Annotated in this window: 67 protein-coding genes and 2 other annotated features (1 of these 69 only partly in view); of the genes, 3 read left to right on the plus strand and 64 right to left on the minus strand. The window is 44.8% G+C overall.

The window, feature by feature from the left end; all coding sequences use genetic code 11:
• Positions 1–174: 174 nt before the first annotated feature.
• The 56 genes from ACFO0S_RS09900 to rsgA form a co-directional block, all read right to left on the minus strand.
• Positions 175–825 carry an adenylate kinase gene (locus tag ACFO0S_RS09900; protein WP_378141835.1) on the minus strand — a complete coding sequence of 217 codons (651 nt, stop codon included), beginning with the start codon at positions 823–825 and terminating at the stop codon, positions 175–177.
• A 65-nt stretch (positions 826–890) separates the two neighbouring features.
• Complete coding sequence (gene secY / locus ACFO0S_RS09905; RefSeq protein WP_378141836.1) at positions 891–2183, minus strand: preprotein translocase subunit SecY; 1293 nt, start codon at positions 2181–2183, stop codon at positions 891–893.
• Positions 2183–2623, minus strand: a complete 441-nt coding sequence (gene rplO, locus ACFO0S_RS09910; protein ID WP_378141838.1) for a 50S ribosomal protein L15 — start codon at positions 2621–2623, stop codon at positions 2183–2185. The genes secY and rplO overlap by 1 nt, the downstream gene beginning before the upstream one ends.
• Positions 2624–2657: 34 nt before the next feature.
• Positions 2658–2840, minus strand: coding sequence for a 50S ribosomal protein L30 (rpmD, locus tag ACFO0S_RS09915; RefSeq protein ID WP_094942194.1), 183 nt, complete (start codon positions 2838–2840; stop codon positions 2658–2660).
• 14 nt (positions 2841–2854) lie between these two features.
• The gene (rpsE, locus tag ACFO0S_RS09920) at positions 2855–3355 is read right to left on the minus strand and encodes a 30S ribosomal protein S5 (RefSeq protein ID WP_100354150.1); all 501 of its coding nucleotides are present in this window, start codon (positions 3353–3355) and stop codon (positions 2855–2857) included.
• 21 nt (positions 3356–3376) lie between these two features.
• The gene (gene rplR / locus ACFO0S_RS09925) at positions 3377–3736 is read right to left on the minus strand and encodes a 50S ribosomal protein L18 (RefSeq protein WP_378141839.1); all 360 of its coding nucleotides are present in this window, start codon (positions 3734–3736) and stop codon (positions 3377–3379) included.
• A 31-nt stretch (positions 3737–3767) separates the two neighbouring features.
• Positions 3768–4307: a 50S ribosomal protein L6 gene (gene rplF / locus ACFO0S_RS09930; protein ID WP_378141840.1), complete on the minus strand. Its 540-nt coding sequence runs from the start codon at positions 4305–4307 to the stop codon at positions 3768–3770.
• Positions 4308–4337: 30 nt separating this feature from the next.
• Positions 4338–4736 (minus strand): 30S ribosomal protein S8, encoded by a 399-nt coding sequence (gene rpsH, locus ACFO0S_RS09935; protein WP_378141841.1) that lies wholly within the window; start codon positions 4734–4736, stop codon positions 4338–4340.
• A 29-nt stretch (positions 4737–4765) separates the two neighbouring features.
• Complete coding sequence (locus tag ACFO0S_RS09940) at positions 4766–4951, minus strand: type Z 30S ribosomal protein S14 (protein WP_094942199.1); 186 nt, start codon at positions 4949–4951, stop codon at positions 4766–4768.
• 19 nt (positions 4952–4970) lie between these two features.
• Entirely contained in the window at positions 4971–5510 is a 540-nt protein-coding gene (rplE, locus tag ACFO0S_RS09945) for a 50S ribosomal protein L5 (RefSeq protein WP_378141842.1), read from the minus strand.
• Between the two features lie 26 nt (positions 5511–5536).
• A complete protein-coding gene (gene rplX, locus ACFO0S_RS09950) occupies positions 5537–5845 on the minus strand; it encodes a 50S ribosomal protein L24 (protein ID WP_378141843.1) in 309 nt (102 codons plus the stop codon).
• Between the two features lie 35 nt (positions 5846–5880).
• Entirely contained in the window at positions 5881–6249 is a 369-nt protein-coding gene (gene rplN, locus ACFO0S_RS09955) for a 50S ribosomal protein L14 (protein ID WP_094942202.1), read from the minus strand.
• Between the two features lie 43 nt (positions 6250–6292).
• The gene (gene rpsQ, locus ACFO0S_RS09960) at positions 6293–6556 is read right to left on the minus strand and encodes a 30S ribosomal protein S17 (protein WP_378141845.1); all 264 of its coding nucleotides are present in this window, start codon (positions 6554–6556) and stop codon (positions 6293–6295) included.
• A gap of 18 nt (positions 6557–6574) precedes the next feature.
• Positions 6575–6775, minus strand: coding sequence for a 50S ribosomal protein L29 (rpmC, locus tag ACFO0S_RS09965; protein ID WP_053591325.1), 201 nt, complete (start codon positions 6773–6775; stop codon positions 6575–6577).
• Positions 6765–7199, minus strand: coding sequence for a 50S ribosomal protein L16 (gene rplP / locus ACFO0S_RS09970; protein ID WP_204591504.1), 435 nt, complete (start codon positions 7197–7199; stop codon positions 6765–6767). The genes rpmC and rplP overlap by 11 nt, the downstream gene beginning before the upstream one ends.
• Before the next feature lies 1 nt (position 7200).
• Complete coding sequence (rpsC, locus tag ACFO0S_RS09975) at positions 7201–7857, minus strand: 30S ribosomal protein S3 (RefSeq protein WP_378141846.1); 657 nt, start codon at positions 7855–7857, stop codon at positions 7201–7203.
• A gap of 3 nt (positions 7858–7860) precedes the next feature.
• Complete coding sequence (rplV, locus tag ACFO0S_RS09980) at positions 7861–8205, minus strand: 50S ribosomal protein L22 (protein ID WP_342526896.1); 345 nt, start codon at positions 8203–8205, stop codon at positions 7861–7863.
• A 20-nt stretch (positions 8206–8225) separates the two neighbouring features.
• Positions 8226–8504: a 30S ribosomal protein S19 gene (rpsS, locus tag ACFO0S_RS09985; RefSeq protein WP_378141847.1), complete on the minus strand. Its 279-nt coding sequence runs from the start codon at positions 8502–8504 to the stop codon at positions 8226–8228.
• Between the two features lie 57 nt (positions 8505–8561).
• The gene (rplB, locus tag ACFO0S_RS09990; protein ID WP_378141848.1) at positions 8562–9392 is read right to left on the minus strand and encodes a 50S ribosomal protein L2; all 831 of its coding nucleotides are present in this window, start codon (positions 9390–9392) and stop codon (positions 8562–8564) included.
• 38 nt (positions 9393–9430) lie between these two features.
• The gene (rplW, locus tag ACFO0S_RS09995) at positions 9431–9715 is read right to left on the minus strand and encodes a 50S ribosomal protein L23 (RefSeq protein WP_378141849.1); all 285 of its coding nucleotides are present in this window, start codon (positions 9713–9715) and stop codon (positions 9431–9433) included.
• Positions 9715–10338: a 50S ribosomal protein L4 gene (gene rplD / locus ACFO0S_RS10000; RefSeq protein WP_378141850.1), complete on the minus strand. Its 624-nt coding sequence runs from the start codon at positions 10336–10338 to the stop codon at positions 9715–9717. Before rplD ends, rplW begins: the two co-directional genes overlap by 1 nt.
• 25 nt (positions 10339–10363) lie before the next feature.
• On the minus strand, positions 10364–10993 hold the full coding sequence (gene rplC / locus ACFO0S_RS10005) for a 50S ribosomal protein L3 (protein ID WP_378141851.1): 630 nt from the start codon (positions 10991–10993) through the stop codon (positions 10364–10366).
• A gap of 44 nt (positions 10994–11037) precedes the next feature.
• Entirely contained in the window at positions 11038–11346 is a 309-nt protein-coding gene (rpsJ, locus tag ACFO0S_RS10010) for a 30S ribosomal protein S10 (RefSeq protein WP_093274779.1), read from the minus strand.
• 196 nt (positions 11347–11542) lie between these two features.
• On the minus strand, positions 11543–12853 hold the full coding sequence (locus ACFO0S_RS10015) for a Na+/H+ antiporter family protein (protein WP_378141852.1): 1311 nt from the start codon (positions 12851–12853) through the stop codon (positions 11543–11545).
• A 182-nt stretch (positions 12854–13035) separates the two neighbouring features.
• On the minus strand, positions 13036–13896 hold the full coding sequence (locus ACFO0S_RS10020) for a PPK2 family polyphosphate kinase (protein ID WP_378141854.1): 861 nt from the start codon (positions 13894–13896) through the stop codon (positions 13036–13038).
• A gap of 415 nt (positions 13897–14311) precedes the next feature.
• Positions 14312–15499: an elongation factor Tu gene (gene tuf, locus ACFO0S_RS10025; protein ID WP_378141855.1), complete on the minus strand. Its 1188-nt coding sequence runs from the start codon at positions 15497–15499 to the stop codon at positions 14312–14314.
• A 111-nt stretch (positions 15500–15610) separates the two neighbouring features.
• A complete protein-coding gene (gene fusA, locus ACFO0S_RS10030) occupies positions 15611–17689 on the minus strand; it encodes an elongation factor G (protein WP_378141857.1) in 2079 nt (692 codons plus the stop codon).
• Positions 17690–17739: 50 nt separating this feature from the next.
• Positions 17740–18210, minus strand: coding sequence for a 30S ribosomal protein S7 (gene rpsG, locus ACFO0S_RS10035; RefSeq protein ID WP_094942216.1), 471 nt, complete (start codon positions 18208–18210; stop codon positions 17740–17742).
• Positions 18211–18254: 44 nt separating this feature from the next.
• Positions 18255–18674 carry a 30S ribosomal protein S12 gene (gene rpsL, locus ACFO0S_RS10040; RefSeq protein WP_094942217.1) on the minus strand — a complete coding sequence of 140 codons (420 nt, stop codon included), beginning with the start codon at positions 18672–18674 and terminating at the stop codon, positions 18255–18257.
• Positions 18675–18763: 89 nt separating this feature from the next.
• On the minus strand, positions 18764–19024 hold the full coding sequence (locus ACFO0S_RS10045) for a ribosomal L7Ae/L30e/S12e/Gadd45 family protein (RefSeq protein WP_378141858.1): 261 nt from the start codon (positions 19022–19024) through the stop codon (positions 18764–18766).
• 141 nt (positions 19025–19165) lie between these two features.
• Complete coding sequence (gene rpoC / locus ACFO0S_RS10050) at positions 19166–22768, minus strand: DNA-directed RNA polymerase subunit beta' (RefSeq protein ID WP_378141859.1); 3603 nt, start codon at positions 22766–22768, stop codon at positions 19166–19168.
• 95 nt (positions 22769–22863) lie between these two features.
• On the minus strand, positions 22864–26415 hold the full coding sequence (rpoB, locus tag ACFO0S_RS10055) for a DNA-directed RNA polymerase subunit beta (RefSeq protein ID WP_378141860.1): 3552 nt from the start codon (positions 26413–26415) through the stop codon (positions 22864–22866).
• 194 nt (positions 26416–26609) lie between these two features.
• Entirely contained in the window at positions 26610–27209 is a 600-nt protein-coding gene (locus ACFO0S_RS10060) for a class I SAM-dependent methyltransferase (protein ID WP_378142213.1), read from the minus strand.
• A gap of 83 nt (positions 27210–27292) precedes the next feature.
• Complete coding sequence (gene rplL / locus ACFO0S_RS10065) at positions 27293–27652, minus strand: 50S ribosomal protein L7/L12 (RefSeq protein WP_378141861.1); 360 nt, start codon at positions 27650–27652, stop codon at positions 27293–27295.
• Between the two features lie 50 nt (positions 27653–27702).
• The gene (gene rplJ, locus ACFO0S_RS10070; protein ID WP_378141862.1) at positions 27703–28203 is read right to left on the minus strand and encodes a 50S ribosomal protein L10; all 501 of its coding nucleotides are present in this window, start codon (positions 28201–28203) and stop codon (positions 27703–27705) included.
• A 31-nt stretch (positions 28204–28234) separates the two neighbouring features.
• Positions 28235–28381 (minus strand) — a sequence feature (ribosomal protein L10 leader region).
• Positions 28382–28424: 43 nt separating this feature from the next.
• Entirely contained in the window at positions 28425–29120 is a 696-nt protein-coding gene (gene rplA / locus ACFO0S_RS10075; RefSeq protein ID WP_378141863.1) for a 50S ribosomal protein L1, read from the minus strand.
• Positions 29121–29246: 126 nt separating this feature from the next.
• The gene (gene rplK, locus ACFO0S_RS10080) at positions 29247–29672 is read right to left on the minus strand and encodes a 50S ribosomal protein L11 (protein ID WP_378141864.1); all 426 of its coding nucleotides are present in this window, start codon (positions 29670–29672) and stop codon (positions 29247–29249) included.
• Positions 29673–29845: 173 nt separating this feature from the next.
• Entirely contained in the window at positions 29846–30379 is a 534-nt protein-coding gene (gene nusG, locus ACFO0S_RS10085) for a transcription termination/antitermination protein NusG (protein ID WP_378141865.1), read from the minus strand.
• Between the two features lie 86 nt (positions 30380–30465).
• Positions 30466–30651 (minus strand): preprotein translocase subunit SecE, encoded by a 186-nt coding sequence (gene secE, locus ACFO0S_RS10090; RefSeq protein ID WP_378141867.1) that lies wholly within the window; start codon positions 30649–30651, stop codon positions 30466–30468.
• Between the two features lie 41 nt (positions 30652–30692).
• A complete protein-coding gene (rpmG, locus tag ACFO0S_RS10095; protein ID WP_378141868.1) occupies positions 30693–30836 on the minus strand; it encodes a 50S ribosomal protein L33 in 144 nt (47 codons plus the stop codon).
• An 85-nt stretch (positions 30837–30921) separates the two neighbouring features.
• Positions 30922–31563, minus strand: a complete 642-nt coding sequence (gene sigH, locus ACFO0S_RS10100) for an RNA polymerase sporulation sigma factor SigH (RefSeq protein WP_378141870.1) — start codon at positions 31561–31563, stop codon at positions 30922–30924.
• Positions 31564–31626: 63 nt separating this feature from the next.
• On the minus strand, positions 31627–32139 hold the full coding sequence (locus ACFO0S_RS10105) for an NYN domain-containing protein (protein ID WP_378141872.1): 513 nt from the start codon (positions 32137–32139) through the stop codon (positions 31627–31629).
• A 1-nt stretch (position 32140) separates the two neighbouring features.
• The gene (gene rlmB / locus ACFO0S_RS10110; protein WP_378141874.1) at positions 32141–32902 is read right to left on the minus strand and encodes a 23S rRNA (guanosine(2251)-2'-O)-methyltransferase RlmB; all 762 of its coding nucleotides are present in this window, start codon (positions 32900–32902) and stop codon (positions 32141–32143) included.
• The gene (locus ACFO0S_RS10115) at positions 32899–33315 is read right to left on the minus strand and encodes a Mini-ribonuclease 3 (protein ID WP_378141875.1); all 417 of its coding nucleotides are present in this window, start codon (positions 33313–33315) and stop codon (positions 32899–32901) included. Before ACFO0S_RS10115 ends, rlmB begins: the two co-directional genes overlap by 4 nt.
• A gap of 3 nt (positions 33316–33318) precedes the next feature.
• Positions 33319–34719: a cysteine--tRNA ligase gene (gene cysS / locus ACFO0S_RS10120; RefSeq protein WP_378141876.1), complete on the minus strand. Its 1401-nt coding sequence runs from the start codon at positions 34717–34719 to the stop codon at positions 33319–33321.
• On the minus strand, positions 34716–35375 hold the full coding sequence (gene cysE / locus ACFO0S_RS10125) for a serine O-acetyltransferase (RefSeq protein WP_378141877.1): 660 nt from the start codon (positions 35373–35375) through the stop codon (positions 34716–34718). Before cysE ends, cysS begins: the two co-directional genes overlap by 4 nt.
• 69 nt (positions 35376–35444) lie before the next feature.
• Positions 35445–35664, minus strand: a binding site (T-box leader).
• Between the two features lie 51 nt (positions 35665–35715).
• Entirely contained in the window at positions 35716–37179 is a 1464-nt protein-coding gene (gene gltX / locus ACFO0S_RS10130) for a glutamate--tRNA ligase (RefSeq protein ID WP_378141879.1), read from the minus strand.
• 63 nt (positions 37180–37242) lie between these two features.
• Positions 37243–37716 carry a 2-C-methyl-D-erythritol 2,4-cyclodiphosphate synthase gene (gene ispF, locus ACFO0S_RS10135; protein WP_378141880.1) on the minus strand — a complete coding sequence of 158 codons (474 nt, stop codon included), beginning with the start codon at positions 37714–37716 and terminating at the stop codon, positions 37243–37245.
• The gene (ispD, locus tag ACFO0S_RS10140) at positions 37716–38405 is read right to left on the minus strand and encodes a 2-C-methyl-D-erythritol 4-phosphate cytidylyltransferase (RefSeq protein ID WP_378141881.1); all 690 of its coding nucleotides are present in this window, start codon (positions 38403–38405) and stop codon (positions 37716–37718) included. Before ispD ends, ispF begins: the two co-directional genes overlap by 1 nt.
• 66 nt (positions 38406–38471) lie before the next feature.
• Positions 38472–39557: a PIN/TRAM domain-containing protein gene (locus ACFO0S_RS10145; protein WP_378141882.1), complete on the minus strand. Its 1086-nt coding sequence runs from the start codon at positions 39555–39557 to the stop codon at positions 38472–38474.
• Between the two features lie 209 nt (positions 39558–39766).
• Positions 39767–41137, minus strand: a complete 1371-nt coding sequence (radA, locus tag ACFO0S_RS10150) for a DNA repair protein RadA (protein ID WP_378141883.1) — start codon at positions 41135–41137, stop codon at positions 39767–39769.
• Positions 41138–41243: 106 nt separating this feature from the next.
• Positions 41244–43697: an ATP-dependent Clp protease ATP-binding subunit gene (locus tag ACFO0S_RS10155; protein WP_378141884.1), complete on the minus strand. Its 2454-nt coding sequence runs from the start codon at positions 43695–43697 to the stop codon at positions 41244–41246.
• A complete protein-coding gene (locus ACFO0S_RS10160; protein WP_378141885.1) occupies positions 43687–44772 on the minus strand; it encodes a protein arginine kinase in 1086 nt (361 codons plus the stop codon). Before ACFO0S_RS10160 ends, ACFO0S_RS10155 begins: the two co-directional genes overlap by 11 nt.
• Positions 44773–45297, minus strand: a complete 525-nt coding sequence (locus tag ACFO0S_RS10165) for a UvrB/UvrC motif-containing protein (protein WP_378141886.1) — start codon at positions 45295–45297, stop codon at positions 44773–44775.
• Between the two features lie 8 nt (positions 45298–45305).
• Positions 45306–45779 carry a CtsR family transcriptional regulator gene (locus ACFO0S_RS10170; protein ID WP_378141887.1) on the minus strand — a complete coding sequence of 158 codons (474 nt, stop codon included), beginning with the start codon at positions 45777–45779 and terminating at the stop codon, positions 45306–45308.
• A gap of 121 nt (positions 45780–45900) precedes the next feature.
• Entirely contained in the window at positions 45901–46956 is a 1056-nt protein-coding gene (gene rsgA, locus ACFO0S_RS10175; protein ID WP_378141888.1) for a ribosome small subunit-dependent GTPase A, read from the minus strand.
• Between the two features lie 340 nt (positions 46957–47296).
• On the opposite strand from rsgA, the gene corA reads away from it, so the two are divergent.
• The 3 genes from corA to ACFO0S_RS10190 are packed head-to-tail and all read left to right on the plus strand — an operon-like array spanning position 47297 to position 49731.
• Positions 47297–48262 (plus strand): magnesium/cobalt transporter CorA, encoded by a 966-nt coding sequence (gene corA, locus ACFO0S_RS10180; RefSeq protein ID WP_378141890.1) that lies wholly within the window; start codon positions 47297–47299, stop codon positions 48260–48262.
• An 11-nt stretch (positions 48263–48273) separates the two neighbouring features.
• A complete protein-coding gene (rluF, locus tag ACFO0S_RS10185) occupies positions 48274–48978 on the plus strand; it encodes a 23S rRNA pseudouridine(2604) synthase RluF (protein WP_378141891.1) in 705 nt (234 codons plus the stop codon).
• Between the two features lie 27 nt (positions 48979–49005).
• On the plus strand, positions 49006–49731 hold the full coding sequence (locus ACFO0S_RS10190; RefSeq protein WP_378141892.1) for a DUF6904 family protein: 726 nt from the start codon (positions 49006–49008) through the stop codon (positions 49729–49731).
• Positions 49732–49765: 34 nt separating this feature from the next.
• Here ACFO0S_RS10190 and ACFO0S_RS10195 read toward each other — a convergent pair whose 3' ends face one another.
• From ACFO0S_RS10195 to ACFO0S_RS10230, 8 genes are all read right to left on the minus strand, one after another.
• A complete protein-coding gene (locus ACFO0S_RS10195) occupies positions 49766–51304 on the minus strand; it encodes a Mur ligase family protein (protein ID WP_378141893.1) in 1539 nt (512 codons plus the stop codon).
• A 21-nt stretch (positions 51305–51325) separates the two neighbouring features.
• Positions 51326–51619, minus strand: a complete 294-nt coding sequence (locus ACFO0S_RS10200) for a DUF6509 family protein (protein ID WP_378141894.1) — start codon at positions 51617–51619, stop codon at positions 51326–51328.
• A gap of 102 nt (positions 51620–51721) precedes the next feature.
• Complete coding sequence (locus tag ACFO0S_RS10205; protein ID WP_378141895.1) at positions 51722–52081, minus strand: DUF779 domain-containing protein; 360 nt, start codon at positions 52079–52081, stop codon at positions 51722–51724.
• A gap of 22 nt (positions 52082–52103) precedes the next feature.
• Complete coding sequence (gene adh, locus ACFO0S_RS10210; RefSeq protein WP_378141897.1) at positions 52104–53624, minus strand: aldehyde dehydrogenase; 1521 nt, start codon at positions 53622–53624, stop codon at positions 52104–52106.
• Positions 53625–53773: 149 nt separating this feature from the next.
• Positions 53774–54724 (minus strand): TRM11 family SAM-dependent methyltransferase, encoded by a 951-nt coding sequence (locus ACFO0S_RS10215; protein ID WP_378141898.1) that lies wholly within the window; start codon positions 54722–54724, stop codon positions 53774–53776.
• Between the two features lie 16 nt (positions 54725–54740).
• The gene (locus ACFO0S_RS10220) at positions 54741–55910 is read right to left on the minus strand and encodes a TraB/GumN family protein (RefSeq protein WP_378141899.1); all 1170 of its coding nucleotides are present in this window, start codon (positions 55908–55910) and stop codon (positions 54741–54743) included.
• A gap of 55 nt (positions 55911–55965) precedes the next feature.
• A complete protein-coding gene (locus ACFO0S_RS10225) occupies positions 55966–56427 on the minus strand; it encodes a MarR family winged helix-turn-helix transcriptional regulator (RefSeq protein ID WP_378141900.1) in 462 nt (153 codons plus the stop codon).
• Between the two features lie 86 nt (positions 56428–56513).
• A protein-coding gene (locus ACFO0S_RS10230; RefSeq protein WP_378141901.1) for an EAL domain-containing protein crosses the window boundary here: on the minus strand, positions 56514–57368 show its 3' portion. 153 nt of this gene lie beyond the right edge of the window; only the last 855 of its 1008 coding nucleotides appear in the window; its start codon lies off the right edge, out of view; it ends in the stop codon at positions 56514–56516.

The following is a 57368-nucleotide window of genomic DNA, read 5'->3' on the forward strand; positions in this document are numbered from 1 at the left end:
TGCTTCCACGAAACCCATTATACCCCTTCTGATGGGCAATTGTACACTACTTAAGAATAGTGACGGATTGTTCCAATCGTCCGTTCGTATACCGGGCGCAATATGCTTTTGCAGCTCTCGAGAAAAACAATACTTGTTGCATACCACCCGGGTCTTCCAAAACGGAAACCAGGGTTACTTGCGGTCTGTTAATAGAGCATCGATATCAGCGAACACTTTTGTAATATGTTGCTGACCATCAATATTTGTTAACACGCCTTTATCGCCATAAAAGTCGAGTAGGGGCTGTGTTTGCTTCATATTTACTTCCAGACGGTTTGTCACCGTTTCTGGATTGTCATCCGCACGTTGATATAATTCCCCGCCATCCTTATCGCAGACACCATCCTTTTGTGGAGGATTGAAGACTAAGTGATAAGCAGTACCGCATTCTTTACAGATACGGCGGCCGGTTAAACGTTTGATTAATTCCTCTTGCTCCACTTGGATGTTAATCACATGCTCAACAGATTTCTCTAGATCAGCAAGTGTTGTATCCAATGCTTTCGCTTGTGGCACAGTACGTGGGAATCCATCTAGCAAGAAACCCTTTGCACAGTCAGCTTGGCTTAAACGTTCACGAACAATACCAATCGTTACTTCATCCGGTACTAATGCACCTTGATCCATAAACGATTTTGCTTCGAGACCCAGTGCCGTTTGGTTTTTAATTGCCGCACGGAACATATCGCCTGTAGAAATATGAGGGATTTCGTACTTCTCAACAATTTTATCTGCTTGCGTACCTTTACCGGCACCTGGCAAACCCATTAAAACGATATTCATACGTTTTTTCCTCCCTCTAAAAGGTAGGCAGAAAAAGGAACGGAATGCTCCTCATTTCCACCTGATTACTTCATAAACCCTTTATAGTGACGCTTCACAAGTTGTGATTCTAGTTGTTTCATTGTTTCAAGTGCAACCCCAACTACAATGATCAAGCTTGTTCCACCGATTTGCGCTGCTTGTGGCAGGCCAGCAAATTCAATAAAGAGCAGTGGCATAATCGAAATCACAGCTAAGAAAATCGCACCAACAAATGTTAAACGATATAGCACGCTTGTTAAGTAATCTTGCGTTTGGCTTCCTGGACGAATCCCCGGAATGTATGCCCCTTGTTTCTTTAAATTGTCGGCCACATTCTCAGGATTCACTTGAATGAATGCATAGAAGTAAGTGAACGCGACAATTAAAGCAACGAAGAGTACCATTCCGATTGGCTGCGTGTAATCCAGCACACGTGTGATTGCTTCTGTGACGGAGTTCGTACCGAAGAATAACGTAATGGATTGTGGCGCCATTAAGAAGGCCGAAGCAAAGATAACTGGGATAACTCCCGCTGCGTTAACTTTTAATGGTAAGTGTGTTTGCTGACTGCCTGTTTGGGAAGAACCAGCAACACGTTTTGCATATTGAATTGGAATTTTACGTAGTGCCTGTTGAACGTAGATAACGCCAACTGTTACTGCGATAATCGCCAAAACAATTAATGCAAGGATTGCAAGATTGATGAATAGGGCATCGCCCGCTCCTTCAATTTGCGTTGCATAGATTTGGTTCACTGCTGTTGGGATTGCAGCTACGATACCAGCGAAGATAATGATAGAGATACCATTTCCAACACCGTATGACGTAATTTGCTCACCTAACCACAGCAAGAATGCTGTACCAGCAGTTAATACAATTGCAATAACGACATACGTCATTACACCATCGTCTTGAATCAATTCTCCACCGTACATACGGTTAAACCCGTAAGACATAGCAATTGCCTGAACGAAGGCCAATACAATTGTAAAGTAACGAGTGAATTGCGCAAGTTTTCGTCTTCCGACTTCGCCTTGTTTCGCCCACTCTGTAAATTTAGGAACAACATCCATTTGCAATAATTGCACGATAATGGATGCGGTGATGTATGGCATAATTCCCATTGCGAGAATGGAGAAATTAATAAGTGCCCCACCACCGAAGATGTTTAGGAACCCAATGATCCCTAACTCATCAGAAGCACGTAGCACATCTGCATCTACGTTTGGTACTGGTACGAACGTTCCCAAACGGAAGATGACGAGCATTGCTAACGTGAAAAAGATCTTGTTTCGAATATCTCGCACACGCATAAAGTTAGAGATTGTTTGAAACATTAAATCACCTCGACAGATCCGCCGGCGTTCTCGATTGCTTCTTTAGCAGAAGCAGAGAATTTGTGAGCTTGAACAGAAAGCTTTTTGTCAAGAGACCCGTTACCAAGAATCTTGATTCCAGAACGTTCCTTGCTCACAACACCTGTTTCAATGAGTAGAGCAGGTGTTACTTCTGTGCCCTCTTCGAAACGGTTAAGCGCATCTAGGTTGACTACAGCATATTCTTTGCGGTTGATGTTCGTAAATCCACGTTTTGGTAAACGGCGGAACAACGGGTTTTGTCCACCCTCAAATCCTGGGCGTACTCCACCGCCAGAACGAGCGTTTTGTCCTTTATGACCTTTACCCGAAGTTTTACCATTACCAGAACCTGTACCTCGACCTACGCGGTTGCGTTCTTTACGTGAACCTTCAGCTGGTTTTAACTCATGTAGTTTCAACTGGTGGCACCTCCTTAAGTGTAAAATCGTTCAATTATTTCTCGTTAACTGTGACTAAGTGAGCTACTTTCGTGATCATACCACGAATTGCAGCATTATCTTGGTGTTCAACTGTTTGGTGCATCTTACGAAGACCAAGTGCTTCCGCAACTTTACGTTGGTTAGGCTTTGAACCGATCAAACTTTTAGTTAGGGTGATTTCTAATTTGTTTGCCATTGTCAATTCCCCCCTTATCCTAATAGTTCTTCCACAGATTTACCACGTAGCTTCGCAACGTCTTCAGCACGTTTCAGTTGTGTTAAACCTTCAACAGTAGCGCGAACCATGTTGATTGGTGTGTTTGAACCTAGTGATTTAGAAAGAATATCAGTAATACCAGCTAACTCAAGTACAGCACGTACTGGTCCACCAGCGATTACTCCTGTACCAGGTGCAGCAGGTTTGATTAGAATCGAACCAGCTCCGAAACGGCCAAGCACTTGGTGAGGTGTAGTTCCTTCTACCATTGGTACTTCGATTAAGTTTTTCTTCGCGTCTTCAACAGCTTTGCGGATCGCGTCTGGAACTTCTTGCGCTTTACCAGTACCGAATCCTACATGTCCGTTTTTGTCACCAACCACAACTAATGCAGTAAAGCGGAAACGACGTCCACCTTTAACAACTTTAGCAACACGGTTGATTGTTACTACGCGTTCTTCGAATTCAAATTTGTTTGGGTCAATAGCACGCATGATGTATGTCCCTCCTTCTTCTTAAAATTCTAAGCCATTTTCGCGTGCAGCATCAGCTAATGCTTTCACACGTCCATGATATAAGTAACCTCCACGGTCAAATACTACGTTAGTAACGTTTTTCTCTACTGCGCGTTTAGCGATTGCTTCGCCAACTTTCGCTGCAGCTTCAACATTACCAGCAACACCGTCAAAGTCTTTTTCCATTGTTGACGCGCTAGCTAGTGTTACACCAGAAGCATCATCAATCAATTGTGCATAAATGTGTTTATTTGAACGGTAAACGTTTAAGCGTGGACGCTCAGCCGTTCCCGTGATTTTTGTACGAACACGTGCATGACGTTTCTTACGAACTTGATTTTTATCTTGTTTCGTAATCACAGTGGTCACTCCTTTCTAATGCTTACGAGCATTATTTACCAGTTTTACCTTCTTTACGACGAACGTTTTCGCCTTCATAACGAATTCCTTTACCTTTATACGGCTCCGGAGGACGTACTTGACGGATGTTAGAAGCAAGAGCTCCAACGCGTTCTTTGTTGATCCCTTTAACGATGATCTTCGTGTTTGTAGGAACTTCGACTTCAAGACCATCTTCAGGAGTGAATTCAACCGGGTGAGAGTAACCTACGTTTAGTACAAGTTTCGTACCTTGTAATTGTGCACGGTAACCTACCCCAACTAATTCTAAGCTTCGAGTAAATCCTTCAGATACGCCAGTGACCATGTTAGCTAGTAACGCACGAGTCGTACCGTGGATTGTACGGTGTTCTTTTGTTTCAGATGGACGAACTACAGAAAGTGTAGTACCTTCTTGTTCGATCTTCATATCTTTGTTGAATGTACGAGTTAACTCACCTTTAGGACCTTTTACAGTGACTGTGTTGTCATCTGCAATTGTCAAGGTAACGTTAGCTGGTACTTCAATAACTTTTTTACCTACGCGAGACATACTGTTGCACCTCCATTCATTTGTTACGGATTACCAAACGTAAGCGACGACTTCTCCGCCAACTTGTTTAGCACGAGCTTCTTTATCAGTTACAAGACCTTGTGAAGTTGAGATTAATGCGATTCCAAGTCCGTTAAGAACTCGAGGAACATCGCTCGTTTTCGCGTAAACGCGAAGACCTGGTTTTGAAATACGTTTTAAGCCAGTGATAACGCGTTCGTTATTTTGACCGTATTTCAAGAAGATACGGATAATACCTTGTTTGCTATCTTCTACATATTCTACATCACGGACGAAACCTTCACGCTTAAGGATTTCAGCGATTTCCTTCTTCATGTTTGAAGCAGGCACTTCTAGTTTCTCGTGACGAACCATATTCGCATTACGGATGCGAGTCAGCATATCTGCAATTGGATCTGACATTGTCATTACATTTACCTCCTTCCCAGTTTAGGGGATTACCAGCTTGCTTTTTTAACGCCTGGAATTTGTCCTTTGTAAGCTAACTCACGGAAACAAATACGGCAAAGCTTAAATTTACGATATACAGAGTGCGGACGTCCACAGCGCTCACAGCGTGTGTAGGCTTGCACTGGATGTTTCGGCGTACGTTTTTGTTTAGCGATCATTGATTTTTTAGCCACGATTTCGCCTCCCTATTATTTACTTTTGGAATGGCATACCGAATTGTGTCAATAACTCACGAGCTTCTTCGTCAGAGTTCGCAGTTGTTACAATTACGATGTCCATACCGCGGACTTTAGATACTTTGTCATAATCGATTTCAGGGAAGATTAATTGCTCTTTAACTCCAAGCGTGTAGTTTCCGCGACCGTCGAATGCTTTTTTAGAAACACCACGGAAGTCACGAACACGTGGAAGTGCGATTGCGATTAATTTATCCAAGAAGTCATACATACGCTCTCCGCGTAATGTAACTTTCGCACCGATTGGCATACCTTCACGAAGACGGAAGCCGGCGATAGATTTTTTAGCTTTTGTTACGACTGGTTTTTGACCAGCGATTGTTTGCAATTCTTCAACAGCAGCATCAAGTGATTTCGTGTTTTGGACAGCGTCGCCCACACCCATGTTGATCACAATTTTGTCTACTTTTGGTACTTGCATAACAGATGTATATTCAAACTTGCTCATTAGAGCAGGAGTAACTTCGTTAACATACTTTTCTTTTAGGCGGTTCATGTGTGTACCTCCCTTCTTCATTTTGCTTATTTAATAATTTCACCAGATTTTTTGGCAACACGAACTTTTTTACCATCTTCCACTTTGTAACCTACACGTGTTGGTTCACCTGATTTAGGGTCGATCAACATCACGTTAGATACGTGAATAGAAGCTTCTTGCTCAACAATTCCACCTTGTGGATTTGCTTGGTTTGGCTTAGTGTGCTTTTTGACGATGTTTACACCTTCAACAAGCACGCGGTCTTTCTTAGGAAACGCAGAAAGGATCACACCTGTTTTCCCTTTGTCTTTCCCTGAGATTACCATTACTTTATCGCCTTTTTTTACATGCATTCTGTCGCACCTCCTTGATTGGCACTATCTCGTAATTAAAGAACTTCTGGAGCTAAAGATACGATTTTCATGAAGTTGCTATCACGTAGTTCACGTGCAACTGGTCCGAAAATACGAGTTCCACGAGGTCCTTTATCGTCTTTGATGATGACACATGCGTTCTCATCAAATTTGATGTACGTACCGTCTTTACGGCGAACTCCGCTTTTCGTGCGAACGATTACCGCTTTAACAACGTCACCTTTCTTGACAACGCCACCTGGTGTTGCTTTCTTAACTGTACACACGACGATATCGCCGATGTTAGCAGTCTTGCGGCCTGTACCACCAAGAACTTTAATTGTTAATACTTCACGTGCACCTGAGTTGTCAGCAACTTTCATACGACTCTCTTGTTGGATCATTTAGGTTACCTCCTTCCGGAAAATAAATCGTTCCGAATTATAATTAGATAATAACCGCTTTTTCTACAACTTCCACTAAACGGAAACGTTTTGTAGCTGACAGCGGGCGAGTTTCCATGATGCGTACGATATCTCCTAATTGAGCTTCGTTCATTTCATCATGCGCTTTAAATTTCTTCGAATATTTAACACGCTTGCCGTATAATTTATGCTTTTTGTGAGTTTCAACTAAAACTGTTACAGTCTTATCCATTTTGTCTGAAACTACCCGGCCTGTGTATACTTTGCGTTGGTTACGCTCAGTCATGCCTGAAAACCTCCTTTATCAGTTGTTTGCACTGATTTCTCTTTCGCGAATCACAGTTTTCATACGTGCAATCGCTTTGCGGACTTCACGAATGCGAGCTGTGTTTTCTAATTGACCAGTCGCCAATTGGAAGCGAAGGTTGAAAAGCTCTTCTTTCAGTGATTTTACTTTTTGTTCGATCTCAGCTGTAGTAAGTTCACGGATGTCATTAGCTTTCATTAGATTCACCACCAATTTCTTGACGTTTAACTACTTTACATTTAACAGGAAGCTTGTGAGATGCTAAACGAAGTGCTTCGCGTGCTACCTCTTCAGATACCCCTGCAATTTCAAACATGATTTTTCCTGGTTTAACGACAGCAACCCAGCCTTCAGGTGCCCCTTTACCAGAACCCATACGTACCTCAAGAGGCTTCTTCGTATATGGTTTGTGCGGGAAAATTTTAATCCAAACTTTACCGCCACGTTTCATGTAACGTGTCATTGCAATACGAGCAGACTCAATCTGACGGCTTGTGATCCAGCTTGCTTCAGTTGACTGAAGGCCGAATTCACCAAATGTTACTTCTGTACCGCCTTTTGCTTGTCCGCGCATTTTTCCACGGTGTTGACGACGGTATTTAACGCGTTTAGGCATTAACATATTAGTTGCCTCCTTCCTCAGAGTTCTTCTTAGTCGGAAGGACTTCTCCACGATAGATCCATACTTTTACGCCTAACTTACCATAAGTAGTGTCAGCTTCAGCGTGTGCGTAATCGATATCAGCACGAAGTGTATGAAGTGGAACAGTACCTTCGCTGTAGTGTTCAGCACGTGCGATGTCAGCTCCACCTAGACGACCAGAAACTTGCGTTTTGATCCCTTGTGCGCCAGAACGCATTGTGCGTTGGATAGCTTGTTTTTGTGCGCGACGGAAAGATACACGGCCTTCAAGTTGGCGTGCGATTCCTTCAGCTACTAATTTCGCATCTAAGTCAGCGCGTTTAATTTCAACGATGTTGATGTGTACACGTTTGCCAGTCAAATCGTTTAAAGATTTACGTACAGCTTCAACTTCTGTACCACCTTTACCGATTACCATACCTGGTTTCGCAGTGTGAATTGTAACGTTAACACGTTTTGCAGCACGCTCGATTTCTACTTTAGAAACAGACGCGTCTTTTAGACGTGTGTCGATGAATTGACGAATTTTTAAATCTTCGTGTAAGAGTGTAGCGTAATCCTTCTCTGCGAACCATTTTGATTCCCAGTCACGAATGATACCTACGCGTAACCCTATTGGATGTACTTTTTGACCCACGAATTATCCCTCCTTCTTCTCAGATACCACTAAAGTGATGTGGCTAGTACGTTTGTTAATCGCACTCGCACGACCTTGTGCACGTGGACGGAAACGTTTTAATGTTGGACCTTCATCAACGAAGACCTCAGATACTACTAAGCTGTTAATATCTAAATCATAGTTATGCTCTGCGTTAGCGATAGCTGATTTCAAAAGCTTTTCAACAACCGGTGAAGCAGAACGTGGTGTGTGGTTTAAAATTGCAACAGCTTCGCCAACTTGCTTGCCTCGGATCAAATCAACGACTAATCGTACTTTACGAGGAGCAATGCGCACTGTTCTAGCAACTGCTTTAGCTTGTGCCATGTGGTGTTACCTCCTCTCAATTAGCGTCTTGTTTTCTTATCGTCAGCACCGTGACCTTTATAAGCACGTGTTGGTGCGAACTCGCCTAATTTGTGTCCAACCATATCTTCAGTAACGTATACAGGCACGTGTTTACGACCATCGTAGACTGCAATCGTTAAACCGATAAATGTTGGGAAAATTGTAGAGCGACGAGACCAAGTTTTGATGACAGACTTTTTCTCAGTGTCCTTTTGAGCTTCCACTTTTTTCATTAAGTGATCATCTACAAAAGGTCCTTTTTTCAAGCTACGACCCATTTTGGAACCTCCCTTAGTGATTCCACTACGGCTCCTACGAACCGCAGTTTAACCACTTTATTTTTTACGACGACGAATGATCATTTTGTCGGATTTGTTTTTCTTCTTACGTGTCTTCGCTCCTAGAGTTGGTTTACCCCATGGAGACATTGGAGACTTACGTCCGATTGGCGTACGACCTTCACCACCACCGTGTGGGTGATCGTTCGGGTTCATTACAGATCCACGTACAGTTGGGCGCTTACCTAACCAGCGTGAACGACCTGCTTTACCGATGTTTACTAGTTCGTGTTGTTCGTTTCCTACTTCACCGATTGTTGCACGGCAAACACCTAGGATTAAGCGAACTTCACCAGATTGAAGACGTACGATTACGTACTTACCTTCACGACCTAAAACTTGTGCAGATGTACCAGCTGAACGCACCAGTTGTCCACCTTTACCAGGTTTCATTTCGATGTTGTGGATTGTAGAACCCATTGGGATGTTTTCAAGTGGTAACGCATTACCTACTTTAATATCCGCTTCTGGTCCAGAAATGATTTCCATTCCTACTACTAATCCTTTTGGTGCTAAGATGTAACGTTTTTCTCCATCAACGTAGTTGATCAATGCGATATTAGCCGAACGGTTCGGATCATATTCGATTGTAGCAACGCGGCCTGGAATGCCATCTTTATTGCGTTTGAAATCGATGATACGGTATTGACGCTTGTGGCCACCACCGTGATGACGAACAGTAATTTTACCTTGGTTGTTACGGCCGCCTTTACGCGTCACAGGTGCAAGCAAAGATTTCTCCGGCTTGTTTGTTGTGATTTCAGCATAATCAAGACTAGTCATGTTACGACGTCCGTTTGTGGTCGGTTTATACTTTCTAATCGCCATTGTTTTCCCTCCTTCTTGGTTTTAACTCTTCTATAGAATTAGATCTCGAATAATTCGATTTCTTTGCTGTCTGCAGTCAATGTTACGATTGCTTTACGACGTTTGTTTGTGAATCCGCCGAAACGGCCAACGCGTTTGAATTTTCCTTTGTAGTTCATGATGTTGACTTTCGCCACTTCAACGCCAAAGATTTCTTCGATTGCGCTTTTCACGTTTGTTTTTGTTGCACGAGTGTCCACTTCGAATGTGTACTTTTTCTCGCCCATTAGTTCAGAAGAACGCTCGGTAATGACCGGACGTTTAATAATATCACGTGCTTCCATTATCCAAGCACCTCCTCCACTTTTTCTACAGCTGCTTTAGTCATAATTAATTGATCATGTCCAACAAGATCAAGTACATTGATGCCAGAAGCAGGAAGTACTGTGATTCCAGCGATGTTACGAGCAGATAATGCTACGTTTTCATCAAGATCAGCAGTAACAAATAAAGCTTTTTTCGCGATTGAAAGATCTTTCAATACTTTCGTGAATTCTTTCGTTTTTGGTGCATCGAATGATAATGCATCCACCACCACTAGGCTTTCTTCACGTACCTTAGAAGATAACGCTGAAAGAAGAGCTAAGCGACGAACTTTTTTCGGTAATTTGTAGCTGTAGCTACGTGGTACTGGACCGAATACGATACCACCGCCACGCCATTGTGGAGAGCGGATAGACCCTTGACGAGCACGGCCAGTTCCTTTTTGACGCCATGGCTTACGTCCACCACCAGATACCTCAGAGCGACCTTTCACTTTGTGGTTACCTTGGCGTAGAGAAGCACGTTGCGCAATGATTGCTTCAAACAGTACTGATTCGTTTGGTTCGATACCGAATACTTTATCGCTTAATTCGATTTCACCAACTTCAGAACCTGTTAAGTTTACAACTTTAACTTTTGCCATTCCTGTTTCCTCCTTTCTTCAAAAATTATTTCGATTTAACAGCTGCTTTCACAACTACTAATGATTTACGAGAACCAGGAACATTACCTTTTACTAATAGTAGGTTACGTTCAGCATCGATTTTCACAACTTCTAAGTTTTGAATCGTTACTGTTTGTCCACCCATTTGACCAGGTAATTTCTTTTGTTTAAATACACGGTTCGGAGCAACTGGACCCATTGAACCCGGACGACGGTGGTAACGAGAACCGTGAGACATTGGGCCGCGAGATTGTCCGTGGCGTTTAATTACACCTTGGAAACCTTTACCTTTTGCTACACCTGTTACATCGATTACGTCGCCTTCAGCGAAACTTTCTACATTGACTACTTGACCAACCTCGTAATCAGCAGTATTAAGTCCGCGGAACTCGCGGATGAAGCGCTTAGGAGCAGTGTCCGCTTTCGCTACGTGTCCTTTAGCTGGTTTGTTAGAAAGCTTTTCACGCTTATCTTCGAAACCTAACTGAATTGATTCGTAGCCATCCGTATCAACAGTTTTCTTTTGAAGCACTACGTTTGGTGTTGCTTCGATAACTGTTACTGGGATAAGATCACCGTTCTCAGCAAATACTTGCGTCATACCGATTTTTCTACCTAAGATTCCTTTGGTCATTCGTCACACCTCCTGATAATTGTTTGTTTTTTATTTTTCTACCATTAAAGTTTGATTTCGATATCAACGCCAGATGGTAAATCAAGCTTCATTAACGCATCAACAGTTTGTGGTGTTGGGTTAACGATATCGATCAGACGTTTATGCGTACGCATTTCGAATTGCTCACGAGAATCTTTGTACTTGTGAACAGCACGCAAGATTGTGTACGTCGACTTCTCAGTTGGAAGTGGGATCGGACCTGATACACTAGCACCTGAACGCTTCGCAGTTTCAACGATTTTCTCAGCTGATTGATCAAGAATTCTGTGATCATACGCTTTTAAACGGATACGAATTTTTTGTTTTGCCATTATTTTCCCTCCTTTTCGCCTATTTTCTAGACATTCTCCACGAAAATTTTCCAACGCACGCGCCATGGCAAAGCGGCCGGGTGTGTCGGTAACCTCTCGCTTCATCGCAGTCAAAGACCAACATTCAACATTATAACTAAAATAAAAAGAATCCGCAAGTGTTTTAGCGAATTCTTTTTTACTTCTCTATATTCTTTTATAAAATCATGGCCGCTACCCATCCGAATGCGATAAGCGGGATGTTGTAGTGGATGAAGGTTGGAATTGTCGTGTCCCAAATATGATTGTGTTGACTATCTGCATTCAATCCGGAAGTTGGCCCGAGGGTTGAATCCGATGCTGGTGAACCGGCATCTCCAAGTGCTCCTGCCGTTCCAATTAAAGCGATGATGGCCATAGGGCTAAAACCAACCTCAATTGCAAATGGAACAAACAATGAGGCAATGATAGGGATCGTCGCAAACGAAGAACCAATTCCTAAGGTGACGATTAAGCCAACCACCAACATCAGTAACGCGGCTAAGCCCTGATTGTTTCCAATGATGCTTGTCGTACTTTCCACGAGTGACTCTACATCACCAGTCGCTGTCATTACATTCGCAAAGCCATTCGCGGAAATCATGACGAAACCGATGAATGCCATCATCTGCATTCCTTCTACTAATACACGGTCCGACTCTGACCAGCGAACGGCACGCGTGATGAAGAGAACCGCAATTCCTGCAATTGCCCCAACAATCATGCTTTCTGTAAGTAGCTGACCAGCCAGTGCTGCAGCTAGAGCTAAGACAGTAAAGAGAATCGTCGTTGGCTTTACTTCAACACGTTCAACTGCAATCTCCTGACTTTCTTGATATGTGCGCTCTTTACGATACGTAATAAATACAGCAACAATCAAACCAACGACAAGTCCCGCTGTAGGAATCAACATCGCTGTCGGTATGTTTGAGCGGTCAATCGTCATCCCTGCCGCTGCCATTTGAGTTGCAATGATATCGTGGAAGATTGCGCCGAATCCGTAAGGTAACAAAATGTAGGGTGCAGTCAATCCAAATGTCAAGATGGATGCCACAAGACGGCGATCTAGTTTCATCTTATTAAATAACGGTAATAACGGCGGAATGAGTAATGGGATAAATGCAATGTGAATCGGAATCACGTTTTGTGAGGCGATTGACATTAACAGAATCGCCGTGAGCAAAAACCATTTGATTGACCCGAAACTGCCCGTCTTTGTTTCTTTTGCCGAATCAATCAGTTTATCGACAAGCCATAGGGGCAATCCTGTACGAGAGATAGCGACTGCAAACCCTCCAAGTAATGCGTAACTGAGGGCGATCGTTGCACCGCTCCCCAGTCCATCTGTAATAGCTTTAAGTGTGGCAGCAAGATCCATCCCGGAAATCAATCCCCCGGTTAGTGCGCCTATAAGTAATGCGATGACCACATTCACGCGTAGTAAACTAAGTACGAGCATGAGGAGGACCGCAATTAATACTGCGTTCATGATGAGTTCCTCTTTTCTTTCTTAATACAGTTCTTATTGATACTACTAAAACACTTTACTCTGCTAAACAAGTAGAGTATTAAAGTGAACAATCGTTATAATAACATGCTGATATTTGGTTGTCAATACGTGCGTATTCCATCAAATAAATAATAAAAAGGCACCTGGAATAGGTACCTTCGTTATTCATTCTCCAATTTTTTAATATATTTCTTCAACTTCTTTAAATCTTCTCCTGTATACCGAGGGTACTTCGGATCCATTTTCTCCAGCAATTGAATCATAATTTCAGTCACCAATCTGCGACTGTGCCATTCATCATCGGCTGGCAGCACATACCACGGACAATAGCTCGTAGATGTATTATTTAACATTTCCTCAAAGATCTTATGATACTCATCCCAATGCTCTCGTTCCTCTACATCGGCAAATGAAAACTCCCAATGCTTCTCCGGATTCTTCATCCGTTCAAGCAGTCGATCTTTTTGTTCGTCTTTCGACATGTGGAAGAAGAACTTCACGATATGAATTCCATTTTCGTATAAGTACTTCTCGTAATCGTTGATCTGACGGTAGCGCAAGTTCCAGATGGAATTTTTGTCCGCATGCTCTGGGATGTCCCCATCTTCAAGCAAATCATGGATACGTGGTGCAATCACTTCTTCATAGTAGGAACGATTTAAGATACCAATCTCCCCTCGAGCGGGCAGTCCTTCTTGAATGCGCCAAAGGTAATCGTGCTTCTTCTCATCTTCCGATGGCTTTTCAAGGGTTGTCGTCTTGAGACCTTGAGCACTCAAGTTCGAGAAAATGTAACTAATCGCTTCATCTTTCCCTGCTGCATCCATTGCCTGTAATACGACGAGGATACCACGCTTTTCTTCTGCATGCAGTTTATGATGAAGTTCTTTCATCCGAGCGACAAGATCCGGGATAACTTCCTGACGAATCTGTTCATTGTCTTTCTTCTTACCTTCCGTTGTCGGATAGTCTTTCAGCTTAATTTCTTTGGTGCATGGAATTTTATAATCTGTGATCTTCATAGGGTTGCCTCCATGTCAGTATACGACTCTGTACCCGCAGGTGCGTTTTTGCAAACTAGGAGGGGGAGCTGGAGTGGGAAGGGCTTGCTAGGAAGGGCTTGGGTGGTTGGGGGTTAAAAGTGAGGGTAAGACATGTGGATTTTTAAGTGAGGAAGGAGAATGGACCGGGTAGATGGCTCGAATGGGCTCCGTGCTGTTTTCGACATTTCTGGAAGAACGGCTTCCGCATCTAAAGTAATCGAGTTGCGCAGGCTTGAAATCCATGCCAAATGCCATCGCGGCCAGAGAAGCCAAGAGCGCTTCTCTGGCCACGCTGTCATTTGACAGAATTTCAGGGCGAGCCTGCTCCACATCTAGAAATATAAAAACCCTCTCCAGCGTCCCGGAGAGGGTGAAAGATCAGCAAAAGCTGAAATTATTTAGTGATAGAAGCAACTACACCAGCACCAACAGTACGTCCACCCTCACGGATAGAGAACTTAGTACCTTCTTCAAGCGCGATTGGAGCGATAAGAGCAACAGTCATTTCGATGTTGTCTCCAGGCATAACCATTTCAACGCCTTCTGGTAAGTTACATACACCAGTTACGTCCGTTGTACGGAAGTAGAACTGTGGACGGTAGTTAGAGAAGAATGGAGTGTGACGTCCACCCTCTTCTTTAGAAAGAACATAAACCTCAGCTTTGAACTCAGTGTGTGGAGTGATTGTGCCTGGTTTAGCTAATACTTGTCCACGTTGGATATCTTCACGAGAAACCCCACGAAGAAGTGCACCGATGTTGTCTCCAGCTTCTGCATAGTCAAGAAGCTTACGGAACATTTCTACACCAGTTACAGTAGTAGATTTTGGCTCTTCAACGATACCGATGATGTCTACAACGTCTCCGACTTTAACTTGTCCACGCTCAACACGACCAGTAGCAACTGTACCACGACCAGTGATTGAGAACACGTCCTCAACTGGCATCATGAATGGCTTGTCAGTTTGGCGCTCAGGTGTTGGGATGTAAGAGTCAACAGCGTCCATCAATTCGATGATTTTTTCTTCCCACTCTTCTTCGCCTTCAAGAGCTTTAAGAGCAGAACCTTTGATTACAGGAATATCGTCACCTGGGAAATCATATTCAGATAATAGGTCACGTACTTCCATTTCTACTAATTCAAGTAGCTCTTCGTCGTCCACCATATCACATTTGTTCATGAATACAACTAGGTAAGGAACACCTACTTGACGAGAAAGAAGGATGTGCTCACGAGTTTGTGGCATTGGGCCGTCAGCAGCAGATACTACTAAGATCCCGCCGTCCATTTGTGCAGCACCAGTGATCATGTTTTTAACATAGTCAGCGTGACCTGGGCAGTCAACGTGTGCATAGTGACGAGTAGCAGTTTCATACTCAACGTGAGAAGTGTTGATTGTGATTCCGCGCTCTTTTTCTTCTGGAGCGTTATCGATTTGGTCGTAAGAACGAGCCTCACCGCCAAGACGCTTAGAAAGAACAGTCGCGATAGCAGCTGTTAAAGTTGTTTTACCGTGGTCAACGTGACCGATAGTACCGATGTTAGCATGTGTTTTGGAACGATCGAATTTTTCTTTAGCCATTAGAGTAAATCCTCCTCAGAATATTGTTTATTTTATGACAAAAGCGAGAGGGCAAGCCCTCTACTTTCATTCACTACAGATAGTTATACTTTAAATAGAGGTGAATTTCAATTATTCACCTTTATTTTTTTTGATGATCTCTTCAGAGATTGATTTAGGAACTTCTTCATAATGATCAAATGTCATTGAGAATGTTCCGCGACCTTGTGTGTTTGAACGAAGAGATGTTGCATACCCGAACATTTCAGCAAGTGGAACCATTGCACGAACTACTTGTGCGTTTCCGCGAGCTTCCATACCTTCAACGCGTCCACGACGTGACGTGATGTCACCCATGATATCGCCTAGGTATTCTTCAGGAATAACAACTTCAACTTTCATAACAGGCTCTAGAAGAGCTGGGTTAACTTTAGATACTGCGTTTTTCAATGCCATAGAAGCGGCAATTTTGAACGCCATCTCATTCGAGTCAACATCGTGGTATGAACCATCGAATAATTTAGCTTTCAAATCGATGATTGGGTAACCTGCTAACATACCGTTATCTAAAGAGTCACGAAGACCCGCTTCGATAGCTGGAATGTATTCACGTGGAACAACCCCACCGACGATTGCGTTTTCGAATTCAAAGCCTTTACCTTCTTCGTTTGGAGAGAACTCGATCCAAACGTGACCGAATTGACCACGACCACCAGACTGGCGGACGAACTTTCCTTCAACTTTAGCAGTATCACGGATTGTCTCACGGTAAGATACTTGTGGAGCACCTACGTTCGCTTCAACTTTGAATTCACGGCGCATACGGTCAACTAGGATATCAAGGTGAAGTTCACCCATACCTGAGATGATCGTTTGGCCCGTTTCTTGGTCCGTGTGTGCACGGAACGTTGGATCCTCGTCTTGAAGTTTCTGTAGAGCTTGACCCATTTTATCTTGGTCAGCTTTTGATTTTGGTTCAACAGATAATGAGATAACTGGCTCTGGGAAGTCCATAGACTCAAGGATAACTAGGCTCTTTTCATCACATAGTGTATCTCCAGTTGTTGTGTCTTTAAGACCAACAGCAGCAGCGATATCTCCTGCATATACTTTAGAAATCTCTTCACGTGAGTTAGCGTGCATTTGTAGGATACGACCTACGCGCTCACGCTTCCCTTTTGTTGAGTTCTGAACATATGATCCAGAATCCAATGTACCTGAGTACACACGGAAGAATGTTAATTTACCAACGTAAGGATCTGTCATAACTTTGAATGCAAGTGCAGAGAATGGAGCTTCATCAGATGGCTCACGTACTAGCTCTTCATCAGAGTCTGGGTCGATACCTTTCATTGGAGCTACATCAAGTGGAGAAGGCAAGTATGCGATAACCGCATCTAGCATCTTCTGAACACCTTTGTTTTTGAACGCAGTACCACAAACTACTGGGTAGAACTCAACGTTTACAGTACCTTTACGGATACCTTCGATTAGTTCTTCATTTGTGATTTCTTCGCCACCAAGGTATTTTTCCATAAGTTCTTCATCAAGTTCAGCAACCGCTTCAACTAACTTTTCACGGTACTCTTCAGCTTGCGCTTTGTACTCTTCTGGAATTTCTACTTCTTGGATATCTGTACCAAGGTCGTTTCCGTACATCGTAGCTGTCATTGCCACTAGGTCAATGATGCCTGTGAAGTCATCTTCTGCACCGATTGGTAATTGGATTGGGTGAGCGTTTGCTTCCAAACGATCGTGTAATGTTTTTACAGAGTACAAGAAGTCTGCACCTGTTTTATCCATTTTGTTGATGAAAACGATACGTGGTACGCCGTAAGTTGTAGCTTGACGCCATACTGTTTCCGTTTGTGGTTCTACACCTGATTGTGCATCAAGTACAGTTACCGCACCATCAAGTACACGTAGTGAACGTTCAACTTCAACTGTGAAGTCTACGTGTCCTGGTGTATCGATGATGTTTACGCGGTGCTCTTTCCATGCAGCTGTTGTAGCAGCTGAAGTGATTGTGATTCCGCGCTCTTGCTCTTGCTCCATCCAGTCCATTTGTGAAGCACCTTCGTGCGTTTCACCAATTTTGTGGATACGGCCAGTGTAATAAAGGATACGCTCAGTCGTTGTTGTTTTACCAGCATCGATGTGGGCCATGATTCCGATATTACGTGTTTTCTGTAATGAGAATTCGCGAGCCATTATATAGTCTCCTTCCACTTCGGATTAGCGTGACTAGATAGGAATAAATCCTACCAGCGGTAGTGAGCGAATGCTTTGTTCGCTTCTGCCATTTTGTGCATATCTTCGCGCTTCTTAACAGAAGCACCCGTGTTGTTAGACGCATCTAGGATTTCATTCGCTAAACGCTCTTCCATTGTTTTCTCACCACGTAGACGAGAATAGTTAACTAGGTAACGAAGACCTAAAGTAGAACGACGGTCAGGGCGAACCTCAACTGGCACTTGGTAGTTAGCTCCACCTACACGGCGTGCACGTACTTCAAGTACTGGCATTACATTGTTTAAAGCAGCTTCGAATACTTCTAGTGGATCTTTACCAGAACGCTCTTTTACTAATTCGAACGCTCCATAAAGAATCTTTTGAGAAGTACCTCTTTTACCATCAATCATCATTTTATTAATTAAGCGTGTTACGAGCTTTGAATTGTAAATTGGATCTGGTAACACGTCACGTTTGGAAACAGGACCTTTACGAGGCATGTGTTTTCCTCCTTTCAAAGATTGTTACGATTTATAGTGCGAAATTATTTCTTTTCTTTCGGACGCTTAGTACCGTATAGTGAACGGCTTTGCATACGACCATTAACACCAGCAGTATCAAGTGCACCACGAACGATGTGGTAACGTACCCCTGGTAAATCTTTTACTCGACCGCCACGGATAAGTACAACGCTGTGCTCTTGAAGGTTGTGACCTTCTCCTGGAATGTAAGCAGTTACTTCCAGTGTGTTCGTTAAACGTACACGAGCATATTTACGAAGAGCCGAGTTCGGTTTCTTCGGTGTCATTGTACCAACACGCGTACAAACCCCACGCTTTTGAGGCGAGTTTAAGTTTGTCGTAGATTTTTTAAAGCTGTTGTAGCCTTTTCCTAGTGCTGGTGATTTTGACTTAGTAACGTTGGATTTACGAGGCTTACGGACCAATTGGTTAATTGTAGGCATCGATTTGTCCTCCCTTCATTTAGTTGTTGATTTAAGACCACACATCCAGGTGGTTCATTTTTAGGTAAAAAACAAAGGCTTTGTGAAATTCACAAAAACCGTGAGTCAGTAATTGCCACAACCGAAGCGTTGACCCGAAGGCCCGCCACTTTCCCAAGCATTTGTTTGGATGGTACATAGCTGACTGGGATGCCATGCTGTTTAGCCGCTTCCAGTACCGGTGCTATGACGTGCATTTCTGCGTCCATCGCAACAATAATTTCAGATAAAGACCCGTTTCGTGCAGCTTTTACTGCTTGCTTTGTACCGATGATCGTCTTGTCTGCTTGCTTCACTTTTTCATAAGACATTTGCATATCCTCCAAAGCGGTCAAGTCATAGAACTATCAACCTTAAACATATTATCATCTCTACAGAATCGTGTCAACATGAAACAAGAAAAAAGTAACGGGTATTCTCTCAGGAGAGAACACCCGCCACAAATGTATGGCTTACTCAGCGCTTACTGTTTCTAAATCTTCTTCTAACTCGTCTTTTGCTAAGCGCAATTGACGGTAGCGTTGCATTCCCGTACCTGCTGGTACAAGTTTACCGATGATAACATTCTCTTTAAGACCAAGCAACTCATCACGTTTTCCTTTGATTGCTGCATCTGTAAGGACACGAGTTGTCTCCTGGAATGACGCGGCAGATAAGAAGGATTCCGTTTCAAGAGATGCTTTTGTGATCCCCAGGATAACTGGACGACAAGTTGCCGGAAGTTTTCCTTCAAGAACAGCATCACGATTTGCTTCAGCGAACTGATGTACATCCAGAAGTGAACCTGGAAGGAGCTCTGTTTCACCAGCTTCGATGACGCGGACTTTACGAAGCATTTGGCGAACCATCACTTCGATGTGCTTGTCTCCGATTTCTACCCCTTGCATACGGTATACTTTCTGAACTTCTTTCAGCAAGTACAATTGAACGGTGTTGACATCTTTGACGCGAAGAAGTTCTTTCGGATCGATTGAACCTTCTGTCATGACTTGACCACGTTCCACTGTATCGCCTTCTACTACTTTCAGACGGGCATTGTATGGTGCCAAGTATTTGCGTGTCTCCACGTCGCCTTGGACTGTAATTTCTTTTTGGCCTTCACGAATTTCATCGACCTTCTCAATCGTCCCATGAACTTCAGAGATCACAGCTTGTCCTTTCGGATTACGCGCCTCGAAGATTTCCTGGATACGTGGAAGACCTTGTGTAATATCGTCTCCGGCAACCCCACCTGTGTGGAATGTACGCATCGTTAACTGTGTACCTGGTTCTCCAATAGACTGGGCAGCGATGATACCAACAGCTTCCCCAACTTCTACTGTGTCGCCTGTTGCAAGGTTTAGACCATAACATTTCTTACAAACACCATGTTTTGTATTACATGTGAATGCAGAGCGGATCGTTAATTTCTCAAGACCTGCTTCTGCAATATCACGTGCAACGTCTTGTGTAATCAGGCCGTCTTTCTCTACGATGACTGCACCTGTTTCCGGATGGAACACAGTTTTCTTCGTGTGACGTCCAACGATACGCTCGCCGAACTCCTCAATAACTTCTGTACCTTCCATAAGTGAACCAATTTCAAGACCGCGGTCTGTGCCACAATCGTCTTCACGAACGATGACATCTTGTGCAACGTCAACAAGTCGACGTGTCAAGTAACCTGAGTCAGCTGTTTTCAGGGCTGTATCGGCAAGACCTTTACGCGCACCGTGAGTTGAGATGAAGTATTCAAGTACTGTCAGACCTTCACGGAAGGAAGATTTGATTGGTAACTCGATGATACGACCAGCCGGGTTGGCCATCAGACCCCGCATCCCTGCAAGCTGCGTGAAGTTGGACGCGTTACCACGTGCTCCAGAGTCTTGCATCATGAAGATTGGGTTCAATTTATCAAGAGATTGCATCAGCTTGTCTTGGATGACTTCTTTTGCTTTACTCCACTGGCTAATAACACTTGCATAACGCTCGTCTTCCGTGATCAAACCGCGACGGAATTGCTTTGTTACTTTGTCCACTTTGCTTTGCGCTTCTTCAAGGATTTCGCCTTTGTCCGGTAATACTACGATATCGGAAATCCCGATTGTAATACCTGCACGAGTCGAGTGTTTGAATCCTAGAGCCTTCATGCGGTCAAGCATTTTAGACGTTTCCGTGATGTGGAATTGTTTAAATACTTCCGCGATGATGTTTCCAAGAATCTTTTTCTTGAATGGAGATACTAGTTCCACGTCTTCGAAATGTTTTTTCACATCTGTATTCGTTGGAACGAAGTATTTCGCAGGCGTTTCTACTTGTAAGTTAAAGTCAGTCGGTTCGTTGATGTATGGGAATTCCTCTGGAAGGATTTCATTGAAAATCACTTTACCAACTGTCGTTAATAACAACATTTTATTTTGTTCTTCTGTAAACGTTTGGTTGTTTAAAGAAGCTGCAGAAATTGCAATACGTGAGTGCAAATGAACATGTCCATTTGTATACGCTAATAACACTTCATCTGGACCGTAGAAGACAGAACCTTCACCACGTGCCCCTTGACGCTCAAGAGTTAAGTAGTAGTTTCCTAATACCATATCCTGAGATGGTGTAACAACTGGTTTCCCGTCTTTCGGGTTCAAGATGTTTTGTGCAGCAAGCATGAGAAGACGAGCTTCTGCTTGAGCTTCTGCTGATAACGGAACGTGAACCGCCATTTGGTCACCATCGAAGTCGGCGTTGTACGCTGTACAGACGAGTGGGTGTAGACGGATGGCACGACCTTCAACAAGTGTTGGTTCAAATGCCTGGATTCCTAATCGGTGAAGCGTTGGTGCACGGTTTAGTAATACTGGATGCTCACGAATGACGTCTTCAAGTACATCCCACACTTCAGAATGCAGACGCTCAATTTTGCGTTTTGCTGATTTGATGTTGTGTGCTAGGCCACGTTCTACCAATTCTTTCATTACGAAAGGCTTGAATAGCTCGATCGCCATTTCTTTTGGAAGACCACACTGGTACATCTTCAAGTTAGGACCTACAACGATAACCGAACGACCAGAATAGTCAACACGTTTACCAAGTAAGTTCTGACGGAAACGCCCTTGCTTCCCTTTCAGCATGTGTGATAGTGATTTCAATGGACGGTTACCTGGTCCAGTAACTGGACGGCCACGACGACCATTGTCAATCAGTGCATCCACGGCTTCTTGAAGCATACGCTTTTCATTTTGAACGATGATGCTTGGGGCACCAAGGTCAAGAAGACGTTTTAGACGGTTGTTCCGGTTGATTACACGGCGGTACAAGTCATTTAAGTCAGACGTTGCGAAACGACCACCATCTAACTGTACCATCGGACGTAATTCCGGTGGGATAACAGGAAGAACATCAAGGATCATCCAGTCTGGTTTGTTTCCAGAGTTACGGAATGATTCCACTACTTCAAGACGTTTAATCGCACGTGTACGACGTTGGCCTTGAGCCGTTTTCAATTCTTCTTTTAATGTTTCGGTTTCTTTCTCAAGGTCGATTTCCTCAAGCAGACGTTTGATCGCTTCTGCTCCCATAGCTGCTTGGAATTTCGTACCGAATTTATCGCGGTATGCGCGGTATTCTTTTTCAGAAAGAAGTTGTTTCTTTTCAAGCGGCGTATCCGCTGGATCAACCACGACGTATGAAGCGAAGTAAATGACTTCTTCTAAAGAACGTGGCGACATATCTAAAATTAAGCCCATGCGGCTTGGAATGCCTTTGAAGTACCAAATATGTGACACAGGAGCTGCAAGCTCAATATGACCCATACGCTCACGACGTACTTTTGCACGTGTGACTTCTACTCCACAGCGGTCACAAACGACGCCTTTATAGCGAACACGTTTGTATTTTCCGCAGTGACATTCCCAGTCCTTTGTAGGACCGAAAATACGTTCACAGAACAACCCATCTTTCTCAGGTTTCAGTGTACGGTAGTTAATTGTTTCTGGTTTTTTGACTTCTCCATAAGACCACGAACGAATCTTGTCTGGTGAAGCAAGACCAATTTTCATATATTCGAAGTTATTAACGTCTATCAAGGAGCCTACCTCCCTCTAGTGTTGTCTTGAAAAGACTTTAAGCAGCTCTGCTTTTAGATAGGCGGGAAGAGACGAACCCTCCCGCAAACATTCATTTATTCTACTGATCCGGCTGTTTCTTCTGCCACTGGAGGCAAGATGCCTAGTGCTTCTGCTGACGGAAGATCTTCATCTTCTTCTAAATCACGAAGCTCAATTTCTTCGTCATTGATCGTCATCATCTTCACGTCCATACCTAATGACTGAAGCTCTTTGATTAATACTTTGAATGATTCTGGAACACCAGGTTCTGGAACGCTCTCGCCTTTAACGATGGCTTCGTATGTTTTCACACGACCCACCACGTCATCGGATTTCACTGTCAAGATTTCTTGAAGTGTGTACGCAGCTCCATATGCCTCAAGTGCCCAAACCTCCATCTCACCGAAACGCTGTCCACCAAACTGAGCTTTACCACCCAGTGGCTGTTGCGTAACTAATGAGTAAGGTCCTGTTGACCGTGCATGAAGTTTGTCATCAACCATGTGTGCAAGTTTGATCATGTACATGATTCCGACAGATACACGGTTATCGAATGGTTCACCAGAGCGGCCATCGTATAGTACGGTTTTCCCGTCACGATTCATCCCTGCTTCTTCCATTGTCGCCCATACATCTTCTTCATTCGCACCATCGAATACTGGAGAAGCCATGTGTAAGCCCAGTGTACGAGCAGCCATACCAAGGTGTAGCTCAAGTACCTGACCAATGTTCATACGTGATGGAACCCCAAGCGGGTTCAACATGATGTCGACTGGTGTACCGTCTGGAAGGAAAGGCATATCTTCTTCAGGCAAGATGCGTGAGATAACCCCTTTATTTCCGTGACGACCGGCCATTTTATCTCCAACAGAGATTTTACGTTTTTGCACGATGTACGCACGAACCAGTTGGTTCACACCCGGTGGAAGCTCATCGCCGTCTTCACGGTTGAACACTTTCACGTCCAAGATGATCCCGCCTGCACCGTGAGGTACACGTAGAGAGGTATCACGAACTTCACGTGCTTTTTCACCGAAGATTGCGTGTAACAGGCGTTCTTCAGCTGTTAATTCCGTAACCCCTTTAGGTGTTACTTTACCAACTAAGATATCGCCATCACGTACTTCAGCCCCAATACGGATGATTCCGCGGTCGTCTAAGTTACGAAGTGCTTCTTCACCGACATTTGGAATGTCACGTGTGATTTCTTCCGGTCCAAGCTTCGTGTCACGAGACTCTGACTCATACTCTTCAATATGGACAGATGTGTACACGTCGTCTTTCACAAGACGTTCACTCATGATGACCGCATCCTCGTAGTTGTATCCATCCCATGTCATGAAGGCAACAAGAACGTTACGGCCAAGCGCAAGCTCTCCTGCTTCCATAGAAGGACCATCTGCAAGAATGTCTTTAGGTTTCACGACATCACCGACACGAACGATCGGGCGTTGGTTATAGCTTGTCCCTTGGTTCGAACGAATGAACTTTTGAAGTTTATACGTAGTTAAGTCGCCTTTTACTTCTTTGCCATCGACTTCTTCGATGCGGCGAACGCGAATTTCTTTTGCTTCGACGTGTTCGACGATACCATGGTACTTTGCTACCACAGCAGCCCCTGAATCACGTGCGTTGACGTGCTCCATACCTGTTCCAACAAACGGTGCTTCCGGGTTTAAAAGAGGCACGGCTTGACGTTGCATGTTCGCTCCCATAAGGGCACGGTTGGAGTCATCGTTTTCTAAGAACGGGATACATGCTGTCGCAGCCGAAACAACTTGCTTCGGTGATACATCCATGTAATCGATCTGCTCACGGCGGAAGACCGTGTTATCTCCACGGAAGCGTCCTACAACTTCTTCGTTCTCAAAGCCACCCTCATCCGTTAAGATGGAGTTTGCTTGTGCCACTACGTAGTTATCTTCTTCGTCCGCTGTTAGATAATCGATACGGCTAGTCACAAGACCTGTTTCCGGATCGACGCGACGATATGGTGTTTCGATGAAACCGAACTTATTCACTTTCGCAAAGCTAGAAAGTGAGTTGATCAGTCCAATGTTTGGACCCTCTGGCGTTTCAATCGGACACATACGACCATAGTGAGAGTAGTGAACGTCACGTACTTCGAATCCAGCACGCTCACGTGTTAAACCACCAGGCCCGAGTGCCGATAGACGACGTTTGTGCGTCAGTTCCGCAAGTGGGTTTGTCTGATCCATGAACTGAGAAAGCTGTGAGCTTCCGAAGAACTCTTTGATCGACGCAATCACTGGACGGATGTTGATTAACTGCTGGGGCACGATTGATTGTGTGTCATTAATTGACATACGTTCACGTACCACACGTTCCATACGGGATAGACCGATACGGAATTGGTTTTGCAGAAGCTCACCAACGGAACGCAGACGACGATTTCCTAGGTGATCGATATCATCCGTGTTTCCAACGTTGTATAAAAGGTTAAAGAAGTAAGAAATTGAAGAAATGATATCCGCAGGTGTGATATTTTTAATTTCTTCCGCCACATACGCATTGCTGATGACGTTGATTTCTTTTTGATTCTCGTCATTTGGTGCATAGATTTTCACCGACTGAATCGTGATATCGTCTTCTAACACGCCACCAACTTGTGAAAGCGTTTTGAAGCCGATGCCATTTTCTAAGTTCGGAATTAAACGGTCAAGCACGCGACGATCAATCATTGTGCCTTCTTCTACAAGAATTTCACCTGTTTCAGGATCAACGAGTGTTTCAGCAATCGTTTGGTTGAATAGACGGTTCTTGATGTGTAACTTTTTATTCATTTTGTAACGACCCACGTTCGCTAAATCGTAACGCTTCGCGTCAAAGAAACGGGAATAAAGAAGGTTTTTTGCACTCTCTACTGTAGGCGGCTCGCCCGGACGAAGACGCTCGTAGATTTCAAGAAGTGCTTTCTCTGTTGTTTCTGTGTTGTCTTTTTCAAGTGTGTTGCGTAAGTATTCGTTGTCTCCAAGAAGATCAATGATTTCTTGGTCAGTTCCAAATCCTAAAGCACGCAATAACACAGTTACCGGTAATTTACGTGTACGGTCGATACGGACATACACAACGTCCTTTGCATCGATTTCATACTCAAGCCAAGCTCCACGGTTTGGGATCACTGTAGCGCCAAAGCCTTTTTTACCGTTTTTATCTGTTTTATCGTGGAAATATACACTAGGGGAACGAACTAATTGAGAAACGATAACACGCTCAGCACCATTGATGATGAATGTGCCTGTTTCTGTCATAAGCGGGAAGTCACCCATGAATACATCTTGCTCTTTTACTTCGTCTGTCTCTTTATTGTGAAGACGAACCTTCACACGTAGTGGTGCAGCATACGTTGCATCACGCTCTTTTGATTCGTCGACGGAATACTTAGGCTCGCCTAATTTGTAGTCCACGAATTCGAGGGATAGGTTCCCCGTAAAATCTTCGATTGGTGAGATATCTTTGAACATTTCACGCAATCCTTCTTCTAAAAACCACTCATAAGATGCCGTCTGAATCTCAATTAGATTCGGAAGATCCAGCACCTCACTAATACGCGCAAAACTTCTGCGCTGGCGGTGTTGTCCGTACTGAACTAGTTGACCTGTCAACTTATTCACCCCTCAAGAAACAATTTTCTTTCTTTGCTGGCAAGCAGCGATAAAGACAAAAAGAAAACGAGTTCTAAGTTAGAGCTCATTTTCGATTACATAAACAATTTGAGGGAGCCTGCTTTAAAAATGGGCATACTCCTACAAAATAATTTTTTTGCATTTTATTATAATATCATAGCGAATTTGTCAAGTCAATATTTCTTGGCCTTTAAAATCCAATATCCCTTGACTTTTTCTACGACATCCACTTCGTTATATAGACCTTCTAGAAACTCTTTTGTCGAAGGAGCGCCTTGCTTCTTTTGAATCACGACCCAAAGGTCTCCTCCCGAAACAAGTCGTTCGCGTGCTTCTTTGTAAAATTTGAAGATGGTTTCTTTTCCAGCCCGAATGGGAGGATTGGTGATGACAGCCGCAAGTCCTGAAGGCACGTTTTCCATGCCATCGCTTGCGTCAATTCGCACATTTTGAACCCCGTTGCGTTCTGCATTTTTCTGAGCAAGCGCCACCGCTCGTTCATTCACGTCCACCATATGGATTTGGCGTTCAGGAAAATCTTTAGCAAGTGATAAGCCAATCGGACCGTATCCACAGCCGATATCCGCAAAATCTCCTTCTATGGTCGGCGCTTCAAACGCTTCAATCAATAGTCGGGAACCAAAATCTACTCCGCTTTTACTAAAGACCCCACGGTCCGTTTCAAGTGTCATGTGGTGACCTCTGCCCGTATGCTTGATGACAGCCGGTGCACTTTCTGCGTCCGGTCGGTTGGAATAATAATGGTCAGCGATGTCGTCCCTCTCCTTTCGATGGAAAAAAATGAAGAAAAGCCCGTCACGAAATGACGGGCTTCTCAAGAATAAGCAAGAAAAAATTACTTAACTTCTACGTTAGCGCCTACTTCTTCAAGTTGAGCTTTCATAGCTTCAGCGTCTTCTTTAGATACGCCTTCTTTAAGTGCTTTAGGAGCGTTATCTACTACTTCTTTAGCTTCTTTCAAGCCAAGACCAGTGATTTCACGTACCACTTTGATTACTTTGATTTTTTGATCGCCAGCAGAAGCTAGGATTACGTCAAATTCAGTTTGCTCTTCAGCAGCAACAGCGCCACCAGCAGCAGCAGCTACAGGAGCAGCAGCAGTTACACCAAATTCTTCTTCGATTGCTTTTACTAGGTCGTTAAGTTCAAGAACTGTCATTTCTTTGATTGCTTCTAAGATTTGCTCGTTTTTCATTTTAATTTCCTCCTATTTGGATATAAGTGTTTGAAGCTACGCGGCTGCTCTTAAGCGCCTTGCTCTTCTTTTTGTTCTGCAACAGCTTTTGTTGCAAGCGCGAAGTTGCGCATTGGAGCTTGAAGCACAGAAAGTAGCATAGAAAGTAGGCCTTCGCGTGATGGAAGTTCTGCAAGAGCTTTTACGTCTGCTGCAGATGCAACCGTACCTTCGATGATTCCCGCTTTGATTTCAAGCGCTTCGTTCTTTTTCGCGAAATCATTGATGATTTTCGCTGGAGCTACTACATCTTCAGTAGAAAATGCAACTGCGTTTGGACCTGTTAAGTGCTCGTTTAATGCTTCAAAGCCAACAGACTCAGTCGCACGACGAGTTAGAGAGTTCTTGAATACTTTGAACTCCACTCCAGCTTCACGAAGTTGTTTACGAAGTTCTGTTACTTGCGCAACGTTTAAACCACGGTAATCAACAACGACAACAGAAGCAGCAGCTTGGAACTTCTCAGCGATTTCTTTCACTTGCACTTGTTTTGTTTCGATTGCTTTGCTCATAGTGGCACCTCCTATTAGAATTGCCATTTATACCGACAAAAGAAAAGCCTCCGGTCTCAGAAGACACGAAGGCAGTAAAAGTCATCATCACGAAAGAATCTGAATTTTGCTTGTCCTCGGCAGGAATATTAAGCACAAAATGTGCACCTGCTGTCTTCGGTACAAATGATTAAGTTACAACAAGAGACATCTTAACAGATGCCCCTCATTAGTGTCAATACTTATTTTGAAGCAGCTAGAGCGTCGATCTTCACAGAAGGACCCATTGTAGTTGTTACGACAACAGACTTCATGTAGACACCTTTTGCTGCAGCAGGTTTCGCTTTTTGAATCACATCAAAGACAGTTTTGAAGTTCTCAGCTAATTTTTCGTTATCGAAAGAAGCTTTTCCGATTGGCGCGTGGATGATTCCAGCTTTGTCCGCACGGTATTCAACTTTACCAGCTTTGATTTCGTTTACTGCTTTTGTTACGTCAAATGTAACTGTACCTGTTTTCGGGTTCGGCATTAAACCTTTTGGTCCTAATACACGTCCGATTTTACCAACTTCACCCATCATGTCAGGAGTTGCTACGATCACGTCGAAGTCAAACCATCCTTGTTGGATTTTGTTGATGAAGTCTGCATCGCCTACGAAGTCAGCGCCAGCAGCTTCTGCTTCTTTTGCTTTTTCCCCTTTTGCGAATACAAGAACTCGTTGAGTTTTACCAGTACCGTTTGGAAGCACAACTGCTCCACGGATTTGCTGGTCGTTTTTACGAGTGTCGATTCCAAGACGGAATGCCACTTCAACTGTTGCATCGAAGTTCACAGTGCTTGTTTTTTTCGCAAGCTCGATTGCCTCGTCAACAGAATATAATTTCGTGCGGTCTACTAATTTTACTGCCTCTTGCAGTTTTTTACCTTGTTTAGCCATTTTAAAATGTCCTCCTTATAGTGGTCTTAGCGGAATAAACCTCCCACATTTAAGGGCTGCAGCTATTCATTATTATGAACAACTGCAACCCCCAAAACAAACGCGTCATATCAATAGCGCATAGGATTAATCTTCGATCTTAATACCCATGCTGCGTGCAGTACCTTCAACCATCAACATAGCTGCTTCAACAGATGCTGCATTTAAATCTGGCATTTTTTGTTCCGCAATTTCGCGTACTTTATCACGTTTCACCGTTGCCACTTTTACGCGGTTTGGTTCACCTGATCCAGATTGAATACCAGCTGCTACTTTAAGTAGAACTGCTGCCGGTGGAGTTTTTGTAATGAATGTAAATGAACGGTCTTCAAATACAGAAATTTCAACCGGAATGATTAGTCCTGCTTGATCAGCAGTACGTGCGTTGAACTCCTTACAGAATCCCATGATGTTCACACCTGCTTGACCTAGTGCTGGTCCAACTGGTGGAGCCGGGTTAGCTTTCGCTGCAGGGATTTGTAGTTTAACAACTTTAATCACTTTTTTAGCCACGAGACACACCTCCTTAAGTCCGTGATGTGGTAATAGGGTTGCCCCTCCCACTCAATATCTGTCTCTCAGCGTTACGCTGCTTACAGTAATAAAATTTGTTAGGCAGACTTTTTCAGCCTGACCTTTGAAATGATACTATAATTTCCAATGTTCCGCAAGTAGGAAAACGGAATTTATATTTTTTGTACTTGTTCGTAATCAAGCTCCATGTTCGTTTCGCGTCCAAACATGTCGACAGATACAGTAATTTTGCCTTTTGAACCGTCGAGTGCTTCCACTTTTCCTTGGAAGTGCGCAAAAGGTCCTTCGAGTACTTCGACCATTTCACCGACTTCAAAGTCCATTTCCACTTTGCGTTCTGACATCCCCATTTGTTTCAAGATAAAACCAACTTCCTCCGGTAATAGAGGCGTTGGTTTCGTTCCTCCACCTGATGAACCGATGAATCCTGTTACTCCTGGTGTGTTTCGCACAACATACCATGCGTCGTCCGTCATAATTAATTCAACAAGGACATACCCAGGGAATGTTTTACGCATCACTGTACGCTTTTTGCCGTCTTTATAATCTGTTTCTTGCTCTTCCGGAATGATGACGCGAAAAATCTTGTCCTGCATTCCCATTGTTTCCACACGTTTTTCTAGGTTGGCTTTTACTTTGTTTTCATACCCAGAGTACGTGTGGACAACATACCAATTCTTCTCCATCGGTGTGGAAACCTCCTTTTTTCTTTCCAAATGAAAAAACCCGTTAGTAAGACGGGCTATTCGTTCACATATCAAGCTGCTGCTTTTTACAGATCAAGGTACCAGCGGAATAATTCTGTAATGCCTAAATCAACAACTGCAAAGAATAAAGCAACAATAACAACCGTGGACAATACGATGATCGTGTAACGCGTCAGTTCCTTACGGCGTGGCCAGCTGACCTTACGCATTTCTGAAACGACGTTTTTAAAGAAATTACCTACATTAGCCATTCGAGCTAAAACCTCCATGCATGGGATCTTACGATGTATATTTACAGTGTTTGCTTATGAAGTGTATGTGCATTGCAATGCGCACAAAATTTCTTGCGTTCAATACGCGTTGATGTTGATTTAGCAGGGACCGTATAATTCCGACTGCCACACTGTGTACAACTTAAACTAATTTTTTGTGACATATCAATCACCTTCTGGCTCCTGAAGTCTTTTACAAGCGTATCACCTGATTTTTCCTGTGTCAACCACGTTTGTCACACGTTGTCATCAAACCATGGTCTCTACTTCGGCATAGCGTTCTAGTTTCCGTTTGACACGCTGCAATGCATTGTCAATGGATTTCACATGGCGATTCAACTGCTCCGAAATCTCTTGATAACTCTGACCTTCGATGTAGAGCATGAGGACTTGCTGTTCCAAATCGCTCAGCATCTCCCCCATCTTCTCTTCCATGAAATCAAAGCTTTCCTGACTGATAAGCAGTTGTTCTGGGTCATCCACAACCGTACTGGCAATCGTATCGAGAAGTGTTCGCTCCGACTCTTCGTCATAGACCGGTTTGTCGAGCGACACATACGAATTCAGCGGGATGTGCTTTTGACGCGTCGCCGTCTTGATGGCCGTAATGATTTGCCGCGTAATACACAATTCCGCAAACGCGCGAAACGATGTCAATTTTTCCTCACGAAAATCACGAATGGCTTTATATAAACCAATCATGCCTTCTTGCAAGATGTCCTCTTTGTCCGCACCAATCAAAAAATAGGATTTACTTTTCATGCGTACAAGAGGTTTGTATTTGGTTATCAGAAAATCGAGTGCTTCGGTATTCCCTGCATGAACGAGTTCTAGAATCTCATCATCCGGAAGAACCGCAAAGGGAGGAACTGCGTATGCTGTCTTTTCCATGAAGTCACCTCAGATGCGCTTGTTGTCTCTAGTATAGCGGACTTTGGAAACGCCTTCAATGCATCATTTCAATCCTCTGCGCCATTTTTCAAAAATTTCTGCCACTTCTGCACTCAATGGGATTTTGGAATGCCCATTTAACTTCTGAATGGTTTCGACTTCTTTCGTGATTTGTTTTTCTACAAGTCCCATCTCAATTTCGAGCTCCCGCGCAGACTTCCGAAGGGCACCTTGCGCAAAGATGACCCACTGTTCAATGGAATCGGAGGTCGCGACAACGACTTGGGTGCGTCGGTTGATGAGTTGAGACGCCAACTTCTCAATGCGTTCATCAGCCGTCTCGTTTTCTCGTGTATAGATGATCTGTAACTTGTACTTCTTCTCTTTCGCTTCAATCCCCGGAACAAGGTGGGCATCAAAGACAATGATGACCTCACATCCCATATACGCCTGATATTCCGCCATATGCTCGATCAAACGGTCCCGTGCATCGATTAATTTCGCTTCTTTTAGCTCGCGCAGCTCTTTCCAAGCACCAATGATGTTGTAGCCATCGACGAGTAAGATCTGTTTCATGCTATTTCCCTAGTGGATGACGGTTACGATATACTTCATACATCAGAAGAGACGCCGCAACAGAAGCATTCAAACTTGTTACATGACCGACCATCGGCATGTGATACAAGAAATCACACTTGTCACGCATCAAGCGGCCCATTCCTTTTCCTTCTCCACCGATAATAACAGCAAGAGGAAGCGTTGCATCCATACGACGGTAATCTGTAGATTCTTTCGCATCTGTACCGGCAATCCACACGCCACGTTTTTTCAGTTCATCAATGACTTGCGCCAGGTTGGTTGCACGGTGGACTGGGACATGTTCAATGGCCCCTGTCGAAGCTTTTGCCACGACCGCTGTGAGTCCAACTGCTCGGCGTTTTGGAATAATAATGCCGTGCGCACCTACCGCATCCGCCGTACGCAAGATCGAACCAAGGTTATGAGGGTCTTCCAGTTCGTCAAGAATCAGGAAAAATGGATCTTCACTACGCGAAGCGGCTAGCTCAAACAAATCATCGAGTTCAGCATAGTGATAGGCGGCAACGGAGGCCACCACACCTTGATGGACGGAATCTGTTAACTGATCGAGTTTTTTCTTCGGGACAAATTGAACGATGATGCCTGCTTCTTTCGCAAGCTTGACGATTTCCACGACGCCCCCTTTTTGCGTACCTTCCCCAATCCAGATTTTATTCATTTCTCGTCCGGCCTTCAAAGATTCCAGGACGGCATTTTTACCTGCGATGATTTCGCCGGTCTGTTGTGTTGCATCACTCATTTGGCGTCCTCCTTTCGTTTCTCAATATAGGTGATGGCAAAGTGGAGCAATTCCTCCACACGCGCGTGTTGTTCAAGTAGATAGAGACTGCCAAGAACCGCCTCAAAGCCGCTGCTCGCACGGTATGTCTGCACATCTGTATTTTTCGGGACCGTGCCGGACTTGGCATTTCTTCCGCGCCGGTAAGTCGCAAGTTCCTCTTCTGTCAAGAAGTTTTGTTCCATCATCTCATGGACGATTTGACTTTGTGCTTTTGCAGAGACGTATTTGGTTGCCTCCCGGTGCAAGGCATTCGGCCGAATCATTCCGCTTACAAGAAGATGTTCGCGCACTGCCCGTTCGAGGACCGCGTCCCCCATGTAGGCAAGTGCGAGTGCATTTAACTGTTTCACTTCGGCTGGTCGAAGTCCCATGCCTTACCCTCGCTTCCAGCGCACACCTTGTGCGGTATCTTCTAAGATGATGTTCATATCTTTTAACTGGTCACGAATTTCATCCGCACGGGCAAAGTTGCGTTCTTTACGTGCCGTGTTGCGTTCTTCAATCAGTGCATCGATTTCTTCATCGAGCAATTCTTTTTCTGCGGATAATTTCAAGCCGAGTACTTGCATGAACTTTTCAAGGGTCGTTGCGTAGGCAGTCAAGACAGTGATAGATGTCTGATTTTGCTTCAGGTAAATGTTCGCTTGCTTCGCAATCTCAAACAGTTCTGCAATAGCATTTGCTGTATTGAAGTCGTCATCCATTGCCGCTTCAAACGCCTTGATCTGTTCATTGATTTTGTACGTCCACATATCGTCTTGGTCGCCAAGGTCCGCTGAATGCTCGAGACGGTGAATGACATTGGCATAGGCCGTCCGGATGCGGTCAAGGCCTGCCTCTGCTTGTTCAACAAGTTCACCAGAGTAATTGATTGGATTACGGTAGTGCACACTCAGCATGAAGAACCGAAGCACTTGCGGGTCGATATGTTGACGAATGTCATTCACAAGAACAAAGTTCCCAAGAGATTTTGACATCTTCTCGTTATCGATATTGATGTAGCCGTTATGCATCCAGTAGCGTGCAAACTCTTTATCATTATGTGCTTCTGATTGGGCAATCTCATTTTCATGGTGCGGAAACGTCAAATCTTGTCCACCCGCATGAATGTCAATCGTATCCCCAAGGATGTCCCGTGCCATCACGGAACATTCAATATGCCAGCCCGGACGTCCTGCGCCCCACGGACTCTCCCATGAGATTTCGCCAGGCTTCGCTGCTTTCCATAAGACAAAATCAAGCGCGTCTTCTTTTTTCTCACCAACTTCGATGCGCGCTCCACTCTTCAGGTCATTGATATCTTGGTGAGACAGCTTACCGTATCCTTCAAATTTACGTGTACGGTAATAGACGTCTCCTTGTGATTTATAGGCATACCCTTTGTCGATCAAGACACGGATGAAATCAATGATCTGATCCATGTGGTCCGTCACTCGAGGGTGGTCATCTGCGCGATGGCACCCGAGTGCCTCGATATCCGCGAAGTATGCGTCAATAAAGCGTTCTGTTAGGTCTGAGACTTCTTCACCCAGTTCGTTCGCCGCTTTAATAATTTTGTCGTCGACATCTGTAAAATTCGAGACAAAGTGAACGTCATACCCGCGGTACGTCAAGTAGTTCCGCACCGTATCATAGACGATTACCGGACGTGCATTCCCAATATGAATGTAGTTGTAGACGGTAGGACCACAAACATACATCTTTACCTTTCCTTCTTCTAGTGGCACGAATTCTTCTTTTTCGCGCGTCAATGTATTAAAAATGCGAATGCTCATTGTCCTCTCTCCTCTCGTAATTGATTGCTTAATCGGTCCAGGTCACGTTGCAAGCGTTCGATGCAGTCTTCCATCTGCTGGCAGCGTTCGTCAACTGGATCAGGAATGTTTTGATGATTTAAATTTTGTTTTACACGAACTCCATCAAGAACGACGACTTTTCCGGGAATTCCGACAACCGTCGCATTTTCCGGGACGTCTTTTAGAACAACCGAGCCTGCTCCCACTTTACTGTTGTCACCGAGAGTAATGGAACCGAGCACTTTCGCTCCTGTCGCCACCAGCACATTGTTGCCAAGCGTCGGATGGCGTTTTCCTTTTTCTTTCCCGGTACCGCCTAAGGTGACTCCTTGGAAAAGGATGCAGTCGTCTCCGATTTCACACGTTTCGCCGATAACGACACCCATGCCGTGATCGATGAAGAGACGGCGGCCGATTTTGGCACCCGGATGAATTTCAATACCCGTGAAGAAGCGGCTGATTTGCGACACGACGCGAGCTAAAAAGAATAGATTGTTTATAAAAAGAGCATGTGCGATGCGGTGACTCCATACAGCATGTAGTCCGGAATAGGTCAATACGACTTCCAGGACACTACGCGCAGCGGGGTCTTGCTCGAAGACGGTGGCAATGTCTTCTTTCATGCGATTGAACATAAATGTGCCTCCTTTGATATGTAAAAAGCTTTCGAAAATAATAAAAGCCCCCATCCAGTCAAATGACTAGACAGAGGCGCATAGATTGCACGGTTCCACTCTGATGAGAAATCCACGCGGGATTTCACTTCTCTTACCCGTAACGGGGGCGATCCGTCTGGCTTACTCAAGTTTCAGCACAGCACTCAGAGGTGCATTTCAAAGATGTAGTGGCTCAGGTCACTTTCAGCCGGTGATGACCCTCTCTACAGAACATACGTCTTTTACTTCTCCTCATCAAAGCTTTGTTTGATGCCTATATGTGTCTTTAATTTTACTCCCAGATACTCGAAAGTCAACTTTATTGATCTGCGAGTTTCGAAACGCGCGCGAGAACTTTTTCTTTGCCAAGTAACGCAATCGCGTTTGGTAGATCCGGACCGTGTGTCTGACCTGTCGCCGCTACACGGATTGGCATGAAGAGACCTTTCCCTTTCGTACCTGTTTCTTTTTGAACGGCTTTGATTGCGGCTTTGATTGCGTCTGCTTCTAACGTGTCCATCTGCTCAATCTGCGCTTTAAACGCTGTCATCACAGCTGGCACCTGCTCTTCGTTCAAAACAGCTTGTGCTTCTTCATCATACGTCAGCTCGTCCGTAAAGAATAACTCAGAAAGTTCAACAATTTCAGCACCGAAACTCATTTGTTCCTGGTAAAGTGCCACAAGTTGTGTGGCCCACTCTCTTTGCTCCGCTGTTAATTCAGCAGGTAATTTATCTGCTTTCTGCAAGTGCGGAATCGCCATTTCTGCGACTTCCTCAAGCGACAGCTTCTTCATGTATTGGTTGTTCATCCAGGTTAGTTTATTCGTATCGAACATCGACGGTGACTTCGACAAACGTTTTTCATCGAACAGTTCAATCAGTTGCTTTTTCGAGAAGATCTCCTCTTCTCCTTCTGGCGACCAGCCAAGAAGGGCAAAGAAGTTGAACATCGCTTCCGGAAGGTAGCCAAGGTTCTTGTACTGTGTGATGAACTGAATGATGGACTCATCGCGCTTCGATAACTTTTTACGGCTTTCGTTGATGATCAGCGTCATATGACCATAATTCGGAGCTTCCCAGCCGAATGCGTCGAAGACCATGATTTGTTTTGGTGTGTTCGAGAGATGCTCTTCTCCGCGAAGAACATGGCTGATCTTCATAAAGTAATCATCTAGAACAACCGCATAGTTGTAAGTTGGAATGCCATTTGCTTTCACAAGCACCCAGTCGCCCACGTCTTTGGATTCAAACGTCACGGTGCCACGTACCATATCTTCAATCGTATAGGTCACATCTGCAGGGACACGCATACGAATCGTGAAGCCTTCGCCAGCTGCCTCTTTGGCAGCTACTTCTTCTTGAGAAAGGTTGCGGCATTTCCCATTATACATCGGAGCTGCGATACCAGCGTCTTTCTGACGTTCACGCTCTGCTTCGAGTTCTTCTGAAGAACAGAAACATTTGTAAGCATGTCCTTCAGCAAGCATTTTCTCAGCATGCTCTATGTAGATACCTAAACGTTCCATTTGACGATACGGAGCGTAATCGCCACCGATGTCAACGGACTCATCGTAGTCAATACCTAACCAGCGTAAGTTTTCAAGTTGTGACAATTCGCCACCTTCGATATTACGCTCGATATCTGTATCTTCAATACGGACAATAAATTTCCCGTCATGGTGTCGTGCAAATAAATAGTTAAATAGCGCTGTGCGGGCACCTCCGATATGGAGTTGTCCAGTCGGACTCGGTGCGTAACGAACGCGTACTTCCTTCGTCATAAGGTGTTCCTCCTCTAAAATTCACTTTTTCCATTCTATCACTGCCAGCTTCGTTTAGAAAGTTTATTTTTGTACTAAGAGAATCGTGGCTAAAGCAGCAATTCCTTCTTCCCGCCCTGGGAATCCTAGCTTTTCCGTCGTCGTCGCTTTGACGTTCACTTGTGACTCGTCTGCTTCAAGAAGCTCTGCAATACGCTTTCGCATCGCTGGAATATGTGGCGCCATTTTCGGACGCTGGGCGATGATCGTACAATCGACGTTACCGAGTACGTAGCCTTTTTCCTTAATAATTTCCCAGCAGTGCGTCAGTAATTTCGCAGAGTCCGCATCTTTAAACGCAGGGTCTGTGTCAGGGAAGTGCCTTCCAATATCCCCTTCACCGATTGCGCCGAGTGCCGCATCCGTGATGGTGTGCAGCAATACGTCCGCATCGGAGTGTCCGACCAACCCTCTTTCATGAGGTACGGTGATGCCCCCGATAATCAGCGGGCGTCCTTCTTCAAAAGCATGTACATCAAATCCTTGTCCAATACGCATTAATTGTTCTCCTCTCTTCTTGTCAAAATCAATTCCCCTAATACCAGATCTTCTGGCGTGGTCATTTTTTGATTGTCATAACTGCTTTCTACAATATACACCGGAAGGCCAGCCCGTTCAGCAAGCATGGCTTCATCCGTTCCTACAAACCCTTGTTCATCGGCTTGTTTGGCTGCATCAACTAACAATTGATAGCGGAAGGCTTGTGGTGTTTGAATCGCCCATAACGTCTCTCGGTCAATCGTTTCTTCTACGCGACCGTTCCGAACGAGCTTCATCGTATCTTTTGCCTTCACAGCAGCAACCGCTCCGCCTTGTTCCGCTGCCACTTCGACAAGTTTGTGAATTACCTGTTGCTGGATAAACGGACGAGCGGCGTCATGAACAAGCACAAGTTCCGCTCCCTCAGCCGCTTTCAACGCTTCGCACACACTGTGTTGACGTTCTTTTCCTCCGACAACCAGTTTTGTGACTTTTGTAAGATGGTACTCACGGAGACACACTTTGATCAAATGACGTTCCTCTTCTTTAATAGCGAGAATAATCTGCTCACACCACTCATCTTGTTGAAAGACTTCTAACGTATGCGCGAGAATCGGTTTCCCTCGTAACTTTAAAAAGAGCTTGTTCCCTTCTGCCCCCATACGTTTGCCGCTCCCTGCTGCCGGCAAGACGACTGTGTAGTTCATATGTAAACACCTTTCTTCCTGTTCTAAATGCAAAACCCCGGCCGGATACACCCAGCCGAGATTTGATTATTTCGTATCCATAGGTTTGGCAAAGATCATGCGTCCTGCAGAGGTCTGAAGCACGCTTGTGACTTCGACTTGAATCGCTTGATTGATATAGGCTTTTCCGCCTTCAACGACAATCATCGTCCCATCATCGAGATAGGCGACTCCTTGGTTTTGTTCTTTTCCATCCTTGATGATGACCACTTGCATGACCTCACCCGGGATGACAACAGGTTTTACGGCGTTTGCCAAGTCGTTAATGTTTAGGACCGGCACGCTGTGAAGCTCACAAACTTTGTTGAGATTGAAATCATTGGTCATGACGACACCCGACTTCTTTTTTGCTAGACGCACAAGCTTTAAGTCGACCTCGTGCAAATCCTCAAAATCATCTTCTACAATTTCAATCGGCACGATGCGCTCAGACTGCAATCGCTTTAAGACGTCGAGTCCGCGTCGTCCACGTGTACGTTTTAATGTGTCTGAAGAGTCAGCAATGTGCTGAAGCTCGGTCAATACAAATTGGGGTACGACAAGCGTCCCTTCGATAAAGCCGGTTTCTGAAATGTCAGCGATTCGGCCATCGATAATGACACTGGTATCCAGAAGCTTGTAGCTATGTACATCGGTCGAGGCTACTTCTTCTTCTTCCGCCTTTTTCTTTGCAGCGGCACGTCCTCCTGTAAAGATCTGCATCATCTCTTCTCGTTTTTTAAAGCCTACCTGGAACCCTAGATACCCAAGGACCAAGGATAAGACAACTGGCACGATTGATCCAATGGCTAAAAGGTCGAGTGTTTCAATGGCACTCCCAAGTAAAAAGGCAACGACAAGTCCAAGGACAAGTCCTACTGTTCCGAACAAAAGATCCCACACAGGCGTATTCAGTAATCGTTCTTCCATCCAGCGGATAAATGTGACGAGATAGTCCGTGATAAACAATGCGGCAACAAAAAGCAAAATCGCTCCCACTAAAATCGATACATACGGATTGGCGATCCACGGGTTATCGGATAAATTCATTGCTTCATATAAGTGCGGTAAGAAAAATAACCCGAGTGTTCCTCCAATAAGTACAAATGCGATATATATTATCCATTTGAGCATTGTTCCACCTCCTTTTTATTGTTCTTTCATTATACGCTTACCTCTCGAAGGACGTCCACGCGGAGCCTATAAGTGTTCTGCCCATCTAACGGAATCGAGTTGCAGGCGTTAGAAATACATTCGAAAATCAATCGCACCCCTAGAGACAAAGAGAGTCTCTAGGGGCACACTTAATTCCCTAAGCATTTCTGGACGAACACCTTCCACATCTAAGAAAACGCGAGTTGGATGGCTTCATTCACTGCCTCTACTCCAATTACGCGAATCCCTGCTGGGTAATCCCAACCTCCGAGGTTGCTCGCCGGTACAATGGCGCGCTTGAAACCCAGTTTCGCGGCTTCTTGCACACGTTGTTCGATACGTGAGACGCGACGGATTTCTCCAGTCAAACCGACTTCGCCGATAAAGACATCTGTCGGTTGGACACCGGTGTCCTTAAAGCTTGACACGATACTAACTAAAATCGCTAAATCAATCGATGGTTCGTCTAGTTTCACACCGCCAGCTACCTTGATGTAGGCATCTTGTGACTGCAGGAGTAGCCCCATCCGCTTTTCGAGAACCGCCATTAAAAGTGATACACGGTTCTGGTCTACACCTGTCGCCATTCGCTTCGGATAGTTGAAGCTTGACTGGGTGACGAGCGACTGGATTTCAACAAGGATCGGCCGCGTCCCTTCCATCGATGCCACGATCGCCGATCCCGGTGCACCGTGGGATCGTTCTTGCAAGAACAGTTCAGACGGATTCAACACTTCTTTCAGACCCGCCTGCACCATTTCAAAGATGGCAATTTCATTGGTGGAACCAAATCGGTTCTTCTGTGAACGCAAGATGCGGTACGTATGGTGACGCTCCCCTTCAAAGTACAGCACCGTATCCACCATGTGTTCAAGTAAACGCGGTCCGGCAATTTGCCCTTCCTTTGTCACATGACCGACTAGGAAGATCGCAATATTTTTCGTTTTTGCTATACGCATCATCTCAGCCGTACATTCCCTTACCTGAGAGACACTTCCGGGTGCACTCGTCACATCCGGATGATGCACCGTTTGAATCGAGTCAATGATGACAAATTTCGGTTCGACTTGTTCGATTGTCTCGTTGATCAGCTCGAGGTTTGTCTCAGCATAGAGATACAACTCTTTAGATGCGACCCCAAGCCTTTCTGCACGCAGTTTGGTTTGACGCACCGATTCCTCTCCGGAAATATAAAGCGTACGCATATCCTTATTGGCAAGAAGAGAAGAAACTTGTAACAGAAGCGTCGACTTCCCGATACCCGGATCCCCCCCTATCAACACAAGCGACCCAGGAACGATTCCACCACCCAGTACACGGTTCAATTCCCCAAGCGACGTGTCTACACGCGGCTCTTCTTGCGTTTCCACAGCCACAATCGGTGTCGCTTTCGAAGCCGGACCATCGGATGTCACAAATGACCGCTTCGGTCCTTTTGACACGACTTCCACTTCTTCAACCATTGTATTCCAGTGTCCACAACCCGGACATTTCCCCATCCATTTCGGAGATTCATACCCACAATCGTTACACATAAATTTTGTTTTTCGTTTCGCCATAATAGCCTCCTCAAGAACGAGTGTTCTAGTTACAGTATACCTTACTTTTAATTGAACGAAAAATACCCCGAACTCCACTAGAGAATTCGGGGCGTCTTGACTTGTTTTATTCAGTTATAACCTCTTCTTTTTTCGTGCGGACAACAAATTCATCGTTCTCGACATCGAAGAGAATATGTTGACCTGTTAACACTTCACCTTTTAGGATTTCTTCAGACAGACGATCTTCTACATGCTTCTGTAGAGCACGACGGAGTGGACGTGCACCGTAATCTGGATCGTAGCCTTCTTTAGCGATTTTTTCTTTTGCTGCTTCCGTCAGTTCAAGCTCAATGTCTTGCTCTTTTAGGCGTTTTGTCAGCTGATTCGCCATCAATGTGACGATTTGCAACATGTGATCGCGCTCTAACGAGTGGAAGACGATCATTTCATCTAAGCGGTTGAGGAACTCAGGGCGGAATGCTTTCTTCAGTTCCTCAAGCATTTTCGACTTCATGTCTTTGTAATCTTTCGTCCCGCCATCTTGCAGGTTGAAGCCAACATATTTATTGTACTTCAATGCATCTGCACCAACGTTCGACGTCATGATGACAACCGTGTTGCGGAAGTCGACTGTGCGACCTTTCGAATCGGTCAGGCGACCGTCTTCCAATACTTGTAGCAAGATATTGAAGACATCCGGGTGCGCTTTTTCGATTTCATCCAGCAAAATAACTGAATAAGGTTTACGACGGACTTTCTCCGTCAACTGGCCACCTTCATCAAATCCAACGTACCCTGGAGGTGAACCGACAAGACGAGACGTCGAATGTTTCTCCATATACTCGGACATATCGATACGGATCATCGCATCTTCGTCACCGAACATGACTTCTGCAAGCGCACGCGCAAGTTCCGTTTTCCCGACACCTGTAGGACCTAAGAAAATAAACGAACCAATCGGACGTTTAGGATCTTTCAGACCGGCACGTGCACGGCGAATGGCACGAGAAATTGCGTCTACTGCTTCTGATTGCCCGATGACACGCTCATGAAGCGTATCTTCTAACTTGAGCAGCTTGTCGGATTCGGCTTGGGCAAGTTTCGATACCGGCACACCAGACCACATGGATACGACAGTCGCGATATCTTCCACAGTCACTTCTGATTCCGCCTTGCCTTGCTTCTCTTTCCATGTATCTTTTAACTTTTCAAGTTCGTCTTTTAACTTCTGTTCTTTATCGCGGAAAGAAGCCGCTTTTTCAAACTCTTGGCTTTGAACGGCCGCATTTTTCTCGGAGCGTAAACTCTCGAGCTGCTGCTCCATTTCTTTCAAGTTTGGCGGAGTCGTATATGAACGTAAACGCACTTTTGATCCAGCTTCATCAATCAAGTCAATGGCTTTGTCCGGTAAGAAACGGTCCGAGATGTAACGGTCTGACATTTTCACAGCCGCTTCAACAGCAGCATCCGTGATTTTCACACGGTGATGCGCTTCGTAACGGTCACGCAAGCCATAGATGATTTGAATCGCTTCTTCTACAGATGGTTCATCCACTTGGATCGGCTGGAAGCGTCGCTCAAGAGCGGCATCTTTTTCAATGTATTTACGGTATTCATCAAGTGTCGTCGCACCGATACATTGCAGCTCGCCACGAGCGAGTGCTGGCTTCAGAATATTTGATGCATCAATCGCACCCTCTGCTCCTCCTGCACCAATCAATGTATGAAGTTCATCAATGAACAAGATAATATTGCCGGCTTGGCGAATCTCATCCATCACTTTTTTCAGACGGTCTTCAAATTCGCCGCGGTACTTCGTTCCCGCAACAACCGTTCCCATATCAAGCGTCATGACGCGTTTGTCACGCAAGATTTCCGGCACTTCGTTTTGAACGATTTGCTGGGCAAGTCCTTCTGCAATCGCTGTCTTACCAACACCTGGTTCTCCAATTAGAACCGGATTGTTTTTCGTCCGGCGTGCTAAAATCTCGATAACACGCGTGATTTCTTTGCTACGACCGATGACGGGATCGAGTGTGCCTTCACGCGCAATTTGCGTCAGGTCACGAGCAAGACCATCAAGAGTTGGTGTGCTTGCTGTCGCTGTCGATGATGTCGAAGAGGAATTATTCCCCTGTTCGCTGCTTCCGAGGAGGTGAAGCACTTGTTGACGTGCTTTATTTAGGCTAATACCCACGTTGCTTAACACGCGTGCAGCGACACCTTCTCCTTCACGAATCAAAGCAAGAAGTAAATGCTCTGTTCCGATATAGGAATGGCCCAGTTTACGTGATTCGTCTACGGATAGCTCGATGACTTTTTTCGCACGTGGTGTGTAGTGAACAATCGGTCCGACTTCTTTTTCACCTGTGCCGACTAGTTCTTCAATTCCTTCTTCGATAGCTTTCGGATCAACGTTACTAGCTTCGAGCGCTTTCGCGGCGATGCCATTTCCTTCACGAATCAATCCGAGGAGGATATGCTCTGTGCCAATCGCTTCATGCTTGAGTCGAATTGCTTCTTCTTGTGCCAACTGGAGCACTTTTTGTGAGCGTTGAGTAAATCGATTAAACATCATTTGAGTTCTCTCCCTTTTCTTCTATAGTCAACCGTTCCCTTATCATTTTCGCCCGAAACACATCACGGTCTTTCGGGGATAAGACAGTACGGGCATATTGCTGTAAAAATCCTGGCTGCATGAAAATCATGCATTCATTTAAAATCGTTTTGCTGACATGCGTGATAATTCCAAGGTCAATGGCAAGACGCACATCGGATAAACATGACGCAGCTTCTTCCGTCGTTAATAAGCGTGCATAGCGCAGGGTGCCGAGCGAACGGTAGAGGCGGTCTTCTAATAGGATACGCGAGTGTTCAAGAAGTGCTTGTCGTGACTCTCGTTCCTTTTCAATCAATTGTGTAGTAAGGCCTTGAAGCTCTTGCAGAATTTCAAATTCTGCTTTCCCGAGCGTTACTTGGTTTGAGACCTGGTAAACATTCCCGAGCGCTTCACTGCCTTCTCCATAGATTCCCCTTACCACCATTCCTAAACGGTTGATGATCGGAGCAATTTTGGTCATTTGCTTCGTGGCGGTCAGTGCTGGTAAATGCATCATGACAGAAGCCCGGAGACCAGTTCCCGTATTTGTTGGACACGTCGTAAGGTACCCATATTTTTCATCAAATGCGTAACTTACTTGTTTATCCAGTAGCCGGTCAATGGAGGCAGCTTGTTCATACGCCTGCTCGAGCTGTAAGCCCGGAAGAATGCACTGGATGCGCAAATGGTCTTCTTCATTGATTAAAATACTGAGCGACTCATCTTCAGAGATAACAGCAGCCGATTCGACATTCGATTCCACAAGCGCTGGGCTGATGAGGTGTTTCTCAATCAACACTTGTTTGTCTAGTGAATCCAACTGTTTCATTTGATACGACGTAAACGGATTTTCTTCCCTGTCCACGTCGAGCAAAATACCACTGATGGTCTGTTCGATTTTATGCGCTTCGTCTTCTGTAAATGCTAACGGAAAGCGATACCCTTCCAAATTCCGGGCGAGGCGGATGCGCGTACTCATGACGATGTCTGCGTGTTCACCCGCACTTTCCATCCAACTGGTCACTTGTTTCTTTAAGAAACGATCCATGTCCATCTAGTGCTCACCGCCTTTCGACAGTTTGGCTTCGAGTGCTCGTGCCTGGTCGCGAAGCTTGGCAGCCGTTTCAAATTCTTCATCTCCAATTGCCGTTTGCATACGTGCCCGGATGTCTTCGATACGACGTTTCAACGCGCGTGTTTCTTCAAAAGCTTCTGGAACACTTCCGACGTGCTCGCCATTGCCGTTATGCAATCGTTTCATTACCGGAGGTAAAGCATTCCCGAAGGTCTCATAACAAGATGCACAGCCGAATTTTCCTTTGTGGACAAAACGTTCATACGTCCAGCCACACGACGGGCAGCTCCACTGGCTCTTTTCACGTTCCGATTGTTTCGTTTGTTGTTCAGGTGTAAACCAATTGGTGAGCAATTGGTGAATCGTTAATGGATCTTGTTGCTGTTGGAGCGGATGCAGCTGACTAGCACACACATCACACAAATGTCGTGTGAAGGGTTCCCCGCTCTGCGTCACCGTCATTTTGACGTGAGCGGGACGCTGCTTGCAATTCTCACAAATCATCTGGCATCCTACCTTTCATTGGACTTATGCAAGAGGGTCAACAGCATCGCCTGTGCTACACGTCCGCGAAGTTGATCACGTAAAGGCAGCGGCAGCGATAATGTGGTTCGAGCACAAGCAGCTAATATCAATTTGGCTTCTCGCTTTGAAATGATTTCTTGATCAAGTAGGCGGTATACCATGTCTTCAACGAGCGATTCGGAAGCCCCTTCTTCGAGTACTTCTATCATATTACGAATGAGTTCAGAAGCTGCAGACGCTTCGACGCGAACAATTCGAATATACCCGCCTCCTCCCCTTTTACTTTCAACGATGTAGCCACGGTCTACAGTAAAACGAGTGTTGATGACATAGTTAATTTGAGACGGTACACATTGAAACTTTTCCGCCACTTCATTGCGCTTTATTTCAATCTGCCCTTGTTTAGTCTCTTCTATAACACTCTTCAAATACCCTTCAATGATGTCTGAGATATTTTTCATGAGGTCACCTCCTACTGACTTTGACTATCTTTGACTTTATTATACGAATTCACTTTCCGAGGTGCAATTGATTTGCTTTCCCATAAAAAGAACCATCCCTCTAAAAGAGATGGTCCCCACATTAGCGTTTCACTTTTGGCATCGTCCGTACTGTTTTCGAGATTTGTTTCCATTTCGCACGTTCTTCTCGCTGAGCAGCTACATCTGCTTTCCGCTCTAAGTGAGCGAGCTCTCGCTGTAGCTTCAAATAGCTCGCGTAGCGTTCCTCAGCTAAAGCGCCTGTGCGAAGGGCTTCCAGCACTTCACACTCTGGCTCTTTCTGGTGGTAACAGTCCCGGAAGCGACAGTTTGCCGCAAACCCTTCTATGTCTTGAAAGCTTTCAGATAAGCCGTCTTCCGATTCCCATAATTGGAATTCCCGCATCCCTGGTGTATCTAAGATAGCGCCCCCGCTCGGTAACAGCACGAGCTCGCGGTGCGTGGTGGTATGGCGGCCCTTTGCATCATCTTCACGGATTTCACTGACTGTCATCCATTCCGCCTCAAGCAGCGCATTAACGACGGACGACTTCCCGACCCCGGAGGATCCAAGGAGCGCCGCTGTCTTATTTGGTTGAAATAGCTCTTTTAGCTCCTCAATGCCTTCCCCTGTCTTGCTGCTTACCGCATAAATAGGTACACCAAAAGCAATTGATTCAAGCTGTTCTTCATAAGGGCGTACATCTCCACATAGATCTTTTTTCGTCAATACAATAATTGGAACGGCGCCGGAATCATAGGCTGCCAACAAATATCGCTCCAATCGGCGCACGTTGAAATCTTGATTCAACGACATTGTTAAAAACGCATAGTCCACATTGACCGCAATTAATTGAATCTCTGTCGTACGTCCCGCCATTTTTCGTTCGAACTGCGAGGAGCGTGGAAGGACCTCATGAATAATGGCTCGCTGCTCTCCTGGCATTTGCGTTACCACCACCCAGTCCCCAACAGCAGGGTATTGTTCTCTGGTATGCGTAAATCCGAACTTTCCGCTCGGCGTCGCTAGCCATTCTCCCTCGTTTGTCACAACACGATAGGTTCCTTTATGCGCGAGGACGACGCGTCCTGGTTGTCCGGTCATCGTTATTTTTTGTTCCCACGCTGGTGTCCAGCCGTAGTTTTCGATTTGTGTCAATTCAGTTTCCTCCAAAATTAAGTAGTCACCGGCTACACTTTTTGCTTTTAGCCGATAAAAAAAGCTGTCTCTGCACGCATTCGCGTTCAGAAACAGCTTCGTGACTCCATAGGAAACCTACTGGTCCCGTCTTACTTGGAACCAGAGTGTACACATAGAGAATGAAGCATGCCGGCTGAACGGATGCGTGATGTTCCATATACATTCGCCATAATACTCCACCTCTTTCCGAGTTATAGTACTTTTACTATACTGCCCGACCAATTGTTCTGTCAATCACTTCTGGGCTTTTGAGTTCAGCGATTTGGGGGTATGATAGAACAAGCAGGAGGTGTGCGTAATGATTCGTACCATCGGTGTTACTACGGAACACGAACTCGTCAAAGATTTCACACTCGACGAACTTAAAGAAAACTTATTTGAATGGTACTGGGTCGACATTAGCAACCCGTCCATCGATGAACAAAACTTGCTTCGGGACTACTTTCAATTTCACCCCCTCGCTATCGAGGATTGTCTTCATGACCTACAACGTCCTAAACTAGATAACTACGACCGACATACCTTTTTCGTGCTGCATACATACAACGAAAAGACGATGGAAGCGGAAGAGCTCGACGTCTTTCTCGGAGGGAATTTTGTCGTGACGTTCCATTACGACGAAATGCATGAACTGGATGAAGCAAGAGAGCGTCTTGTTCATAGTACGAAGACATGGCAACGTGGTTCGATGCAAGCCCTTTATCAAATCATCGACAAGGTCGTGGATCACTACTTCCCCATCATCTATAAAATTGAGGATTACTTGAATGAAGTCGAAGACGATATGTCGCGTCACTATGATCAGTTTTCTATGAACCGCGTCTTTGAGATCCGCAGTGACCTGTTGCATTTGCGCCGGACGATCAATCCGATGCGCGATTTACTATACCGGATGCTGGCTTCTTCTCGTTTAAACTTTTCTCAAGAAGAACGCACCTATTTCGAGGATATTTATGACCATTTATTAAAGCTTTCAGAGATGATTGATTCAAACCGGGAACTCACCGCTGATATTCGTGACAGCAATATGTCGATGAATTCGAGCCGTATGAACCGCATCATGATGACATTAACCATCGTGTCCACAGTCTTTATTCCTCTCACCTTTGTTGCGGGTGTCTATGGAATGAACTTTGAAAACATGCCAGAGTTATCCTGGTCGTTCGGTTATTTTGGTGTCTTACTGTTCATGTTCCTCATTGCAGGCGGGATGCTCACTTGGTTTACGTATAAAGGCTGGTTCAAATTATTTAAAAGTCACTAAGGAGGCATACTATGCGTATTAATAAATATTTAGCGGAAGCTGGCATTGTTTCCCGACGCGGAGCGGATCAGTGGATTCTTGACGGACGCGTTGTAATCAATGGGAAAGCCGCAGAACTCGGAAGCCGTGTAGAAGAAGGTGACGAGGTTCAAGTAGACGGAAAGGTGATTTCCCAGGAACAAGAGCTCGTCTATTTGGCTCTTAATAAACCTGTTGGGATTACAAGTACAACGGAGCGCCACATCGAAGGAAATATAGTGGATTTCGTGAATCACGACAAACGAATCTTTCATGTCGGACGACTTGATAAAGACTCCGACGGCTTGATTCTACTGACGAATGACGGAGATATCGTCAATGAAATTCTTCGGTCGGAAAATGACCATGAAAAAGAATACATTGTCACTGTAAATGAACGCCTCACCCCTACCTTCCTTGAAAAGATGGCGAAAGGTGTGAAGATTTTAGATACAGTTACAAAACCTTGTAAAGTTAAAAAACTCGGGCCTTTCACGTTCTCGATCATTCTGACTCAAGGTCTCAACCGACAGATTCGCCGAATGTGTTCAGCGCTCGGATTCACTATTAAACGTCTTCAACGAGTCCGCATCATGAATATTGAACTTGGAGATCTCCCCACGGGGAAGTGGCGTGATTTGACGGCGGATGAGAAAAAAGAACTCTTTACAATGCTTAATTACACACCGAAAAGGTAATAGAAAAAGTAGAGAGGAGTTGGTACGATGTTAACCATTCAGTCTACACCCCACGCGACAGGCGCCACGATCAGTGGCGACTACTGGGATTTTGATAGCTTCCTCACAGCGGCATTCGCCATTATCGGGAAGACGAATCGTTACTATGATTACCAAAGTACACACGCACGCCTGACAAAGAACTTACTGGAGTTGGCGGCTGCTCGAAAAGGACATGAAGCTGTTCTTTTCGTCGACAATGGAGCAAGTCGTGAACAAATGAAAGAAAAAGACCTTGTTGGTCCACAAAAGAATGTTTATTTCGGGACGAATGTCCTTTGGCCAGAATTATTATTTACGATTTTCGGACTGCATGACTACATTCGCTTACACTCCAAAGAGGCGGCTCATCCCCAACTCCACCGTGACTTGGTAGAGCTGCATTTATTCCAAGCGAAGGTAGTGGAGGCTCTCGAGCAAGCACTTCCGGAAGAGGATTTTACAGACTTGAAACGAGCACTTGTTTCACCGGAACGCTCCACTGAAGAATACGCTACACAATACATCGATATGTTATCAGTCTCTTATTTAAAGGTCCCAAAAGAAGAGCGCGTTGTTTTACTTCCGAAGATTGCGCGTAGTATTGTTGTCGGCAGTTCTGATTACGACGGATTCAAACAAAAAGTGCTTGCGGAAGCCAATAAGACGAAAAGTTCAATTCACGATATTAAATTAACTGCAGAATACCCTGAAAAAGACACGATCGAGTGGTAATGAAAGAGCCTCGCAGCAGCAGCGAGGCTCTTGGTTATACACCTGCTACACGTGTAGCAAGGGGTTTATACAGTTTCTCTTTATCTAGCTCCGGACGCATCTCGGCAAGTTGCTCGAGGGCAAGCTTCGCACCATAGTCCATCCCCTGACAACCCGCAAGAAGAACCACATCTTTCTGCTCCGCTTTCATCAAGCCTTGCTTCACGGCTTCCGGAAGTTCCTCGTAGAAGTGGACCGTAATCCCTGCAGCATCCATTACTTCTAAAAACACACGCTTTTCTTCTTCTGCCACGGTATCTTTTGAAGTGACATGAGACTTACTTGTAGTGGCAATGACTTCATTTAGACCAAGCTTCGGCGCCCAACGAGCGATGGCTTCCGCATTTTCCCGGTTGACCGTCACCCCGCGGTCGCCACGAATTGCATAAACAAGTTTTAAGTCTTTGTAGTCCATCTTTTCCAGCGTCCCGAGTGTAATGTCGATGTTTCCACTGTTCGCGAAATGATCATCAATAATTTTGAACTGTTCTTCAAAGATCATTTCAAATCGACGTTCGACGCCTGTGAAATTCCTCATCGCACGCTGGATCGTCTCTACAGAAGCTCCGCAAAGAAGACCGATCGCAATGGCTACGAGCGAGTTATACACGGAATGATAGCCTGGTGTACCAAGAGATACTGTAAATTCCCCTTGAGGGATGGTCCCTTGTGGCGTCTCTATTGTATGTGGAATGACGACAGTAAACGTCGCTCTTCCTGTCGACAGATCGAGATCTTTACAACGGATATCTGCTTCTTCACTTTCTACACCAATCGTGACGACATGTGCCTCCGTTTGGTCTTGAAGAGCCGCAGAATACGCATCGTCCAGATTCAAAATAGCCACTTTGTCTTTTGCTGCACGTGTCACGAGTTTTGACTTATGCATGACATAGTTCTCAAATGAAGAATGCAAATCGATATGTTCGCGACTGATGTTGTTAAATGTCACGATATCAAAGTCTGCGTTGCCGACACGGTCTAGCTCTAATGCGGATGATGATACTTCCATGACGACATGTTTAATCTCTACATCCACCATCTGGGCAAAGTAATGTTGAAGGTCTAAGGATTCCGGCGTCGTCAGTTCAGACGGTTCCGCCTTATCTCCAATCTTCACGACAACCGTTCCAATAAGACCAGTCGGTAATCCTTGCTCCTCTAAAATGGCGTTGGCCATGAACGATGTCGATGTCTTGCCGTTTGTCGCCGTGATCCCAATCGTTTTCATCTTCTTCGTCGGATGATCGTAATAAGCATCTGCAAGTGTCGCTAAACTGCTGCGCGCACTCGTCACGCGGTACTGAGGCACATCGAGTTCCGGAAGAAACTCTTCTACGACAAGAGCCACTGCTCCTGCCTTTACAGCAGCTGGAGCATAGTCATGACCGTCTGCTTTTAAGCCTCGGACACAGACAAAGACTTCACCTGGTTCTACCTTGCGTGAATTATAGGCAAGACCAGTGACCTTGATATCTTTTGTGTAATTTGTTTCGAGTACTTCTATATGGTTCATCAATTTCTGAATGTTCATCTGTGTCACCTGACCCTTTCTTCAGTCAGCTTCCTGAAAACGCGAGAAGCAAAATTCCTGAAGTTCGTTTAGCTCGTCTTCTTCGAGTTCAAATTCCAACACCTTGCCGCTCGGACGGTCGATAAAGTTGGCTTGGACAATACGTTGTCCATTTGCATCGTCCGCGAAAATGACTCGTACGTCAATCGATTGGCTGTCCTCAAACAATTCGTCTTCTTCATCATACACAAGACCAATCAGAAATTCATAGCGGTCACCTTCAATAATTCCCGTAGGATCTTTAATACGTTCTACTTCATATGATTCGATTTGCATAGGTATCCTCCTCATTCTTGCTTCATTATACAAGAAAACTAGTGTTTTCGAATAGCAATGGCCTCATAAGAAAAGGCCTCCCTTTTCGGGGAAGCCTGTCCATCATGAGTTTTGTAATTCCTTGTTCTCTTCTGTCGTAAACGCACGAGATCGTGTCAAGAAACGTTTCCCTTCCACACCTTCTAGAGAGAACATGCCACCGCGTCCCTCGACAACATCAATGATCAACTGGGTATGTTTCCAGTATTCAAACTGATTTTTGTGAATGTAGAATTTAGCGCCACCAATCGTTCCTAAATAAATGTCTTGGTCGCCAATGAGAAGGTCTCCTTCCGGATAACACATGGGCGAAGACCCATCACAGCAGCCTCCGGACTGGTGAAACATCACAGGCCCATGCTTCTCAGTCAACAGATGAATCAACTCAAGAGCCGCATCCGTTGCAATTACACGTTCTGTCATCGTCGTCACCTCCTCTAGGGGATCAGAAGAATCCTAATTTGTTCTCATCATATGAGACAAGTAAGTTTTTCGTCTGTTGATAATGGCTAAGCATCATTAAGTGATTCTCACGTCCGATACCTGACATTTTGTATCCACCGAATGCTGCATGGGCAGGGTAAGCATGGTAGCAGTTTGTCCAGACGCGACCTGCTTGAATGCCGCGACCAAAGCGGTATGCTGTATTCATATCACGTGTCCAGACTCCTGATCCAAGACCATATAATGTATCGTTGGCAATTTCAAGTGCTTCTTCTTTTGTTTTGAACGTCGTTACCGAAACAACTGGTCCAAAAATCTCTTCTTGGAAAATACGCATTTTGTTATGTCCCTTGAAGACCGTCGGTTTGATGTAATATCCTTCCGCGAAGTCCCCGCCTAGGTCATTGCGCTCTCCACCTGTTAAACACTCAGCACCTTCTTGTTTCCCGATGTCTAAGTAAGAAAGAATTTTTTCCATTTGTTCGGTCGATGCTTGTGCACCCATCATCGTACTTGGATCTAATGGGTTTCCAGTAGCGATCGCTTCTACGCGTTTCAGCACTTTCTCCATGAACTTATCATAGATGGACTCCTGAATCAGCGCACGAGATGGACATGTACATACTTCCCCTTGGTTAAGCGCAAATAACACAAATCCTTCGACTGCTTTATCAAGGAACGCATCGTCTTTATCCATCACGTCTTCGAAGAAGATGTTTGGTGATTTACCACCAAGCTCGAGTGTCACAGGAATCAAGTTTTGTGATGCATATTGCATGATTAAACGACCTGTTGTCGTTTCTCCTGTAAAGGCGATCTTCGCAATGCGTGGACTTGAAGCAAGAGGCTTCCCTGCTTCTAAACCAAATCCATTGACGATGTTGACGACGCCTGGCGGAAGTAGGTCCTCTATCACTTCCATTAGCACAAGGATAGATGCTGGAGTTTGCTCAGCTGGTTTTAAAACCACACAGTTCCCTGCTGCAAGTGCAGGAGCAAGTTTCCAGACGGCCATAAGGATCGGGAAGTTCCAAGGAATAATTTGCCCAACTACTCCCAGTGGCTCATGAAAATGATATGCCACGGTATTGTTGTCAATTTGACTTAAATTTCCTTCTTGTGCACGGATTGCTCCAGCAAAATAGCGGAAGTGGTCAATCGCGAGAGGAAGATCCGCGTTCAATGTTTCTCGGACTGCTTTTCCGTTATCCCACGTTTCAGCAACAGCAAGCATCTCTAAATTTTCTTCTAATCTATCGGCAATTTTATTTAATATGACAGCACGCTCGGCAACAGAAGTTGTTCCCCAGCTGTCTTTCGCTGCATGAGCCGCATCTAAAGCTAAATTAATATCCTCTTCTGTAGAACGTGCTACTTTTGTAAATACTTTTCCGGTAACTGGCGTGATATTCTCAAAGTATTGACCTTTTACAGGAGCTGTCCACTTTCCATTAATATAGTTATCGTATTGCTCTTTAAAGTGAACGACAGCGCCGTCCGTATTCGGAAACTTATACACCATGCTAATCTCTCCCTTTATTAGTAGTAAGCGCAAATGAATACGCTTTCATTTCTCCCACTTCCTATTTTGTCAGATTAGACGGAATATTTCAATAAAATTATTCTGACTTCAAAGTAAAGCCCCGTAACCAAAAGGTACGGGGCCACACATTAGTTCTTTTCGCAAAGCAATACCTCGCGCTTAAAGCGTTGTTTAATGGTTTCCGCACGGTCAATAATCTGGAGTCCCGCCGCTTCAATCGCTTCATCCATCGGTTCAATTGTTACAATCAATACACGATCTGCAATGCGAGCTGCATGATGAATGAGGTCGACTTGTTGGTCATAGCTAGAGTGTGTATAAAGGTTATACGGTAAATCCAATACAGCTGCGTCATAGGAACCTTCCACATCTTGAATAAGTCCTACTTGGACATCCATTCCTAGCGGATAATTATAGTGCGCCAAATTCTCCCTTGCCCCTATACAAGCTAGGGGATTTTTGTCCCGACCAATCATCGAGATATCCATTGAAGCGGCTTCTACGAGTAGTGTCCCGATACCGCAACACGGATCAATTAACTTCAAAGACTCTGCATGAGGATTTAATATGTTAACGAGTGTACGTGCGGTTCGGGCATTGAGTGCTGTCGAATAGCCTTGTGGTTTATTGACATGATCGAGCCATACGGGTCTGCTCTTCTCATATTTTCCAAAATAAAATCGGCCCTCTAACACTGTCACAGCATACACTTGATCCGGATTTTTTAAATCCAACGATCCGGGCATTTCATTGCCGATTGTTCGTGTGAATTGGAGACGCTCGGCATTTCCGAAGCCACTTTGCTCTTTCAAACAATCATGTTTCATAAAGATCACTTTAAAGGACTCATCCCATCGGCCATACTCATGCGCACGGGCAATCAGTTCTTCTTGTGAGTCTGCTTCGAGGAGCACGTGCATCTTTTCCCGAATAAATACGCTACGCGACGGGTCAATAGATATCGGCGACAAAACTACTTTGTTCGTCGCGGTGTACCCGAAAAAAGCGCGCATCTCCATCAGAGCCAGCGCGCCTTCCTCGTTGTTATATCCGTATGTGTAAATATAGTTTGTTGCCATCAGTAGTTCCTACTTTCTACAATCCTATGTTCTTCAGGAAGAGGCGAATGACGTCTGCTCCACCGATGAGCGTGCCGATAGACCCAAAGATGTTCGTGAGCACCACCACAAGTAACACGCGGGTCACTTTGTTCCGCCAGAACCCTTTGACAGTAAAAACATCCTCCGAAAGCTTTTCAAAATCAGCCACGGTCGGCTTTCTCATAAAGGCCTGGACTAAACCAGAAACCCACCCGGACGCTAAAATCGGATGAAGGGCTGTGATAGGCGCTGCGACGAAGGCTGAAAGGATGGCAAGTGGATGTCCGAATGCCACAGCCGCTCCAATCGCTGCCATACTCCCTGTCCATAATACCCAGCTCAGCGCTTGGCTCGTGCCAGCTTCCGGATTTATAAAGAAGGTTGCGACAATGAGGGCAATGACAATGGCTGGAAGAGCCCACCCTATAATCGTCGGCACAATCGATTTCGGTGGCTTCTCCGCAAGTTTCTCTAGGTCATGATCACGATAGATCTCTTTTGTGATTCCCGGAACGTGAGCCGCTCCGAGAACAGCAACCACTTTGTTTCCTGGCGCCGTCTTAATTTTTTGTGCTAAATATTGATCTCGTTCATCAATTAGGGGTGTTTTTAGTTTCGGGAAGGATTCGGTGAATTCAGCAAGAATTGCTTGAAGCGTATCTTGCTGCTTCATTTTCTCCATCTCTTCTTCGGTGATCGAGTCTTTTTCAAAAATCCCGAAGATGACTCCTGCCAGTAGTTGGGATTTTCCCCAGAACCCTAAGTTTGACCAAATACGTGAAAATGTCACTTGAATATCGCGGTCAGCAAGGACAAGTTCAGCACCTACTTCTTTTGCACTGTTCATTCCTTGAATTTGTTCAGCACCTGGTGTGACATCGAACTGTTTGGCCATCCGATTTTGAAAAGAAGAGATGGCAAGGTTCATCAAGAGCATCGTTGCCTTTTTCTCTTTAATCACTTTAAAGATGTCCATGTTCTTCCACTTATCACCTTGTTGAATGGATAGATATCTTTGTGCATCCAGTTCAATACAGACGGAATCTGGTTGTTCCGCTTCAATGACTTCTTTTACTTGTATCGCACTCGCTTTCGAGACGTGTGCTGCACCAATCAAAATGATTTCTTTCCCGTCCACATCTAAACGAGTGATGTTCTCTTCCATACAGGTTCGTCCACCTTTTTCCTATTTTCATATAATAGTCAGATAGTTTTGAAATTTATGAAAGCGCTTTCTTTAATAATCCGTTCAGCACTTGTTGTTCTTCTTCTGTCCAAACTGCTAAAAATTCTTCATCAGCACTTACAGCTGTCTGGTTTAAACGAGTTATTTCCTGATTCCCTTCAGGAGTTAGAGTGAGGTGTTTCACATTTCCTGACTTTTCTGTTTTCACAAATCCAGCCTTTTCCAAGCGGGTAATTAATTGGCTTACATTCCCTTTCGTGACAGATAATAGATTGCTCAGTTGCTGTTGATGAAGGGGTTGATGTTCTTTTATTTTACGCATCGCATTGTACTGAGTAAACGTAATCGACTCTTCTGCAAACGCAGACTCCATACCGCGGTTCCACTCGAGTGCAAGGCGCTGCATTTGTTCGTTCACTTCTAATGATCCTGCTTGCTGCATTGTAGATAATAATTGATTCTTAATTTTTTTTCGTTTCTTTTTCGTTTTCACCATGTGGCAATCCTCCAGTATGTTTATAAATAAACATTTTACACGATAGACTTAGAACTTTCCACCTCTTTTCCAGTAAAAAAGACGTCTCAGAAGTTGAGAGCGTCCCGTGGTACCGGTTCTGATTGAGGGCGGCCAAAGTAATATCCTTGAAAAAGCACATAGCCGGCGTCTTTTAACCATTGATATTCTTGTTGTTGTTCGATTCCTTCAGCTAACGGGATCGTTCCCATCGACCGAGCTTTCTCTAGGAACAAATGAGCCACTCGTTGTTTCTCAGGGTCTTCATGAACATCACTGACAAATTTACGATCTAATTTCATGTAATGAGGTTCGATACCTGTTAGCAATTCAATGGTGCTGAAACCTTCACCAACATCATCTAGTGCATACATAAACCCTTTATCTTTGTAATACGTTAAAATCTTTTTTAAATGTTCTACATCATCCACTTTATCTGTTTCAACTACTTCGAACACCAGTTGTTGGGGATCGAGATTGAGTTGGCTTGCTAATTGCATCGTACTTCGCAAGCAGAATTCTGGGGAGTAAATAGATGTCGGAATGAAATTGATAAATGCTTTTACTTTATCTAGGCGTGCGGCGTGGCGAACTGCTGCCATACGACATACACGGTCGAGCGCGTACAATCTGCCTCGGAGGCGGGCTGCTTGAAATAATTCACCTGGATACACCATGTTCCCTTCTCCGTCTGTAAAGCGGGCAAGTAGTTCATATCCGAACAATTCGCCATCAGATCGCAGAATTGGCTGATAGTGGCAGTGAACCAGTTCCTCTAAAATGATTTCATCAATCCAACTGGTTTCCAACACTTCACTGATTTCCGAAAGAGGTGACCATTCCCCTTGAGACGTTCTGAAGAAAATCTGGTCTGTCTCCATGTGATCTTCAAAGAAATCTAAAATTTCTCGAATATGATGTTC

The sequence above is a fragment of the Chryseomicrobium palamuruense genome (assembly GCF_042649045.1).
In the GTDB taxonomy this organism is placed as follows: Bacteria; Bacillota; Bacilli; order Bacillales_A; family Planococcaceae; genus Chryseomicrobium; species Chryseomicrobium palamuruense.

Excerpts from the sequence above, each read along its gene's own strand:
- rpsG (WP_094942216.1), bottom strand. The coding sequence starts at position 18,210 with ATGCCTCGTAAAGGTCCTGTTTCCAAACGTGACGTGTTACCAGATCCA.
- rpmG (WP_378141868.1), bottom strand. The coding sequence starts at position 30,836 with ATGTCACAAAAAATTAGTTTAAGTTGTACACAGTGTGGCAGTCGGAAT.
- ACFO0S_RS10155 (WP_378141884.1), bottom strand. The coding sequence starts at position 43,697 with ATGATGTTTAATCGATTTACTCAACGCTCACAAAAAGTGCTCCAGTTG.
- ACFO0S_RS09900 (WP_378141835.1), bottom strand. The coding sequence starts at position 825 with ATGAATATCGTTTTAATGGGTTTGCCAGGTGCCGGTAAAGGTACGCAA.
- radA (WP_378141883.1), bottom strand. The coding sequence starts at position 41,137 with ATGGCGAAACGAAAAACAAAATTTATGTGTAACGATTGTGGGTATGAA.
- rlmB (WP_378141874.1), bottom strand. The coding sequence starts at position 32,902 with ATGAGTGATGCAACACAACAGACCGGCGAAATCATCGCAGGTAAAAAT.
- ACFO0S_RS10220 (WP_378141899.1), bottom strand. The coding sequence starts at position 55,910 with ATGGAAGAGAACATCACTCGTTTAGATGTGGACGGGAAAGAAATCATT.
- rpsQ (WP_378141845.1), bottom strand. The coding sequence starts at position 6,556 with ATGACTGAGCGTAACCAACGCAAAGTATACACAGGCCGGGTAGTTTCA.
- rpmC (WP_053591325.1), bottom strand. The coding sequence starts at position 6,775 with ATGAAAGCTAATGACATCCGTGAACTTACTACAGCTGAGATCGAACAA.
- ACFO0S_RS10045 (WP_378141858.1), bottom strand. The coding sequence starts at position 19,024 with ATGTCTTATGAAAAAGTGAAGCAAGCAGACAAGACGATCATCGGTACA.
- ACFO0S_RS10205 (WP_378141895.1), bottom strand. The coding sequence starts at position 52,081 with ATGACAGAACGTGTAATTGCAACGGATGCGGCTCTTGAGTTGATTCAT.
- nusG (WP_378141865.1), bottom strand. The coding sequence starts at position 30,379 with ATGGAGAAGAATTGGTATGTTGTCCACACGTACTCTGGGTATGAAAAC.
- tuf (WP_378141855.1), bottom strand. The coding sequence starts at position 15,499 with ATGGCTAAAGAAAAATTCGATCGTTCCAAAACACATGCTAACATCGGT.
- rplB (WP_378141848.1), bottom strand. The coding sequence starts at position 9,392 with ATGGCGATTAGAAAGTATAAACCGACCACAAACGGACGTCGTAACATG.
- rplF (WP_378141840.1), bottom strand. The coding sequence starts at position 4,307 with ATGTCTCGCGTAGGTAAAAAAGTTATTGAAGTACCAGCTAACGTTACC.
- rplE (WP_378141842.1), bottom strand. The coding sequence starts at position 5,510 with ATGAACCGCCTAAAAGAAAAGTATGTTAACGAAGTTACTCCTGCTCTA.
- rplV (WP_342526896.1), bottom strand. The coding sequence starts at position 8,205 with ATGGCACAAGCTAAAGCAGTTGCTAGAACAGTGCGCATTGCTCCTCGT.
- rplX (WP_378141843.1), bottom strand. The coding sequence starts at position 5,845 with ATGCATGTAAAAAAAGGCGATAAAGTAATGGTAATCTCAGGGAAAGAC.
- rplN (WP_094942202.1), bottom strand. The coding sequence starts at position 6,249 with ATGATCCAACAAGAGAGTCGTATGAAAGTTGCTGACAACTCAGGTGCA.
- ACFO0S_RS10195 (WP_378141893.1), bottom strand. The coding sequence starts at position 51,304 with ATGAACATTCAGAAATTGATGAACCATATAGAAGTACTCGAAACAAAT.
- secE (WP_378141867.1), bottom strand. The coding sequence starts at position 30,651 with ATGGCTAATGTAGGTAATTTCTTTAAAAACGTCGTTTCAGAAATGCGT.
- rplJ (WP_378141862.1), bottom strand. The coding sequence starts at position 28,203 with ATGAGCAAAGCAATCGAAACAAAACAAGTGCAAGTGAAAGAAATCGCT.
- adh (WP_378141897.1), bottom strand. The coding sequence starts at position 53,624 with ATGGTGTATAAGTTTCCGAATACGGACGGCGCTGTCGTTCACTTTAAA.
- ACFO0S_RS10200 (WP_378141894.1), bottom strand. The coding sequence starts at position 51,619 with ATGCAAATCGAATCATATGAAGTAGAACGTATTAAAGATCCTACGGGA.
- cysE (WP_378141877.1), bottom strand. The coding sequence starts at position 35,375 with ATGTTCAATCGCATGAAAGAAGACATTGCCACCGTCTTCGAGCAAGAC.
- ACFO0S_RS10115 (WP_378141875.1), bottom strand. The coding sequence starts at position 33,315 with ATGGGACTTCGACCAGCCGAAGTGAAACAGTTAAATGCACTCGCACTT.
- rluF (WP_378141891.1), top strand. The coding sequence starts at position 48,274 with ATGCGTATTAATAAATATTTAGCGGAAGCTGGCATTGTTTCCCGACGC.
- corA (WP_378141890.1), top strand. The coding sequence starts at position 47,297 with ATGATTCGTACCATCGGTGTTACTACGGAACACGAACTCGTCAAAGAT.
- rpmD (WP_094942194.1), bottom strand. The coding sequence starts at position 2,840 with ATGGCAAACAAATTAGAAATCACCCTAACTAAAAGTTTGATCGGTTCA.
- ispF (WP_378141880.1), bottom strand. The coding sequence starts at position 37,716 with ATGCGTATTGGACAAGGATTTGATGTACATGCTTTTGAAGAAGGACGC.
- secY (WP_378141836.1), bottom strand. The coding sequence starts at position 2,183 with ATGTTTCAAACAATCTCTAACTTTATGCGTGTGCGAGATATTCGAAAC.
- ACFO0S_RS10190 (WP_378141892.1), top strand. The coding sequence starts at position 49,006 with ATGTTAACCATTCAGTCTACACCCCACGCGACAGGCGCCACGATCAGT.
- ispD (WP_378141881.1), bottom strand. The coding sequence starts at position 38,405 with ATGAACTACACAGTCGTCTTGCCGGCAGCAGGGAGCGGCAAACGTATG.
- ACFO0S_RS10225 (WP_378141900.1), bottom strand. The coding sequence starts at position 56,427 with ATGGTGAAAACGAAAAAGAAACGAAAAAAAATTAAGAATCAATTATTA.
- ACFO0S_RS10015 (WP_378141852.1), bottom strand. The coding sequence starts at position 12,853 with ATGAACGCAGTATTAATTGCGGTCCTCCTCATGCTCGTACTTAGTTTA.
- ACFO0S_RS10105 (WP_378141872.1), bottom strand. The coding sequence starts at position 32,139 with ATGAAACAGATCTTACTCGTCGATGGCTACAACATCATTGGTGCTTGG.
- rpsJ (WP_093274779.1), bottom strand. The coding sequence starts at position 11,346 with ATGGCAAAACAAAAAATTCGTATCCGTTTAAAAGCGTATGATCACAGA.
- rplA (WP_378141863.1), bottom strand. The coding sequence starts at position 29,120 with ATGGCTAAACAAGGTAAAAAACTGCAAGAGGCAGTAAAATTAGTAGAC.
- ACFO0S_RS10170 (WP_378141887.1), bottom strand. The coding sequence starts at position 45,779 with ATGAAAAATATCTCAGACATCATTGAAGGGTATTTGAAGAGTGTTATA.
- rpsE (WP_100354150.1), bottom strand. The coding sequence starts at position 3,355 with ATGCGTGCTATTGACCCAAACAAATTTGAATTCGAAGAACGCGTAGTA.
- sigH (WP_378141870.1), bottom strand. The coding sequence starts at position 31,563 with ATGGAAAAGACAGCATACGCAGTTCCTCCCTTTGCGGTTCTTCCGGAT.
- ACFO0S_RS10145 (WP_378141882.1), bottom strand. The coding sequence starts at position 39,557 with ATGCTCAAATGGATAATATATATCGCATTTGTACTTATTGGAGGAACA.
- rpsH (WP_378141841.1), bottom strand. The coding sequence starts at position 4,736 with ATGACAATGTCAGATCCAATTGCAGATATGCTGACTCGCATCCGTAAT.
- ACFO0S_RS10020 (WP_378141854.1), bottom strand. The coding sequence starts at position 13,896 with ATGAAGATCACAGATTATAAAATTCCATGCACCAAAGAAATTAAGCTG.
- rplL (WP_378141861.1), bottom strand. The coding sequence starts at position 27,652 with ATGAAAAACGAGCAAATCTTAGAAGCAATCAAAGAAATGACAGTTCTT.
- rplW (WP_378141849.1), bottom strand. The coding sequence starts at position 9,715 with ATGGAAGCACGTGATATTATTAAACGTCCGGTCATTACCGAGCGTTCT.
- rplP (WP_204591504.1), bottom strand. The coding sequence starts at position 7,199 with ATGTTAATGCCTAAACGCGTTAAATACCGTCGTCAACACCGTGGAAAA.
- rpsL (WP_094942217.1), bottom strand. The coding sequence starts at position 18,674 with ATGCCTACAATTAACCAATTGGTCCGTAAGCCTCGTAAATCCAACGTT.
- cysS (WP_378141876.1), bottom strand. The coding sequence starts at position 34,719 with ATGAGCATTCGCATTTTTAATACATTGACGCGCGAAAAAGAAGAATTC.
- rpsS (WP_378141847.1), bottom strand. The coding sequence starts at position 8,504 with ATGGGTCGTAGCTTGAAAAAAGGACCTTTTGTAGATGATCACTTAATG.
- gltX (WP_378141879.1), bottom strand. The coding sequence starts at position 37,179 with ATGACGAAGGAAGTACGCGTTCGTTACGCACCGAGTCCGACTGGACAA.
- ACFO0S_RS10160 (WP_378141885.1), bottom strand. The coding sequence starts at position 44,772 with ATGGACATGGATCGTTTCTTAAAGAAACAAGTGACCAGTTGGATGGAA.
- ACFO0S_RS10165 (WP_378141886.1), bottom strand. The coding sequence starts at position 45,297 with ATGATTTGTGAGAATTGCAAGCAGCGTCCCGCTCACGTCAAAATGACG.
- rplD (WP_378141850.1), bottom strand. The coding sequence starts at position 10,338 with ATGGCAAAAGTTAAAGTTGTAAACTTAACAGGTTCTGAAGTTGGTGAA.
- fusA (WP_378141857.1), bottom strand. The coding sequence starts at position 17,689 with ATGGCTCGCGAATTCTCATTACAGAAAACACGTAATATCGGAATCATG.
- ACFO0S_RS10215 (WP_378141898.1), bottom strand. The coding sequence starts at position 54,724 with ATGGCAACAAACTATATTTACACATACGGATATAACAACGAGGAAGGC.
- rplC (WP_378141851.1), bottom strand. The coding sequence starts at position 10,993 with ATGACCAAAGGAATCTTAGGTAGAAAAATCGGTATGACGCAAGTATTT.